Here is a 56790-nt window from a genome sequence, read left to right on the forward strand (position 1 = left end):
AACGCAGTATTGGGCAATCTTCCTGACGGGGCTTTAAAAACAGCACTTTCAACATTCGGCATTAAGGGAAACCTGCAGAGCGGATTGAATATGTTCGAAAAATTGGCTGATAACCTGCCAAAATCATCTTACGAACCTTTTTATGAAGAAGTGGTGTTTTATTATGCCTACGTTTTAACCGATGTGGCGCATAGCCCGCAGGCATATGCTAAAACCATGAGGTACACCGAACGGATTGCCGATACCAGTTTGTTAAAAAGTTATCTGCAGAGTTATGTTTGCATTAAAAACGGGCATAGTGAAGAAGCAATTTCTATTTTAGCAAGACGACCAGAGGGAGGTGTTTATCAGCCTTTTCCTTATCTGGATTATTTGGAAGGAATTGCACATTTAAATAAACTTGATCTTAATGCAGGCACCTATTTTAACCGGTTTTTGCAGACTACAAAGGGCGTAAACTTTGTTAAAGACGCCTACCTTCATCTGGGATGGATTGCGCTTCTGAAAGGAGATAAAGGAACATATGCGGCATTTGCCTCCAGGGCAGTTAAAAATGGTTACACTTATATGGAAAAGGATAAGCAGGCCAAAGCAGAGGCTTCGGCAGCAGTACCGAACATTGATTTGTTAAAAGCCAGACTGTTGTTTGATGGTGGTTATTTAAACAGGGCCTTACAGGTAATTGATAGCAAGAAGGCAACAGATTACACCAGCGATAGAGATAGAACAGAACTCCATTACCGTTTAGGTAGAATTTACGATGATTTAGGGAAAGATGATCAGGCCTTAACCGCCTATCAGGAAACGATTGATGAAGGTAGAAACCTGAAATATTATTTTGCGGCGAACGCTGCTGTACAAATGGGTAAGATTTATGAGAGAAGGAAAAATATAGCGAAAGCAAAAGAGGCTTTCAATACTGCGATTGCCATGAAAAACCATGAGTTTGAAAGCAGTATTGAAAACCAGGCCAGGGCCGGGTTAAAGCGGTTAACCAATTAGAAGCGGTATATAAAAGCATTAATGTGCATGCCCGCCCCTACCGAAGCAAATACCGCTATATCACCAGGCTTAACATTATAGCCTTTAACTTGGCCTTTTAATACCAGGTCTAGTAAAGTTGGTACCGTGGCAACAGAACTGTTTCCTAACCACGAAATCGTCATCGGAACTAAGTTTTCTGGTACGGTATCTTTTCCATAAAGTTTGAACAAACGTTTCATGATTGCAGTGTCCATTTTGCCATTGGCCTGGTGCACAAATACAATATTGATATCATCAACACTTAAACCTGCTTTGTCGATAGCTTTTTTGATTACCTGCGGAACCTGGATTACCGCAAATTCGTATAGCTTGCGTCCGTTCATTTTCAGGTAGAAGTTTCCGCTGGTCTCATCAGGATTAGATCCTTTACCCATGGTGAGCAAGTTACTATGATGAAGTGCATGCGTTTCTGTCTTGTGGGCCAATATTCCTCTTTTTTCGGCTGCTTCTTCTGCTTCGAATATCACGGCTCCGGCGCCATCCGAAAAGATCATGCTGTCACGGTCATGCGGATCAATAATCCGGCTTAGGGTTTCTGCACCAATAACCATAACCCGTTTGGCATCTCCGCTTTTTATGTAATAATCAGCCTGTATTGCACCCTGAATCCATCCCGGACAACCAAAAATGATATCGTAAGCAACGCAGTCTGGATTTTGAATACCAAGTCGTTGTTTTACCTTTGAGGCTAAAGATGGCAGAACGTCAGTGCGGTTACTGCCCAAAGGGATGTCTCCAAAATTATGGCAGAATATAATATAATCTAAGGATTCTTTATCAATACCTGCATTTTCAATGGCATTTTCTGCTGCTTTTGCGCCGATGTGATGACTTAACTGATCAGGACAAGCGTAACGACGCTCTACAATTTCTGTGATTTCTGAAAATTTATGAATAATTTCAGAATTTTCTTTTTCAAGTACATTTCCATTCTCAAAAAATGTGGAGTTCAAGAATTCATTACCTGAAATAATATTTTGTGGAATATAACTCCCAGTACCGGTTATTACCGTATTTATTGCTTTGCTCATAATTATAATACCACATACTAAAACGGTATGTAGTATAAAAATACCACTTATCTTCCGTAATTGAAAATATATAAAAATTTAGCGTAGCTTATTCTCAAGCGCAAACTTCAATAACCCTGCTTTTCCGGTTACATTTAGCTTCTGTGCCATATTCTTGCGGTGGGTGTCAACCGTGTTCAACGCTATAAATAGTTTTTGGGCAATCTGTTGTGAGGAATAATCTTCGCTTATCAGTTTTAGTATTTCCATTTCACGGGCTGTTAAGTTGTGGCTTTTTTGAAAATGATCACCATCGTTAAATACAGATGAAGCAAGTCCATCATTTTTTGCTTTTTGAAAGTATTTTTTGCCCTGATGTATACCCGTTATTATTTCAAACAGGGTTTCTGCATTGGTATCCTTTTGTACAAATGCTTTTACGCCTATATTCTCAAGCTTAGCTGATAGTTTGCTTGTATAATACATGGACAATGCCATTATTTTTACAGAAGGAAACAGCTGAGTTACTTTCTCGGCAGCAATTTCACCATCCAGAACGGGCATGTTTAAGTCGAGGATTAAAACATCTGGCAGCTGGTGATTGAGCAGGTGCAAAATTTCTTTTCCATTTGCGGCCATTCCGATTACCTTAAAGTTTGATTGTCCGGAAAGGATTGCAGATAGGCCTTGCGCAAAAAGTTTATGATCATCTGCAATCATAATTGTTATTGGGCGTTGTTGTATTGTGTCCATTATTTTAGCGGAATATCAATTGTTGTAGTTGTGCCATTTTGATTACTATCGATTTGGATTTTACCGTTAAGATAATTTACTCTTGATAGAATATTTTGGATGCCTAAGCCCTTTTTATCTACATCGGGATTGAAGCCAATGCCGTTATCTTCTGCCATAATACTAATGCGGTCGGTAAATGATAAAATCTGTATGGTTGCCTTTGAGGCAAAGGAATGCCTGACGATGTTATTAACCAGTTCATTAACTATACGGTATATGGTAATCTCAATGCCCCTATCAATAGGATTTTCTACCTGAAAAACAAATTCAAATGCAATTTTACTAGAATGGTTTAAAGTTTTAAAATGTTCATTTAAGGTTTCAATCAGGCCAAATTGTTCAAAGTTTTTTGGCATCAGGTTATGCGATATTTCTCTTAAGTCTGCACAGGCCTTTTCGATCATGTCAATGGTTTGATCGTAAAACATGCGGTCATTTTCGGCAAGTTTTAAAACCTTGTGTTGAAAAGCAGTAATATTTAATTTTATGATAGATAGTGTTCCGCCCAGGTCGTCATGTAAATCGCGGGCCAATCGCGTTCTTTCGTCTTCCTGAGCATTGAAAATACCATCAGCCAAATCAACCTGGTGCCTGCTTTTTTCTTCGAGTAAGATTTCTTTTTCTTTTTTAAGGAAATTATAACGTTGTGTTAGTGCAAATGAAAGAAAAATGATTTCGGCCGTTAAACCTACCACCAGGCCATTTGGCTTTAATAGATTAAAGTTGGTAAGCCCTAAAGTATTAAAAACATAATTAAACACGCCAAACAATAACATCAATGTGGCAATAAGATAATACCAGCCTAGCTTATAGCCTGACCTTATTCTTTCTACCACACCAATGATCATCACGATTACCGTAAGGAGTGCAAGAAAATTGTTAATGTAAAATACCGTTTTTTCTAAAATAATAAATGATTTAAAGAACATAAACAACGGAATAATGAACATGGCCCAGCAGAATCTTTTATAATAGTTTGTAAAACGGTATAACTTACTGTTTGTACTGTTTTGATTTACAAACAGCTGCATTACCTGAATTAACAGGCCACAGCTTAATGATGCCATCATTAACCGCATATAATCCTGTAAACCGGGCAAATTTGGATAAAACCATTGGAAAGCCAGCCCTTCTTCTTCCAGGATAAAAATTAGTGTGCAAAAAATATAAATCGCATAGTATAAATGGATATTATCCCTGAGCGAAGCAAAAAGCAAAAGGTTAAAGATCACTGCAAAAACAAAAATGCCAGTATAAAATCCAAATAAGGTGTGCTGCGGAATTTCTGCCTGTATCATCTCAACGTCGCGTCCGATAGACATCGGCATATACATATTTTGGCCCCTTTTATCGGCCCACAAATAAAAGGTCGCTTTCTCATGGGGCAAAAGTACAATTGGATAAATAAAGCTTCTGTTGTAATACGGCCGTTGTTTAAAAGGAAAGTGATCGCCGGTTAAACCTAATGGATGAACATTTTGCCCTTCATCTACTTTAAATAACCGGAGCTGGTTGATGCTCGAACTCTGTTCCTTAAACATCAGATTTACAGCCTGATCAAGCGTGTTTTTTATATCAAAGGCGATCCAGTAATAAGACTGCGAGTAACCTTTACTAAAAACTTTTCCAGGTGTTAAAGGGATCAGTTTACCGGCTTGCTTATATTTTATAATAGAGTCGATGGTCAGGTTTAGGTTTTTGTCCTCATAAAAATATCCGTGTTTGCTGATACTGAATTTTTTGGCCGTATCAATTAAAATAGGATTTCCCTGTTGTGCAGCACATAAGCAGGCTGTCAATAATAATGCAGTTATCAGGAAAAATTTATTCATTGATGAGCGAATTGTCGAAAAGTTGCGGTTAATATTTCTATAAATATAAGATATAAAACAGGTACTGAATATACCGGTTAAAGGGTATATAAACTACCTGGACTATCAATTACATTTACATCAAACCAAACCACTTAAAACATAAAACATTCCTTAACAAATGTTCTTTTCGAGTTTGTCGTAGACCGGCAGATGCCTGGGCATTCGAGGTAGTTATTTATTATTTGTCATTTAAATTATGCTATTATGAAAAACAAATCACTTTACTTTTTAACGGGAATAGCCTTATTCTATTTTTCATGTGCAAAAATCTGCATTGTTCCGCCGGTAAACACCACCGTAGGCGGAGCAGTAGTTTCTTTCGCATCTTCTAAAATTCCTTGTAAAAAAGTCCCTGAATATGAAAAAGCAGTTAAATTATCGATCAATGCCATCTATTCTCAAATGTTCGAAACCGAACTTGAAAATTATATAAAAGATAGCATTGGCAACGGACCCCATGAAAAGGCCTGGAAAGGATTGGTAGCGAAAGATATCGTGGATAAAATGCGAAAAGAAATTAATGGTGAGTATATAGAAACTTATGGTGGCGCGATCGGGTGGTTTCGTTATGCTTTTTATCATAACATTGCTTATGATGGCACGGCAAATGGTCCGATTTTACTAAACAGAATTCCGCTAAGACATCGTAATGCAGCTAGCATTGCCAATACAATTGCCCATGAAACAGCCCATAGGATAGGATTGATACACCCTAACAGCGATATTGATCTCAAAATAGCTTACAAAGAACCACCTTATGTAATTGGTGCTATTATAGAAAACATTTGTTCAAGGTGATAACAAAGTTCTTTATCCAGTAATCTTCTCAAAAAATAAACATGAAAAAGTTCGCCCTCATTACGTTGATAATTTTTATCTGCAACAGCGTCAAAGCGCAAGATCAGGATTCCGTCAGATCAGAGAATATACGCTATCTTAATTTAAGATACGTTGATTTTTACAGACAAAATCATCCACTATCCTATATTGCCCCTCTGGGCGAAATTGGGTCAAAGAATAAATATATATTTACGTCAAGACTAAGTACTTCTTTTATGATCCTCGGAACAAAAGGATCTAGGCTTGCTGCTGCATTAATACCAGACTTCACCATTAGGATGCTTGATATGAAGTCTAAGCCTGTATATACCCCAGATTTTAGAATAGGAGGTTCTCTTTATTACCGGCTAAATGCTGATGAAAATAATTATAAATATGCAACACTGGGTTTTATGCATCACTCAAACGGGCAGGATACTACTCATAGGCCAGTTGTAGGTACTCTAAATTATAAAGATTGGGATTTTTCTACGAATTACATTTACGGGAGATACAATTGGGGCAAAGTTAAAATGGATAGCAATATCATGAGATCATCAACAAATCATCAACTAGAATTTAAATCAAACGGGTTGTTTGACTTCGATGACGTGATAAAGGGAGATTATGGTTTTACAAGGCTCGGCTATAGTTTTTCTTATCGGAAATATTCCTATTTCTACGATCTTTTCACTAATGCTGATCAGGAGGATAATGGTAAGCGATTGTCTAAAAAAGAGGATGATCAAAAAGGTTGGCTAAATAAAGAGAAGTTCAGATGGAACCTGGAAGCATCTTATGCAATAAATAAATATGATCACTACAACTTATTAGCTGTTAAAAGAAGATTAAATATTGAGGCTACAGGGTATTATTCACTCTCTTGGATGCGCCAAACTGCATTTATGTTAGCTGCTGGATATTATGGAGAAGACCCTTACAATATTTATTTTAAGGATAAATATGCATGGGTAAGATTTGGCATTGCTGTGGGGTTTCTAAAATATACCGCAAAGGCAAGCGGAAAAAGATATGAAACGCAAGGCCTTAACTAAAATCATCAATTAAAAACACAAAAAGCTCTTTGGGGCCATGAGCGCCCAAAACCAGTGTTTTTTCGATGTCTGCCGTTCTGCTTGGCCCTGTAATATTGCTGATCATGGATGGAATTTGGTTGCCATATTTGTTCTTCAATAACAGAAAGGCATCTTTAAGATCTAAAACCAACTGACTGGTCTTAGCAATCACAATATGATGGTGTGGAAAGATGCTGAGCCTTCGTCCTGCAGCGCCCTGGTTAGTTACCATTACGCTTCCATTACGGGCAATTAAGGCTTCACAAAGGGTAATACCAACTTCAGCTTGCTCAAAATCCTTATCGGTTTGGTAAAATGGAAATTCGTATTTGCTTAAAAACTGCTGTAGTTCTGGTTCCCAGCAGTATATTTTTCGCCATTTAAACTTATCAGCCAGATGCAGCATATTTTCAAAAAAGTCGATCCCGTCTTCGCAGAAGATAAAATTACCAGATATTGCCGTAAGCTGTTCGGCAAATAATATCTCAAGCTCATCTGTATTTGTTTTATACAATGGACTTTCTTCTAAATTAGGATAGGGATTTTCGCGCTTCTCTAATAGTGCTTTCCTTATCTTTTTCAGTATTTGTTCTTTCGCTGTCGTATTATCCTTCATTATAAAAAAAAGCTACCCTAATGGTTAAACCAGGGTAGCAAATGTAATAATAGAAATTATTTATTTAAGCTTCAACGGGCTTAATGTGTCCGGGATTTCCGCTTTCTCCTTGATTTTCGAATAATCTTTTACCGAAAATCACTTCTAAATCATCTTTAAATAAAACTTCTTTTTCGATCAGGATATCTGCCAACTGGATCAATTTATCTTTATTTTCTTCCAATAATTGAATTGCCCGCTGGTATTGGCCTTCAATTAACGCTGAAATTTCTTTATCGATAGTTAAAGCGGTGTCTTCAGAATATGGTTTTGAGAAATTATACTCGTTCTGACCAGATGAATCATAATAAGTAATGTTTCCTAATTTATCGTTCAATCCGTAAATGGTAACCATTGCTCTCGCTTGTTTGTTTACTTTCTCCAGATCGCTAAGCGCACCTGTAGAAATAGTATCAAACATTACTTTTTCAGCTGCCCTACCACCCATTGTTGCACACATTTCGTCGAGCATTTGATGAGGGCGAACAATTAAGCGCTCTTCTGGAAGGTACCAGGCTGCACCTAAGCTTTGTCCACGCGGAACAATTGTAACCTTAACTAGAGGCGCAGCATGTTCCAGTAACCAGCTTACAGTGGCGTGGCCAGCCTCGTGAATCGCAATTGCACGTTTTTCGCTCGGGGTGATGATTTTATTTTTCTTTTCTAAACCACCTACAATTCTGTCTACAGCATCTAAGAAATCTTGCTTATCAACCGACGATTTGTTTTTACGTGCTGCAATTAGCGCCGCTTCGTTGCAAACATTTGCAATATCTGCACCTGAGAATCCTGGCGTTTGTTTAGCTAAAAACTCGGTATCAAGCTCTTCCGATTTTTTAAGCGGCGCAATGTGTACCTCAAAAATCTGTTTACGTTCTATAACATCCGGTAAATCAACGTAAATCTGTCTGTCGAATCTACCCGCCCTTAATAAGGCTTTATCTAAAACATCAGCACGGTTTGTTGCTGCTAAAATGATCACATGTGTATTGGTACCAAAACCATCCATCTCAACCAAAAGCTGGTTTAAGGTGTTTTCACGTTCGTCATTTCCACCCATAACACCGTTTTTACCACGGGCGCGACCAATAGCATCAATCTCATCAATGAAAATGATACAAGGCGATTTGTCTTTTGCCTGTTTAAACAAGTCGCGAACACGGGATGCACCAACTCCAACAAACATCTCTACAAAATCAGACCCTGACAGAGAAAAGAAAGGAACCTGGGCTTCGCCGGCAACAGCTTTAGCCAATAAAGTTTTACCTGTACCTGGCGAACCTACCAATAAAGCACCTTTAGGTATTTTTCCACCCAAATCGGTATATTTTTTTGGGTTTTTAAGGAAATCTACAATTTCCATTACCTCGGTTTTAGCTTCTTCCAAACCAGCAACATCATTAAAAGTGATGTTTACCTGGCTTTCTTTGTCAAACAGTGTCGCTTTAGATTTTCCGATACTGAAAATCTGGCCACCACCACCAGCACCGCCACCCATTCTGCGCATCATAAAAATCCAGAAACCGATTAAAAGCAATACAGGTAAAATGATGCTTAAAAACCAGCTTGCCAACGGATTGCTGCGGCTGGTTTTTTCTGCCAATATCCTTGGTTGGTTGGCTGGAAGGTCTTTTTGCGAATCGGCAAGTTGTTTATCCAGTCCATCCATCGTTCCGGCATTGAAAAACACAACGGGACCTGACGCATTATTTACGTTAAAAGTGCTGTTGCTTTTATATGGATCGTATGTTGGCTTTTTCAGGCTGTCTTTCTTGATATATACCTCTACACGCACTAAATCATCAGATTTATAAGCAACAACTTTTTGCACGTCGCCTTTGAGCAACATTTGTTGTTCAAATTTCTGGTAGGTTACCTCTTTACCCCATCAGTAGTAAATAAAAACTGTGCAGCAATAATGGCTATAATAATGGCCGCATATACCCAGAAAATATTAAATTTTGAACCTTTTTGTGGTTTTTTAGGAATGTTTGGGATTCTTCTTCCCTGTTTTTCGTTATTATTTTGATTGTCGTTCATTTGTCTTTGTCAAAATGGTTCTATTAGGTTATGCGCTTTGAAAATTTGTGCTTTCTGCATCCCCCCAAAGTTCTTCTATGCCATAAAAGTGGCGCTTTTCAGTTTTAAAGATGTGCACAACCACATCGAAATAATCAAGAATGATCCAGTCTGCTGATTCGAAACCTTCCTTATGTCTTGGGTCGGCTTGAGTGGCTTTATATATTTCTTTTTCTACACTATCGGCAATAGCTTTAACCTGGGTAGCAGAGTTGGCGCTCGCTATAATAAAGTAATCAGCCACTGAAGTATGAATATTTCTAAGATCTAACCGCACAATATCTTCTCCTTTTTTCTCTTGTATGCCGTGAACGGCCAGTTCAGAAAGATATGTAGAAAGGGCTACTATTTTCTTTTTTACCATTAAAATGCTTTAATTTTGGAATTACAATATTATAAATTCAACACTTGCAAAATAACACTTTTTCAACACTATTTGTTGGTCAAAATTTAATCAAATTAAAAGAAGTTGATTCTACTAATAACTTTTTAAAAATTTTGGTGTCAAAATCCGAGCCATTAGTAGAAGGCACTGTAATTATGGCAGACCACCAGTTTGCCGGAAGAGGACAGCAGGATAGTGTTTGGCAAACACAGGAAGGAAAAAATATCAGTACCAGTATATATTTAAAGCCTTCTTTTTTGCCGCTTGGAAAGCAGTTTTACTTAAATATGGCCGTTAGTTTGGCTGTTAGTGATGCTTTATGCTGTTTTATACCGCAAGGTATAATGGTGAAATGGCCTAACGATATCTACTACCTGGATAAGAAATTAGGAGGGATATTGATTGAAAATACACTGACAGGCAGTACTTTTAAATCATCAGTGATTGGCATTGGCTTGAACGTGAATCAATCAGAATTTGCAGAGAGCATCAGTGGACGTGCTACTTCGGTGATTCAAATTTTACAAAAAGAGGTTCCCTTAATGAATATTATGGATAAAATATTCATATTTATCGAAAAGTACTACCTAATTTTGAGGGCAGGCAAATTCAGTATTTTACAAAATGATTACCTTACGAAACTATATAATTACGGAGTTGCTTCGTTATATAAGCATAACGGCGAGATTTTTGAAGGAACGATTGAAGGAGTTGAAGATAATGGCAGGTTAAAGGTTGATACAAAAAATGGCTTAAAAATTTTTAACTTTAAAGAAATTGAATTTATACACACAAAATAAAACACAAATGAAAAAATCACCCTGGTGCTTTCGATGGTACTTTTTACCGTTGTTGGTGCATTTGCTCAGATCGAAAAACCGGTAACTTGGGCATACTCCGCAAAGAAAGTAAGTAAAACTGAAGCTATAATTTATTTAAAGGCTACGATTGATGATAGATGGCATATTTATTCTCAAAATGTAAAAGACGGAGGACCTGTAAAAACCACTTTTACTTTTTCCCCATCAAAAGATTTTAGTCTTGTAGGTAAAACAATTGAGCCAAAAGCAATTGTTAAGTACGAAAGCACATTTAAAATGAACGTAAGTTACTTTGAAAAATCAGTAATTTTTCAACAAAAAATTAAGCTGAACAAAGCAACAACTGTAGTTAAAGGTGTGGTAGAGTTTATGGTTTGTAACGATAAACAATGCCTTCCGCCAGAAGAAGTGGAGTTTAGTGTTCCGGTTAAATAATTGACATCAAAATGTTTACAGGCAGTCCCGAATTTTTGGGACTGTTTCTTTTTAAAGTAAAATCTACAAGGTGTTGTGGTTTAAAAAAAATCGTTTCTAAAATTATTCTTAATTTCACGGTTTCAAAATACACACAAATGAAAAAGGTTTTATTATTGTTCTTAATGGCGGCAACGTTTATTGCATGGCCAGCCGTTAAGACCTACGCAACGGTAACACAGGATACCATAGCAACAACTCCTCCAGATGATATCGTTTTTACTGAGGTAGGCTCTGCACAAGATAGTGCCGCCAATAAGCAGGTAAAAACAGAAAATGATACACTTAAAAAGGATGCGGTTAAAGAAGTAAAAGCTCCTGTAGCGGGAAAAGATGCTCCTAAACAATCGCTTTGGGTAACCTTTGGTTTGGGGCTTTTGGCGGGTGTCGCCGCGTTTTTCCTTCCATGTATTTTTCCGATGGTACCGCTTACTGTTGGTTTTTTTACCAAGAGGGCCGAAAGTAGGGCAAAAGGCATCAGGAGTGCCATTATTTATGGTTTATCGATTATTGTCATTTACGTGGGTTTAGGTGTAATCATTACCTTAATATGGGGCGCCAGTGCACTGAATGAAATTTCTACAGACGGATTTTTTAATATTTTTATCTTTCTGATATTAATTATTTTTGGCGTATCGTTTTTAGGTGCTTTCGAAATTACCCTGCCAAGTTCATTTGTGAACAAACTCGATGCAAAATCTGATGCTAAAGGTTTAAGTGGAATCTTTTTTATGGCAGCAACCTTAGCGGTTGTTTCCTTCTCTTGTACAGGACCATTAATCGGAACTTCCTTAGTCGCTATCAATACCGATTTATTAACACCTGTTATCGTGATGTTCGGCTTTTCGCTGTCATTGGCATTGATCTTTACCATGTTCGCTATTTTCCCGAGTTTAATGACGGGGCTGCCAAAATCAGGTGGTTGGCTAAACTCCATTAAAGTTTTTTTAGGGTTTTTGGAATTGGGTTTATCACTGAAATTCCTTTCAACAGCAGATCTGGCTTATCATTGGGGAATATTGGACCGTGAGATATTTTTAGCTATATGGATTGTACTGGCTTTAATTTTGGGCGTTTATTTATTGGGGAAAATTAAGTTCTCTCATGATAGTGACCTCCCTTATGTTTCTGTACCAAGACTATTCATTGCAACGGCAACTTTTGTATTTGCTATTTACCTCATTCCGGGTTTGTGGGGAGCGCCTTTGAAAGCTGTAAGTGCACTGGTACCTCCGCTCTCTACGCAGGATTTTGTAATTGGACAAGATGCCGGAGGGGGATCAAACCAAACGGCAACAACCAATCATGCTAAACGTAAATATGCTGATTTTCTTCATATTCCGCACAATATTGATGGATTTTTTGATTATGAAGAAGCTTTAGCCTATGCCAAAGAAGTAAAAAAACCGTTATTTCTTGATTTCACAGGACATGGTTGTGTAAATTGCCGCGAAATGGAAGCGCGGGTTTGGTCTGATCCCAGAGTGCTAAAAAAATTGAAAGAAGATTACATTGTGGTATCGCTTTACACTGACGACAAAACCAGTTTGCCGGAAGCAGAACAATTTGACTCTAAAATTTTAGGCACAAGAGTGAATACCGTTGGTAAAAAGTTCAAACATTTGCAGGCAGAGAGATTTAATACCATTTCGCAACCATATTATGTGCTTTTGGGTACTGATGAAAAAGAATTAGTTTCGCCTCCTATTGGGGTAGAATTTGATATAGATAAATATTTGCAATACCTGGATAATGGATTATCTGGATTTGCCAAGAAATAGACAAATGAATAAGATTAAGAATATTGGCGTTTTAACCTCTGGTGGAGATTCGCCAGGCATGAACGCCGCAATCAGAGCGGTAGTTAGAGGCTCTATTTATTATGATATTGAAGTAACCGGATTTCTCCGTGGATATGAAGGGTTGATCAACAATGATTTTATTCCGATGGACCGTAAGTCGGTGGCCAATATTATTCAGCGAGGTGGAACTATTTTAAAAACAGCCCGTAGTGAAGCTTTTAGAACGGTAGAAGGCAGGCAAAAAGCTTACGAAAACCTGAAAGGAAATGGAATTGATGCCTTAGTGGTAATCGGTGGAGATGGAACGTTTACGGGGGCCAATGTTTTTTCCAAAGAATTCGATTTTCCCATTGTGGGCTTACCTGGTACCATTGATAATGATTTGGTAGGTACCGATTTCACTATTGGATATGACTCGGCTATTAATACCGTTGTTGATGCGGTAGATAGGATCCGAGATACGGCAGAATCACATGACAGGCTTTTTATTGTAGAGGTAATGGGCCGCGACTCTGGATTAATCGCTTTAAGAAGTGGTATTGGTGTTGGCGCTGAGGCCATCATGATCCCTGAAGCAAATATGAATGCGGATGATATTTTGCACAAGCTGGAGCATAGCCGTAAAGATAAATCATCAAAGATTATTATCGTTGCTGAAGGTGATGATACCGGTGGTGCCTTTAAGGTTGGTGAAATTTTGCAGGAAAAATATCCACATTACGATACCAAAGTTTCAGTTTTGGGGCATATTCAACGTGGGGGTAAGCCAACTTGTATGGACCGCGTATTGGCCAGCCGCTTAGGCGTAGTTGCAGTTGAGGGTTTAATTCAGGGTGAGAGTGGTGTAATGGTCGGACAGATTAACCGGGAAATTGTTTTTACCCCTTTTGATCATGCAATAAAGCATATTAATGCAGAGAAAGTAAGTTCTAAATGGCTGAAATTAATTGACATACTTTCGTTTTAAGTGAAAAACGTTTAAAAGAAAAGTCTTTCCCGCACCGGAAAGACTTTCTTGTTTTTTGCTTAGTTTTCGCAATAAGCAAATTTTTTAGTCTGCTAAAATTACCGCAGTACCATTGGCGCTTACCATGAGCATGCTTCCACCGCTACCAACGGTTTCATAGTCTAAATCAACCCCAACAATGGCATTTGCTCCAAGTGCCGCTGCATATTGCTGCATTTCATTAACAGCGGTATCTTTTCCCTCTCTTAAAACGCGTTCGTACGAACTCGATCTCCCTCCTACTATATCTGTTATTCCTGCAAATAAATCTTTAAAAATATTTGCACCTATAATGGTTTCTCCAGTTACCAAACCAATATATTTTATAATTTTTCTGCCCTCAACTGTAGGCGTTGTGGTTACTAGCATAGTTTAATTTTTTTATCATTAGAGCAAATCTTTCCAGAAATGTTACACTTTTCGAAATGTAAAGGTTTGGGGGCTTAATGCCTAGATTGTCATTGCCAATCGAAATGTAACGGAATAAAGAACGCTATAGATTTCTCTGTTGCAGCTTATAAAAACTGACCATGGCAGGAATTATAACAGTAATCCTGCTATTTCTTCCCAGTTATTTACACGCTCGTATTCGGTTACCAGTAAATTATGTGGCGAGGTAAACAACAATGGCCTGCCGGCAAAATTTATAAAGTTTTTAGTTCGGTCGTCAATGATGATATCAACATTCACAATTTTATTTCCGCAGAACATGATGTGTTGCCAATCGATAAAAGGGAAATGTTCGGCCAGCCAATCGTATTTATCAACCAATGAATTCCGGAACTCCATTGCTGCCGAAACGATGTAAACATCGTATTTCTGTTGTAAAGCTTTAATTACCCTTTGGCTATCGGCTATAACGTCAAGATCTCGGAAAAAACCAGGCTCATTAATATACTCGAACCATTTCTGATTCACATCTTGTGGAACATGATGATAGATTTCATTTCCAGCGTCAATTTTTAAGTCTAAAGGAACGTTAAAGTCCCGGTTATAAAGTTTAATAAATTTTCCAACGGCATCGGCAATCACCTCGTCCATATCAATCGCAATTCTTTCCATTTGTATCTGCAAATATTTGGGCGTAAATATCCTGAAAACAAAGAAATTAAACTATGTTTTTAATTTCCAGTATTTTAGTTATCTTTGCAGCCCCGCAGTATGAAGCTCCGGGAACTATGTTGAATACATAAATACAAAAGAAAATGGCAACTAAAATCAGATTGCAAAGATTTGGTAAAAAAGGGAAACCTTTTTTCCACGTTGTGGTAGCAGATTCCCGCTCTCCACGTGATGGTAAATTTATTGAGCGTTTAGGTTCTTACAACCCAAATACCAATCCTGCTACCATCGAAATTAACTTCGAAAAAACTTTAGCTTGGGTTAACAGTGGTGCACAACCTACTGATACTGCTCGTGCTATCCTTTCTTACAAAGGTGTTTTATACAAAAAACACTTAGAAGGTGGTGTTAAAAAAGGCGCTTTGACTCAAGAACAGGCAGATGAAAAATTTGCAGCTTGGTTAGATGCTAAAGCAGGTAAAATTTCTGGTAAAACAGAAGGTTTAGCTAATTCTAAAGCAGATGCGCGTAAAGCAGCGTTAGCAGCAGAAGCTAAAAAGAAAGAAGATAGAGCAGCAGCTATCGCAGCTAAAAATGCACCAGTTGCAGAAGAAGTTGTTGAAGAAGAAGCTCCAGCTGTTGAGGCTGAAGCAACTGAAGAAGCTCCTAAAGAAGAAGGCGCAGAATAGTTTTTAATTATTTTGCCTGATAAAATAGCGTTCCGGTTACCGGAACGCTATTTTTTTAAACAAAAATGTCATCCTGAAGTACGAAGGGTCTTTCTAATTATTAAAAGATCCCTCGTGCATCAGAATCAAAATGCAAATTATCATGAAACACGAAGAAGCATTTTATATCGGTTACGTAACCAAAACGAGGGGTTTAAAAGGAGAAGTTCAGGTATTTTTTGAATTTGATGAATACGAAGAACTTGATTTTGATGTGGTATTTGCCGATATGAATGGCAAACTAGTACCCTATTTTGTAGCATCGGCAAAACTGCAAGCCAATAAAACAGGTTACTTCAACTTTGATGATGCTGATCATATCGATAAAGTGCAGCCGCTGTTAAAAAAGAAATTGTACCTGCCGCTGTCGCAGATGCCCGAACGCGAAGAAGGTGAATTTTTCTATACCGATTTTAAAGGTTATTTAGCGATAGATGAATCTTTAGGCGAATTAGGCGAAATTCTGGAGGTAAACGAATATCCACAGCAATTTGTAGCTACGTTGATGTATAAAGGAACTGAAGTGCTGTTTCCGCTAAATGAAGATTTTATTGTTGAATATGATGAGGATGAAAAGATCCTCACACTTAGTTTGCCCGAAGGTTTGCTGGATGTTTACCTGGAAAAATAGAGCGTGCAATAAAACAATTAATTAGATATAGATCTAAATCTTTATATTAGCTATATCTAATTAATTCTTTATGTTTAAGAAACGATCTAAAGCTATTGCGCTGCTTTTATTGGTGGCTTCATTTCAAGCCTGCACCACACAAAAACTATCTTTGAAAGCCAACAAGCCTTTTGTTGGGATTTGGCAGAATGTTAAAGAAACAGGTTCTTTTATCACTTATACCGAAGATGGCCATTTTTACAACAGCTATAAGGAAGGTGATAGCCAGGTGATTACCCACAGTGGTCATTATAAAGTGATTGGCGATGGCGCCTATTTACTTGATATTACCTACGAACTGCCTAACCGAAAGTATGCGCTTAAGGATCGCCAATACATCAATCATTATGTTTTTGGAAAAGATATGAAGAGCGTTAAGCTTTCTGGTGTTGTGTATAGTAAATCTGGGCCGGATACACTCAAGTGGGAAGAAAATATGGTCGAAGTGAAATCATTTTAGCGCGACAATAAACCTAAAATTAATATGAGAAAAGCCTTTAAATTCGTTTTTGTTGCCGTTCTTTTTTTCTTAAACTCAACTTGCGTTAGCGCCCAGGAGAAATCAGCTTTATCTGATTTTGTTGGGGCATGGGAGTTTGTAAAGCCAACTGGCCAGGCTAATGCTCCACAGCTGCCATTTTTATCAACCCTCAAGGTGTTTGATACCATGGGTAACTGTCTCCAGTTGAAAGTAACTGAACAAGGAGCGGTGGTGTGGCAAACCGCTAAAATTGAAGTAGAAAATGAGAATTTTATAAAAGAAAGTGTTAGTTATTCTATCAGTGCGCCATTAAACAATACTGTTTCCAGTTTGAAATTTAAGTTTTTTGATGGGCCTGACGGTAATCGGTACCTTGGTATAATGGGTGGTGCAAAACAAGTTGACGGAAAAGAAACTTACCAGTGGCAGGAACTATGGCGGAAAGTAGACAAGATAAAAAAAGGCTAGATATCTGTCTTGGTCAGGAGTGCTATAACGCTAAATATTAGTCAGTTATTTTGAGAATATACACAGGTGTTGATCCCGGTTCGGCTTATTTACATTTGACCGTTAAAAGCCTTACCTTTGCCCCATGCGTTTCGATATCATTACAGTTTTACCCGCTTTATTAGAAAGCCCTTTTGCCCATTCTATATTGCACCGTGCACAAAAAAAGGGCATTGCCGAAATTGTTGTGCATAACCTGAGAGATTATGCCACCAACAAGCAAAAAAGTGTAGATGATTACCAATACGGCGGTGGTAGTGGTATGGTAATGAGCATCGAACCTTTTGCTGCCTGTATCGAAAAACTTCAGGCAGAAAGGGAATATGATGAGGTAATATTCATGAGTCCGGATGGTGTTACGTTAAACCAGAGCATGGCCAATGAGCTATCTATAAAAAAGAACATCATTATTTTGTGTGGCCACTACAAGGGCATAGATCAGCGTATACGGGATATTTTCGTAACAAGAGAGATATCTGTTGGTGATTATGTTTTAAGCGGAGGAGAGCTGCCGGCAGCAATTGTGGTAGACGCTGTGGTACGTTTAATTCCCGGGGTTTTAAATGATGAGACTTCTGCCCTGTCTGATAGTTTTCAAGGCGAACTGCTGGATGCGCCGGTTTATACCCGCCCTGCAGATTGGCGTGGACATAAGGTGCCTGATGTTTTATTGAGCGGCCATGAGGCAAAAGTGAACGAATGGAGGCATGAACAGGCTTTAGAACGGACCAAAGCCCGTCGTCCTGATCTTTTGGAATAGAAGCAATTAACACAATCAAATGTGGAATTCATTAAGAATGTGGAAAAAATTAAAATAGGTTTTTTTTTATCGAAAATAATCCCTAATATTGCAATCCGATTTTCACGGGATGAAATATCGATTTAATAGCTTAAAATCATGGATTTAGTAAAATTTGTTGAAGAGCAGGCCATCGCGAAAAAAGATTTTCCTGCGTTCAAGTCTGGCGATACAGTGAGCGTACACTATAAAATTCGCGAAGGTAATAAAGAACGTGTTCAAATTTACCAAGGTGTTGTAATACAACGTAACAGTGCAGGTGCTAACGAAACTTTTACTGTTCGTAAAATGAGCAACGGCGTTGGTGTTGAACGTATTTTCCCTTTTAGTTCTCCTAACATCGAGAAAGTTGAAGTGAATAGCTATGGTAAAGTTCGTAGAGCGAAATTGTTCTATTTACGTGCTTTAACCGGTAAGGCTGCTCGTATCAAATCTTTGAGAAAATAATATTCTTTATTATAAGATATAGCCTTCACGATTAATTTCGTGGAGGTTTTTTTGTTTATACCTTTGTTAAATGTTAGACTCTGCTTTTTTCAATCAGGTTTTTTGGGGCAATACCATAAAGGATTATTTCCTTTTCGGAGGAATACTTCTTTTCGGCTTGGTTTTCAAAAATATCGTCTCTAAGCTGTTAAGCAAGCTGCTTTTTAAGCTTTTCAGGAACTTTTCAAACCAATCACATGATGAAGCTTTTGTGGCACTGCTGGTAAAGCCAATAGAGGTTTTCATTCTGTTAACCACGCTTTATCTTTCAATCAACCAGTTGAAACACCCTTTAGAGGTAACTGTATTCCATTACAGCAAGTTAATCGGAAAGGTTAAAGAGTCTATACCGGTATCTATTGGCGATTGTATCGACCGGATATTTTTGTTTGGCATCATCCTATCGTTTTTTTGGATTATTTTAAGGATAATTGATTTTATTACCCACGTGTTGTTATTTAAAGCATCGCTTACCGCAAATAAGTCTGACGATCAATTAGTGCCTTTTTTAAAAGAATTACTTAAAACAACTGTAATTTTTATCGGTTTTTTCACGCTGCTGGGTTTTGTTTTCGAAGTTAACGTGTTAACCCTGATCACCGGATTGGGTATTGGTGGTATTGCCATTGCTTTGGCCGCGAAAGAGAGCCTGGAGAACTTGATCGGTTCTTTTACCATATTTTTAGATAAGCCTTTTGTGGTGGGCGATCTGGTAAAGGTTGATGGTGTAGAAGGTACTGTAGAAAAGGTTGGTTTTAGGAGTACAAGGATCAGGACTTCTGAGAGAACCATGGCTACCCTACCCAATAGGGGTATGATTGATGGGGTTTTGGAAAATCTCTCCTTGCGAAATTCGCGTAAGGTATCATTTGTAATCGGACTTACCTACGAAACCAGTTCTGATTCCTTAAGAAAAATTATTTCCGAAATCCAGGATTATATCAACAACCATGAAGGTACCAGCGATGATGGAAATGCCTCTTTTAAAAGCTTTGGCGATTCAAGCCTGAACGTGGAAATCAATTATTTTGTAACCGTACTTGATTCCGTTGAATTCCTGAAAATCAGGCAGGAAATTAACCTGGAGATTATGGAGATCGTAGTTAGGAATAAATCGGATTTTGCTTACCCTACACAACGTTTAATCAGCGACAGGCCACTCGGTAACGCCGCAACAGAAAAAGAAGTGGGTAATGATGCTATGGATTAGTTCTGATCATTTCCACAAACCGCTGCGTAAATTAAAGAAATTGCCATATAGAAAGTACAACGGATAAGGGAAAAAGTTGCTTTTTTAGAAAGCAAAGCCTGTGATAATGATTAAAGCTTGCTCCTGCTATCCACTACAAGTCCTCTCTCGATGAAAATCGGGATCAGGGCTTTCCGTTGCTATCAGGTTTAGGTGGATTCTTTAGTGTTTTAAAATCCCTTTCAGTTGCCGTGGTTGTATCATCACATAACATCGTGTTAATCAAATGTGAATCACAAAAAAACCGTCACGATGCAAAATCGGGACGGCTTTTTATACCTTTATTTAACACCCTTAACTTAAGGTTGCCAGGGTAGTGATCCCACCCTTTACAACCTGGTTTAGCTCTACATTAACTTTGGTGCCTACCGGAAGAAAAACATCCACCCTTGATCCAAATTTGATGAAGCCAAACTGTTCGGTTTGTACCACCTGATCGCCTTCTTTAACGTACCATACAATTCTGCGTGCTAAGGCACCTGCAATTTGACGGAACAATACTTGCGTACCGTTTTTATGTTCAACAACGGTGGTCGTACGCTCATTTTCAGTAGAAGATTTTGGATTCCAGGCTGCGAGGTATTTTCCAGGGTGATATTTGAAAAATTTCACTACCCCCGAAATCGGATTACGGTTGATGTGCACATTTACGGGCGACATAAAAATCGAAACCTGTAAACGTTTATCTTTAAAATATTCGCCTTCTTCCGTCTCTTCAATTACCACAACTTTTCCATCTGCAGGGCAAATCACCAGATTATCGCCTGAAGAAAAGCTGCGGCTCGGGTTGCGGAAAAATTGCAGCACAATAATAAATAAAGCAGCGGAAAAGATATAGATAAACCAGCGCAACCAGGTAATGTCATGGTATTTATAATCGACTATGGCGTTGATTACGAAGATAAACAATATGCTTAAGGCAATAGTGGTGTAGCCTTCTTTATGTATGGTCATTGTTTTAGAAATTATAGGGCAAAGGTGCGAAAAATAAATTAATCCAATCTAAAAATTATGCGCCCGTTGCTCTGTAAATATCTGTCAGGTTTCTGCCAAGGCCATTATAATCCAGCCCGTAACCCACTACAAATTCATTAGGTATTTCAAAGCCAATGTATTCTAAGGCTTCAATTTCGTGTTTTAAAGCACTTGGTTTAAGCAAAAGAGAAGCTACTTTAACGGAAGCCGGATTTTTTTCCTTTATCGTTTTTAAAATATGTGTTAAAGTCAGGCCTGTATCAACAATATCTTCCACAATAACAATATCTCTGCCTTCCAGATTATCTGGCAATCCGATCAGTTCTTTTACATTTCCCGAACTTGCTGTTCCTTCATAGGATGCAACACGCATAAAAGCAACTTCGCAAGGTATATCGATCTCTTTAATCAGGTCAGCCATAAACAGGAAGCTGCCATTTAGCACACCGATGAATAAAGGGCATTTATTCTCATAATCTACATTCATCTGGATACCCAGCAAGCGGATTCTTTTGTTTAAGGTATCATTTTCTAAAAATATCTCGAATTCTTTATCCTCTACTTTTATTTTGTGCATGCTGCTTTGTTATTGTTTGAAAAAGGTTTTAATGTTGGAAAGTTGTAAGGTTTTTGTCGGTGATTGCTTTATTGTTGGGTTGTTTTGCGAATTGACAACCGCTAACTGAAAACCTGTTACCCAAGTTCAGTCTTCAGATGCGCAACTCAAAACTACTGCTCCAGGCTCTTTTCCAGTTCCTTCTGGCGTCTCCGTTCTTCCCTTCGCTCCTGCCTCAACTGTTTTTTTGTCTTGGTGGTATCGGCCGGAGCGTTCATCTGCTTATTGTTGGTGGTATCTTTTTTAGGGTTGCCACCAAAGAGACGTTCGAAGAAGCTTTTATTTTTATCATGAACAATTACAACCGGCAATCCATCTCCATCATCATCGAAAGCAGAGGTATCAACCACGGCCGTGTCTGGAGCCAGGTAACGACGCAAACCTTCCCTTAAGCGAACATTATAAAAGCCGTAACCTGAGGTATCGCCAGGCGTTAAACCTTTTCTGGCCATAATATTGCCCATAAACCTGAAATAGTTGAACATATAAGGTTTCAGGCTGCCATCGGCCATAAATTTATACATCGAAGCTTTTGGTTTGGGAACAATACTGGCAAGAAATAATCCTTCACCAATGGTTAAATCTGCTGGTTGCTTTCCAAAATAATACCTTGAGGCCTCCCCTATACCATAAATGTTTTGCCCCAGCTCAATAATATTAAAATATACCTCCAACATGCGTTGTTTACTGATGAGGCGGTTATGCTCGATAAGCCAGACAATTAAGATCTCTTCGGCTTTACGGGCCAAAGTTTTCTGACGGCTTAAGTACACATTTTTCACCAGCTGCATGCTGATGGTACTGCCCCCGCGCTTAAATTTCTTTTCCTTAAAATTTACAGCGATTGATTTGCGGATCGATTCTTCCACAAAACCATTATGGGTAAAAAAGGAAGGATCTTCTGCCGTTAAAACGGCGTTGATAAAATTCTTTGAAATGGCAGATAAGGGTGTGAAATTCGGGTTTGACGGGCCAATGGTAATATCGCGCATCGGCTTGCCATATTCATAGGGTGTATAAACAAAAGTATTGTTAATTTTTTGCAGATTGGTTTTGCCCCACTGCAAGATTTTAAAATTGACCGGTGTGAGTGTAGAGTTGAAGCGAACACTGTCGGGTACCTTGGTATCCAGGTAAAAGTTAAGGCTGTATTTAACCTTACCTTGAACTTTTAATCCTTCCAGCGATTCAAACAAACCTTGTGGAAATGCATCTAAAACCGCTTGTGCATCCTGTTCTTCGGCATTGAGCTTTAGTTCATATATTTTGTTTTTCCCTAAGGTATATTTAACAAAAGGATGGATCTGTGCATTTTTTAAATAGGCTGTGGAGGTGCTGTCTAGGGCAACGTAGTTAGGTCCGACCAAAATATCGGCATCCAGTTTTGCGCTTTGTACAATAATATCATTTGATGCGATACGGGGCTGATTGATCAACATATTTTTAACTGACCAGGAGCCCGATATCTTATAATCATCGCCACTATATTTGGCATTTTTTAATTCAGTTTGTAACGTGTCGAAACTAAGCCTGGCGTGTAATTTATTGTTGAGGTAAGGCAATTCCAGCTTTTTTCCATCGGCATAGGCTAAAAAGTTTAACTTTTTACTTCCCGGATCAACATACCCATTGACATGCCACGTAGATTCGTTGTTGTTTACGTCAATGGTTGATTTTAAATCTCCTCCATCAATTGTTGCAGTGGTTGCAAAGCTCAGTTTGGCTGTATCATGATCATTTAGCTTAAAAATCATATTCTTCACATCCATATCGTCAGGAATTTTATATAACACCTGATTTAAAATGTTGCTGGCAATTTCTGATAAATTTGCTTTTTGATTGGTCTGAATGCTGTCTTTTTTCTTCCGTTTTAAGATGAAATCGATATTAGTGGTCGAATCTTTTAGCACTACATTCACATAACCTTCCTTCAGTTTTATTTCCGAAAGTTTTACGTTGCCGAATATTAAAGGAAAAAGCTTAACGCTAACACTCAGCTCATTAATGTTTGAAAGGGTATCGCGTTCTTTAGGAACGACAGAAATATTGGTCATTTTAACGGTGCTGAACCCGGCAAAATCTGCTGATCCGATTTTAACTTCCAGGTTATAATCTTTGTCGGCCTTAGCGATTGCTTTGGCCACCATCTTTTTAAGAAGCGCTTCCCTTTTGCTGTAGGCTACGGCTCCAAAAGCAATACAAACAACAACAAAAACACCTAAAAACCAGGCTCCGATTTTCAAATATTTTTTGGGGATCTTAATTTTTGGCATTCGCATATAGTCGTTAAAATGGTTAATTGCTTAAACGTAACAATTAAATGTTTATTTCGTGTTAAAATTACAGTTAAAAAGCCTAAATAAAAGTATTTGTGGCTATGTTTTGTTAATTTTGAATTTAAATTAATACCATGCAGATTAGCCCGCAACAAGTTTTAGATGCGCTTAAAAATGTTGAAGATCCCGATCTTAAAAAAGATCTGGTTACTTTAAACATGATCAAAGATTTACAGATCACAGATAACCAGGTCAACTTTACATTAGAGCTTACCACGCCGGCATGTCCGATGAAAGAAATGCTGAAAACTGCCTGTACAAATGCCATCAGGCATTTTGTATCAGCCACTGCGGAGGTAATGATCAATGTAACATCAAGGGTTACTCAGCCCAGCAATTCCTCATCATTAGATAACATCAAAAACATTATTTTGGTTTCATCTGGCAAAGGAGGCGTTGGTAAATCTACCGTTGCAAGCAATCTGGCGGTTGTATTGGCTAAAGATGGTGCCAAGGTTGGCCTTATTGATGCCGATATTTATGGGCCATCGGTACCAACCATGTTCGATCTGGTTGATGCCAAACCTGCTGCCGAAGAAACGGCTGATGGAAAGACCAAAATTTTGCCAATTGAAAAGTATGGCATTAAATTGTTATCTCTTGGTTTTTTTGCTGATCCTGGCCAACCCGTACCCTGGCGTGGACCAATGGCCTCAAATGCAGTAAAACAATTGTTTAATGATACCAACTGGGGAGAACTGGATTACCTGGTTGTAGATCTTCCACCGGGAACGGGCGATATCCACATTACCATTACCCAAAGTTTTCCAATTTCGGGGGCGGTAGTGGTTACTACACCGCAACAGGTAGCATTGGCTGATACGCATAAAGGCTTGGCGATGTTCAGAATGCCTGGAATTAATATCCCGATATTAGGCGTTATAGAAAACATGTCGTATTTTACACCAGCCGAATTGCCGGAGAACAAATATTATATTTTTGGAAAAGGTGGCGGTACAGAGCTTGCATCGCGTTTTGATGTGCCATTTCTGGGAGAAATTCCAATTATCCAAAGTATTGCCGAAGCTGGTGACAAAGGAAAACCTGTAGCACTAAATCAAAACCCGTTATTGGATGTTGTATTTGGAGATATTGCCAGTAAGATTGCACAACAGATCTCCATTAACAATGCACAAATCGTGAATTGCTAAAAAATTACTATTTTTATAAATTAAAATATACATAATGAATTTAACAGAAGAAGTAGAACAGGCATTGGAAACTATCAGGCCGTATTTAAAAGCTGATGGAGGGGATGTTTCTGTTGAAGAAATTACAGCTGAAGGCACTGTAAAGCTTAGGCTTTTGGGCAATTGCGGTTCTTGCCCAATGAGTTTTATGACGATGAAATCTGGTATTGAACAGGCCATTATGAAAGCTGTTCCTCAGATTACATCTGTGGTTGCCGTTAACATGGCTGAACAAGAATAAGCTTTAACACTATTTAACAAGGAAGTTTTATTAATAAAATTACTTTTGTATTAATGAGATATTGTGTTATCCTAATTTGCCTTATTTTTTCTTTAGCCGCTTCTGCACAACAAAAGCCGGCTCAGGATAAACTGATCCAATTTTCCGGGATTATTACCGATATCGACAGTTCAAACGTAATACCTTATGTTACCATTACCAATCTTTCTGCCAGGAGCAAAAGGGTTGGTGCCGATTACAGGGGATATTTTACCTTTATTGTTAACCCAGGCGATACGATACTATTTACAGCCATTGGTTACAAAAAATTCTCTACCGTAATACCACAAAGTACGCCCGATAGCAAATACACCATTATGGTTAAATTGAAAGCAAATGTGATCGATTTACCTTCGGTGCGCGTTTTCCCCTGGGCAACCACTGAAGAATTTACCCGCGAGTTTTTATCAATGAAACTGGCGGATGACGATATGGCTATTGCCAAGAAGAATCTTTCGCGTTCTTCAATTGATGGTTTGATCCAAACGCTGCCACGAGATGGGCAGGAAATTGGCAGCCAGAATTACCGTTATAATTTCGACAGGATGATCAATAAGAATATGGTGCAAACCAATCCACTGCTTAATCCTTTCGCCTGGGGCAAACTTATGCAGCAGATCTTTGATGGCGATAAGAGCAGGACGAATTAGTCTTGAGTCCTAAATCCGGAGTCCTTAGTATTGCGTGCAAACCGTATCTTTCAATAAACGAGTTTCATGGAGGTCATCATCTCGACCGAAACTAAGAGAGTTGTTTACTAGGAAAGACCCTGAAACGAGTTCAGGGTGACGACAGTGCGAGTAAATTTAGCTTCGCTGAGTCTTCGGGTTCTCGACTTCGTTGCACTTCGCTAGAAATGACGACCTTGGTGAGTGGAAAAATAAAAAAAGGGAAAACGTTTCCATTTTCCCTCTTACATCTTCCATCAAAACCTATCTTTTCTTGCTCTTGTTCGGAAACTTCATTTTGTAATCTGTCTTGATATTTCCTTTCGAAATGGCGTCCAGTTTACTTTTCAGCATAGTTTTGCGTAAAACACTTACTTTATCAGTAAACAGTTTCCCTTCAATATGATCGTATTCGTGCTGGATCACACGTGCAGGCATGCCATCAACATCGTCGGTATGCTCTACCCAGTTTTCATCAAAATAGGTAATCTTGACATTGGGTTTGCGCATAATATTTTCGCGGATATCAGGAATACTTAAACAGCCTTCGTTAAAGCTCCAGGCTTCGCCTGTTTCTTCCAAAATTTCGGCATTAATAAATACTTTTTTATAACCAGGGTTTCCGTCTTCATCTTCACCGGTATCTACAATAAACAAGCGGATCGGCAAACCAATCTGCGGTGCAGCCAAGCCAACACCATTGGCGTAATACATGGTGTCGAACATATCGCTAATCAGTTTTTCTAATTCCGGATAATCTTTATCGATATCGGCGCAAACCTTTTTTAAAACCGGATCGCCGTAAGCTACTATTGGTAATTTCATTGTATTATATTTTTTTCAGAACTGAATCTGAACTCATTAATTATTATAAAGTGGTGTCAGTCTGAGCCTGTCGAAGACCCATCGTTAATTCCTTCAACAAGTTAAGGAAGACAAACCGAAAGATTTGATTTACAAAACTAACAATTATTCCGCTATTGGGCAGAACGTAAAGACACTCAGTTGCTCAATATTTAAAATCTCATTGGTAACTTCTATCATTTGCCTGGTGGTAACCGCGTTAATTTTCTCAAAAACGGTTTCCAGCGAATCTATTTGATTATGATCGATCAGGCTTTTTGCCATCGAAATAATCAAACCAATCCTGTTTTCTTCTCCCAAAGCAATTTGTCCGATAAATTTATTTTTGGCTTTCTGAAGCTGTAAATCATTTAACGGACGATCTCTGAGTTTTTTGATTTCCTTAAAAATTAAAGATAGCGCTTTAGCCTGTTTTTCTTTATCGGTTCCGAAATAAACAGAGAAAATGCCAGTGTCGCTCAAAGGCGAAAAATTGGATTCGATGGTGTAGGCAATGCCATATCTTTCCCTGATCTGCAGATTTAATACCGAACTCATTCCATTACCCCCGAAATAATTATTCAACAGCATCAGCGGTACCTTTTGTGATTGATGTGTAGAATATGCCTGTGTACCTAAAATGCAGTGAGCCTGCATAATGGGCTTGTAAATGGTGTTATTACTTGGAGGAAGTATAGTTGGTTTAACCCGCTCTTTTTTGGGGTTATTCTCTTCTACATCCGCAAAATATTTGCTTCCTTTATTTACGACTTGATTTAAAGTATAATTACCTAAAACGGCCACCACAATTTCACTTGTACGGTAATTGGCCTTTCTGAAGTTCATTACATCTTCTCTTGTAAAATGTTGAACGGATTCGGTTGTGCCTAGAATATTATTGCCCAAAGCATGACCGGCAAAAAGCATATCTTCAAAATCGTCATTAATCGCTTCTTCCGGTTGATCCAGATAAGAAGAAATTTCATCCAGAATTACACTTTTTTCTTTATCCATTTCCTCTTCAGGAAAAGTAGAATGGAAGAGTATATCGTTAAAGAGATCTAAAGTTCTAGCTAAATAAGGATTTAAAAAAGAGGCATGTACGCAGGTATATTCTTTAGTGGTATAGGCATTTAAATCTGCACCAACGCTTTCTAAATGATTTAGAATCTGGTTGGTGTTCCGTTTTTCGGTACGCTTAAAAATCAAGTGCTCTATAAAGTGCGCTAAACCTGCTTTGCCTTCAGGCTCATCGCGCGATCCTGTATTAACGATGATACATGCATGAGATATGGCTGAAGCCGCAGGCACGTGCAATAAGCGGATGCCGTTTGGCAGAGTGTGAACATTGTATTCCATTAAGGGGCAAAGATAAGGCTAATTGCCTATAAAGACCCGGAATTTGGTTGTTGCAATTGTAAAGTGGAAATCAATTTATCTTTAGTTGGCCGTTTCAACACCAAAAATATAAAATTAGCTGCCCCAAATATCAAAAAGAATGAATTACGTGTCATAAAGAAACCAACAATATTGAAAAGCGCCCCGCCTTCCAGTAATGCTGAACTAATGATAAATGCACTTTGATACAGGTTGATTTTAATATCATCAGCAGCCGTTTTATCAATTTTAGCGATTAAATTTCTATAAAAAAATATGCTTGCAGAGAGGGTGATTAATCCCATAACCGGAAATATCGGGTTAAAGGGGGCAGTTGTTTTTGGATTGGCATCAAAAAACATAAGCTCGCGGTTTAAAAATACCGTTACCAATGCAAAAAGTAATACACCCGAGCATAGTGCAAGATGGACGGTCTGGAGTGTTTTTAGTTGAGTATTCATTGTGGGGTTATTATTGGTATATTATTGAAAAAGTTCCGTCATCTCGACCGAAGCGCAGTCCGGAACGTTCGGGAGAGAGATCTGCTTAATTAGATTTCTCGACTGCGTTGCACTCCGCTCGAAATGACGGATTTATGGAAAATTATTTCGTTATCACCTCCAAAGAGAACAAAAATGCCCAGCGTAATGCCACATCTTTTAAATAATCAAAACGGCCTGACGCCCCACCGTGGCCGAACTCCATGTTGGTTTTAAGCAGCAACACATTCTTGTCGGTTTTGGTGGCCCTTAATTTGGCTACCCATTTTGCTGGCTCAAAATACTGCACCTGGCTATCGTGCAAGCCTGTAGTCACCAACATATTTGGGTAAGCTTTTTTCTCGATATTTTCATAAGGAGAATAGCTTTTCATGTAATCGTAAGCTGCTTTTTGTTTCGGGTTACCCCACTCATCAAACTCGTTTGTTGTTAGCGGAATGCTTTCATCCAGCATGGTATTAACCACATCTACAAAAGGAACATCAGCAATAAGGCCGTTCCATAAATTTGGGGCCATGTTGGCTACAGCACCCATTAATAAGCCGCCGGCACTTCCACCATGACCGTATAAATGGCCTTTTGAGGTGTATTTTTGATCAATCAGATACTCCCCTGCTGCAATAAAATCAGTAAAGGTGTTTTTCTTTTTCATCAGTTTTCCATCTTCGTACCATTGGCGGCCCATTTCCTGTCCACCCCGGATATTGGCAATGGCAAATACAAAGCCCCTATTTAGCAAACTTAAACGAGGCGAAGAGAAATAAACATCCGAATTTGAACCATAAGAACCATAACCATAAAGCAACAATGGCGACTCACCGTTCTTTTCGAAGCCTTTTTTATATACCAGTGCAATTGGCACTTTGGTGCCGTCTTTAGCGGTTGCGAAAACACGTTCAGTAATATAATCTTTTGGATTATAGCCCCCTAAAACCTCCTGTTGCTTCATCAGTTTCTGATCCTTCCCGGTAAGGTTATAATCGTAAACCGAGCTTGGAGTGGTTAACGAAGTATAGTTATAACGTAAAGTAGTGCTGTTGTACTCTGGATTTGCACCTACGCCGGCATCATACACAGGTTCATCAAATTTGATGTAATAATCACTTTTGTCTTTTTTGAGTACGCGTAACTCAGTTAACCCATTTTTACGTTCAGATAAAACAGTAAAATCTTTAAATTCTTCAACGCTTTCCAATAAAACATCGGCGCGGTGCGGAATCACTTCTTTCCAGTTTTCCTTTTCGGTTTTATCCAGCGGACATTCCATTAAACGGAAATTTTTAGCCTTCCAGTTGGTTAAGATCAGAAACTTATCATCGACGGGCATCACATCATACAGCACATCTTTTGATCGGGCTGCAAAAACTTTAAAGGGGCTTTCCGGATGGTCGGCGTCAATCATTTTATATTCGGCAGTTAATGTTCCTTGGGAAGCAATGAAGATATATCTGCCATTTTTCGATTTACCTACCCCAATATAGTTCGTGTTGTCTTTCTCATCGTAAACCACAGCATCCGTTTTGGCATCTGTACCCAGTACATGTTTTTTAATTTTTTCACTCAACAGTGTCACCGGGTTTTTAGAAGTATAAAAGAACGTTTTATTATCGTTGGCCCAGGCCACTCCGCCTTCTGTATTGGTAATGGCATCTTTTAAAAGTTCTCCGGTTTCTAAATTTTTAATGTTAATGGTATACTGCCTGCGCGAAACCTGATCGACCCCAAAAGCCAAAAGTTTATTATCAGGACTCACACTAAAACCGGTAGCGCTGTAATAGGAATGGCCTTTTGCCAGTTGATCTACATCCAGCAAAATTTCTTCTGTAGCCGATAAACTTCCCTTTTTGCGGCAATACTTAAAATATTGCTGCCCGTCTTCTGTACGCGAATAGTAATAGTAGCCATTTCTGAAAACCGGCACCGATTCATCTTTTTCTTTAATCCGGCCTTTCATTTCCTTAAACAGATCGGACTGAAACTTTTCGGTACTTTTCATCATGGTATCCAGGTAAGCGTTTTCTGCTTTCAGGTAATTCACAACTTTGGTACTGTCCGGACCTTTTTTAAAATAATCGATCATCCAATAGTAGTTATCTACCACGGTATCGCCATGTATAACTCTTTTGTGCGGAATAATTTCTGCTACCGGAGCTTTGGCATCAGGCCACTTTATTGCTTTCATTTCTTTCTTTTGAGGGTGATTACAGGCCATAATTGCACTAAGCAATATCAGGCCGGGTAAGATACGTTTCATAGCGGTTTGATTTAGGATCAATTGCAATTTAATGAAATAGTTTATTAGTTCAATAGTCATTAGTTTATTAGTGGGTAACTGGTTATCCGGTTAATCAGCCCCAAACGCTTAGCGCTAAACCCGATTATCATTTTCGTAAAAATCGATCAAGCCTATAGATAATCATCTGAATTATAAAAATTGATGGTAAATTGCCATATCCAAACGGTTGAAATTATAATGAAATTAGGATACAAAAAGATAGTTGTTAAAGTTGGTTCGAATGTAATTACGCAGGAAAATGGTTTGCCTGATGAATTTAGGATTAAGCACCTCGTAAATCAACTGGCCGACATTAAAAAGCAGGGTATTGAAGTAATCTTGGTATCTTCAGGTGCAGTAGCATCAGGCAGGAGTTTAATTAAAGTATCCGAAAAACAAGATGCCGTAACTACCCGACAACTACTGGCAGCTATTGGCCAGGTTAAACTGATTAATACCTACTCGAGTTTCTTTGCAACGCATGCTATACAATGCGCCCAGGTTTTGGTTACCAAAGAGGATTTCCGCGACCGGGCACACTACCTGAACATGAAAAACTGCCTGCAGATTTTGTTACAGAATGAAGTGATACCTGTAGTGAATGAAAATGATGTGGTTTCGGTTACTGAGCTGATGTTTACAGACAACGATGAACTGGCCGGACTAATCGCCTCAATGTTAAATGCGGACGCATTGATTATTTTATCAAATGTAAATGGCATTTATAATGGCGATCCGAAATTAGAAGGCTCAGCTGTTATTGAGGAAATTAACGGTTCGGTTGCTAACCTGTCTTCTTTTATTCAAACAGGTAAATCGCAGTTTGGCCGTGGCGGCATGGTCACCAAATCGACCATGGCGCAAAAAGTGGCTAAATTGGGCATAACGGTTCATATTGCCAATGGAACAAAAGATGAGGTACTGACTTCTCTACTAAACAATGAGTTGGTACACACACGCTTTGTCCCAGAGAAAAGCAAATCAGGTAAGAAAAAATGGATTGCCCATTCTGAAACTGCCGCAACTGGCGTGGTGAAATTAAATGATGGAGCAAAAACGGTATTGACATCAGGCAAAGCAACCAGTTTATTGCCCATAGGAATTATTGAAATACAGACAGACTTTTTAAAAGGCGATATTATTAAAATTATCGATGAGCAGCACAACCTGATCGGATTGGGGATTGCAGAATATGGATCTGACAAGGCAAGAGAGAGAATAGGACAAAAGAAACAGAAAGCTTTGGTGCATTACGATTATTTTTATTCGGCTATTTAAAGGGCTTTACTGCAAAGGACGCAAAGAGATGCGCGAAGGCACAAAGAGAAGGGTAAACAAGGTTGTAAATATGCAATTAACTTTAGCGTTCTCTGCGAAAAACTTAGTGCTCTTTGCGGTTAATAATTAACAACATGGATTACAAACAATATTTCGAAAAAGCAAAGCTGGCTAGTCGCAATTTGATTAGCCTGGGAAAAGAAAAAACAGATGCTGTTTTAAAGGATCTTGCAGAGGCTTTAATAGCTAATACAGCCGAAATCCTTTCTGAAAATGCAAAGGATTTAGCTAAAATGGCCATCGAAGACCCTAAATATGACAGGCTAAAATTAAGTGCAGCACGTATTGCTGATATTTCAACTGACCTTAAAAATGTAGCAAGTTTAAACAGTCCGTTGGGTAAAGTACTATCCGATAAAATATTGGACAATCAGCTTCATATACAAAAAGTGAGTGTGCCTTTGGGCGTGGTGGGTGTAATTTATGAGGCTCGCCCCAACGTCACTGCTGATGTATTTTCGCTTTGTTTTAAAACCGGAAATGTTGCCGTATTAAAAGGCGGCAGTGACGCTGAGTTTTCTAATCTGGCCATAGCAAAGGTAATACACGAGGTGTTGGATAACCATAAAATCAATCGTGATGTGTTAACCTTGTTGCCGGCAGAAAGGGCTGCAACCGAAGCGCTATTGAATGCAAGAGGCTTTGTTGATGTTCTGATTCCAAGAGGAAGTCAATCGTTAATTAATTATGTCCGGGAAAACAGCAAAATCCCGGTTATTGAAACCGGAGCGGGAATAGTGCATACCTATTTTGACGAAAAAGGTGATTTGGAGAAAGGTCAAGCGATTATTTTTAATGCTAAAACGAGAAGGGTAAGCGTTTGTAACTCATTAGACTGTGTGCTTGTTAACGAAAACAGGTTAAATGATGTACCCGCACTTTTATCTCCGCTGGCAGATGGAAATGTGAAATTATTTGCAGATGAAAAAAGCTATGAAGCATTAAAGTATTCTTATCCGTCAAATCTATTGAATAAGGCTATGCCTGAACATTTTGGAACGGAATTTTTATCGTTAAAGCTGGCAGTTAAAGTGGTAAAGGATTTAGCAGAAGCATTGAACCACATTGCCGATTACAGCTCTAAGCACAGTGAAGCCATCATTTCTGAAGATGCCGCTAATATCGCTCAATTTTTGAATGAAGTAGATGCCGCAGCAGTGTATGCCAATGCTTCTACAGGTTTTACCGATGGTGCTCAATTTGGCCTTGGCGCCGAAATTGGGATCAGCACACAGAAACTTCATGCACGGGGACCAATGGGTTTGGAAGAATTAACCAGCTATAAGTGGGTGGTTAAGGGTAATGGGCAAATTAGGAAATGATGGAAGGTGTAAGAGGGATGATGATGTTCGAAACCATAGCAATATTGTCATTCTGAGGGATAATTTATGATATAAAAATCAATATGATTGACGTTTTTTCCTTCGCACAATTCTTGCCTCGGCTCACCGCCGCCGAAGGGCTCTTACTTTTTGGCATCAAAAAGTAACAAAAAATGCCGGCTGAAAATTTTTCTTTCAAAGCCAGTGTTATGGCTAGAACAGTGCAGTCCGAAAAATTTATTAGGCCGGTTTTAAGTAGAACGGTGATACGGTGCTATGGCCTAGCTATACGGAAATGCATGATGCCGCATTCTGCTCATTAATAGGTAATTACAAAATAACGTCAATGGTAGCATAGCGAAGAATCTGCAAACTATGGAAAACTGCCAATGAATTTTTCATAATCGGTAGTGCAACTTATTCAGGAATTTTCCGCTGTGCTACCATTGACAAACCTCATCCCTAAAAATTCGTCATTGCGAGGAGGAACGACGAAGCAATCTTTCATGCTAATGATCCTTGCTATAAAGATTGCTTCGTCGGCTGAAAAAGCCTTTTCGCAATGACGATCCTCTGTGATGTCTATTTCAATTAGATGCTACTGTCAATCATATTAATTTTTTATAAAATAAATTATCCCTCAGCATAACAGCTTAGTATTAAAGTTCAAACATCGTTCCTCTTTCCGGCACCTCTACATTAAAACCTTCTTCCTGTAATGCTAATGATAGGCTTTGCAGGCTTTTATCTTCACCATGAACCAGAAATACCTTTTTGGGTTGGCCAGTTTGTTTAATTGTTTTAATTAAGTCGTTATGATCGCCGTGGCCACTGAGTAGATCTGTTTGGCGGATAGTGGCATAAACCATCATTTCTCGGTCTTTAATACGTACGATGGGCGCTCCGCTTAATAACTTATAGCCTAGCGTTCCTTTTGCGCAATAACCAATAAATAGAATGGTGCAATAATAGTTCTGAATGTTGTAATAAAGATGGTCCTGGATCCTTCCGCCTTCCAGCATGCCTGCTGAGGAAATAATGATGCAGGGATCGAAATAATTAGAAACATCTTTACTTTCCTTCATGGTTTGAACGTAAGCCAGGTGTTCAAACTCAAACTCATCACCCATGGTTTGGTAAAAATCTTTTGCCTCCTGGTTCACCAGGTTGTGGTGTTTACGATAAACCTCGGTAGCCTGGATGGCCATTGGGCTATCTACAAAGATTTGAATGGGCGGCAACAGTTTTTTAGTAAATATCTGGTTCAGGGCAAATACCAGCGATTGTGTACGCCCAATACTAAACGCCGGAATAATCAGCCTGCCAGGACTTTTGATGCAGGCTTCTGTAATTTCCTGAACCAGGCGTTCCTCCAGTGTTTGATCTTTGGTATGTATTCTACCTCCATAAGTCGCTTCACTTACAACATAATCTACCTCTGGCAAAGGCTCCGGATTAACCAATACCGGATAGTTCTCTCTGCCGATATCACCCGTAAAAGCGATTTTCTTTTCTATTCCCTCATCATTTATGGTTAAAACAGCTGCGGCAGCACCCAATAAATGACCAACCGGCACAAAGGTTAAAGTGATATCGCCGTTAATTTTGAAAGGTTTGTTAAAAGCAATGGTTACAAAACGATCGATGGTATCCATCACATGTTTGTGCAGGTACAGCGGTTTTGGTCCGCTAAAATTGCCACGTTTTGTACGCGGTTTCCGGCCGGCCTTTCTTAAAAAAAGTTCGACAGAATCGAACAATAGTATCGAAGTAAGATCGGCAGTTGGTGGTGTACAAAGCACCTGGCCCTCAAAGCCCATTCTAACCAATGTTGGTAAATTACCAGAGTGATCGATATGGGCATGGGTTAGAATTACCAGGTTTATAATGGCCGGATCAAAGGGGAATTGTTGGTTTTCTTCCTGATATGTTTCTTTCTCGTAATCTAATCCACAATCTATCAGTATTTTATAATGCCCGATTTCGAGCAGGTGCATACTACCGGTTACCTGTTGCGCTGCTCCCCAAAACGTTAACTTCATCTTCTTATCTATCGCGTAAAATCTTTAGCCGTAAAGTAGTACAAATGATGAGATTTTTAAACAATCATGCGTAATTTTTTAATTTCATTAGCACAGAGGTTGCGGAGAAAAGCCATAGTGCATACTAAATTAATCATAATTTCTTTACAAAGTAAAATCAGAGCTTTGCCTTTCCCGGATTTGAAATTATTTACAATTGATTAACTTCTCTGAATTTGAGGCTCCTTGATATTTCACTTTTTGCCTCTTCTGAAAAATCTTCCAAATCATCTGCCGTGATGATTTTTTCTACAAGCAGCGCAGTTATAGTGCCTAAAAACCATGAATTTCTAAGTCCATCGTACCTTCTGGCGATGTGCTTGTCGAAATCTTTTACAGCAGTAAAAATTTTATAGTAATCGTCTCTGTTGTCTTCAGGCTGTTGTGTTTTCCATTGGTCTAAAATTTCGGAGAATAGCTGCATTTCCTTTTTTAGTTCCCGTTGTAAAGCGACTTCGAATAATTTTCGGGCAACTTTGTTATCTGCTTTTGAAAAATCCATAGTTAACATTTATTATGGTAAAGATAGTAAAGTCTGGCGTATGGCTAAGTTACCTCAACAAAAAGATTTTTATCTTTGTAAGAAAATATCCGCTATGCAAGAACCTTTTGATATAGAAATAGGGCCAATTAATTATTCCGTTTTTCCGGAAGGAAATGATTCTTATACCATTTTTAAAGAGGGAAAAGAATACATACAGATCCAAAAGGACACTTCATCTATCTGGTTAAAAATGGACTATAAAACCGAACTTCCAATTTTTGAGGAAGACGAAGAGGTGAATGCAATTGGGCAGGCCATTGAAAATTATTTACCTGAACCTGAAGACGAGGAAGAAGACGGGTTATAATAAGGAATCCTCAACAGGGAGGGGAAAAACCAATCTCTGTTGAGGATTTAAATTTAGGCAAGAAGCTTTAATAATTCTTCTGCAACTTTTTCTGATGAGGCAGGGTTTTGGCCGGTAATCAATAAACCATCAACTACAGCATAAGGACTCCAGTCGGCTATCTTACTATAATTTCCACCATTTTTTATTAACATATCCTCTACCAGGAAAGGCACTACGTTTCTTAATTGTACAGCTTCTTCTTCGCTATTGGTAAACCCCGTTACATTTTTTCCTTTTACCAGGTATTCGCCATTTACCTTTACATCCTTAAGCACTCCGGGAGCATGACATACAAAAGCAACAGGTTTGCCGGCAGAATAGAATTCGGTAATGAGCTGTTGTGAAGTTTTACTTTCTGCCAAATCCCACAGTGGTCCGTGGCCACCAGGATAAAAAACGGCATCATAATCATCCATTTTGATATCAGCCAATGGAGTGGTATTCTTCAATTTATCTAAGAGAACCGTGTCATTGTCCATTCTTTTCGTTGTTTCGGTTTGAAAAGAAGGGTCTTCACTTTTAGGGTCTATTGGTGGCTGACCACCTTTTGGAGAGGCCAATACAATATCAATGCCTTTATCGGCTAAAGCATAATATGGCGCTGCCAATTCTTCTGACCAAAAACCTGTTTTTAAACCCGTATTTCCTAATTCGTCGTGGCTTGTAAGCACGAATAAAACTTTCTTATTCATATGTTTTATGTTAAGTGTATTACAAAGTTAAAGCTGTTGGGTTTGGTAGCAAAGGACTTCAATCACAGATTTATTGTGCGCGAAATCACGTTTTTGCGGAAAGTCTGCTTAGGGTTTCTCTTGATATACCTAAGTATGCCGCTATTATTGTTTTAGAAACCCTTTGCATCAATTGCGGATACTGGTGAGCAAGTTGTTCAAAGCGCTCTTTTGGACTTGTGGTTAAAAGGGATAAAATTCTTTGCTGTAATGCTACATATCCTAAACTGTTTTTTACCCTGAAAAAATGTTCCATTTTATGGCTTTCGCGGCATAACAGATCCAGGTTTTCTTTGGTGATGGAGAGTAATTCGGAATTTTCCAGGCAGCTGATGTTGGTAATTGATTTAACCTGGCCATAAAAAGCCCTGAAATCAGAAAGCCACCAGTTTTCCATTGCGAACTGGATAATATATTCTTTACCATTGGTATCAGTAAAGGTGGCTTTTAATAAACCTTTAACTACAAAATAAATGTGATTGACAAATTCGTCTTCCTGGATGAGGTACTGATGTTTCTTAAGCGTTTTAGGTTTGAAATGAGAAACAATATGTTCAAATTCCTGATCGGTAAGGGAAATGATTTCTTCGAGGTGCGTTTTTAATTCAAAACTCATGCTGTAAATTTAGCTAAATTAAGCATGAAAATTTTTTTTGCATTCAGAACGAAGTGAGGAAAAAAATTAAGGCCCGATTACCAATCGGGCCTTAATTTATATTATTCTTTATTATCTGGTACAATCTGCAGTCCAGAATTGACTGTCTTTAGCTACCCTGATGGTTAGATTACTGGCGTCAATGCTAATACCAGTTAAGCCAGAACCGATACTCACGTAGCTGTTGTCGCCTTTCTTTTCGAATTTTACTCCAGTAATATCCGGAATGTTGTTGCCAAAGTAAAAATTATAGGTTTCACCAACTTTGCTCACGGTCACTTTTCCGTCGCTGCTGGTAATTGTATTTTCGCCACTACGGTAAGAAACTGATCCTTTGTACGTGCCTACAAAGAAATCGCGATCTGCCGGATCGGTGTCTTTTTTACATGATACCATTACGGTTAATGCTATTAGAAGCATGCTGAAAATTTGAACTGTCTTTTTCATCTCTTTCACTTTTTTAATTTTAAATAGGTAATAATTGTAACAGTGCTATGACAATGACTATGCCAAAGAAAAATGTGATTGGTAAATGAGATGAGTAACCAGCAAGCAGGTCTAATTAAACTTTACTAATAAGTTATTGTTTTTTAGGTTCTTATAAATGAGTTTGATCTTTTAATCGGGCTGTTTAATGATGCCTTTTAAAAAATATGCTGATTTGTTTAAGTACCGGAACTGTTTGGTTTAAAAGAAATTTTCAATTTAGGCGCTGATAAATAAATTTACTTTATACTATTGTTTAGTATAGTTTGATGGGCCATTAATATCAACCGGCTCACCTAAAAAACGGGGCTTTCTGTCAATAATCAGATCAATAGCAGATTTTACTATAGCCAAATATTCTCTGAATGAAGCGTATTTGAAGCCTTGATATGTTCCTTGATCTGCAGCAAAGCCATAAGATTTTATTCCTAGCTTGTTGCCAATATTCACACACCTATTCAAATGATATTTTTGCGATACCAGAATGGCGGTATCTATTTTGAAAATAAATTTTGATCTGTAAAGCGTAGAGTAGCTATCAAAACCTGCATAGTCGAGATAAATTTTACTGGTATCAACACCATGTTCATAACAGTAAATTTTCATTACAGTAAGTTCATCGTGCGCATCAGTACCGTTATCTCCTGAAAGCAAAATTTTATCAATTTTTTGATTGTTATAGAGTTTTATGCCAGCATCAAGCCTGTCTTTTAAATATTTACCGGGCTTGTTGTTATTTATTCCTGCGCCGAAAATAATGGCTACCCTGGTTTTTGGTACGTTTTGCGCGTTGAAGTAAATTGATGGATCAGTTTGATGTTTGACTAACAAATTAATCCCCAATACAATGATAACGCTTAAAATAATGGCATATAAAAGAAGTTTTATTATGTTTTTAATGTTCATTTAGATGTACTAATTGCCTATCTTTTTGATCTGCTGTTTTGGATTATTATTATTCTTTAAAATTGTGGCAATCTTTTTATCCAGATCTAAATCTTCAGTATCGTCAAAGGGTTTGCCAATTTTATATGGTATGTGCTTTTTATTCAGTTTATACAACTGATAATAATTAGTACCTGTCAAACCATAACTCACAATCACTTTGTATTTTTTGTTGTAGTTAGGGTTAACAATTTTGTTGAAATCTCCGACCTTGGTTAAGGTATGGTTTTTAGGATTAACAAGGTAAAGATTGTAAAAAGAATTTCCTCCCCTTCCACCTGTATCTTCAAAAATTAACAGATCTTTTATCCCGTCGTTGTTATAGTCTTCGTAAGTAATATTGTTACTGATCTGGCGTAGAGCAAGATTTTCTTTCCAGAAAATTTTGTCGGCTTTTTTACCGATTTTACCGAAATAAATGATGGCATTGGACGGCTCTTCTGAGGATTCTCCATCAACAATCAGATATTGTATAGCCATTACATAACGCTTATCTTTAAAAGGGTGAACATATTGCCATGTGCCTTTTACATCAGTCTGATGGAATATTTTTTGTGCAAACGAATGACTCGAAATAAATATAAAACATAAAAAAAAGACCTTCTTCACGTTAAACATCTCAAAAAGATTTATATTTCTGCAAGTTTTTGAGCAAGTTCTTCCGTCATTTCATCAAGTGTAAGCAATCTGACCCAATTAAATTTCTTCCACACTGTTTTTGGTGTGTTGGTTTTGTCGCTAAACATATTGCCACCAGAGGTTTCACTTTTTTTCCTGGTAGAGAAATTAACGCTGGTAGTGGTTTGTTCTCCTGAAGACCGGCTATAACTCTCCGCATCAAAGCCGATAAGTTCCATCTTTTGATTCTGAAACCTGAATGTATAATCAGCATTATTTACCCAGTAGGAGCCACAGCTTAGCCAATATTGATAACTTAAAGTGAGTGTACCGTTTTTGATGTTGATGGCCCCCGTTTCTTCTAAAGGATCGGCGAGGCAGGTATTCTCTTCATTATTTTCAGTTGGGATAAAAATGATGTTTTGGGATTGTAAGCTGTAGTTGCCGGATGTTTTAAAAAGCACCAAAAGCATACGGGGGTTCAAATTCAGTTTATCAATGCCCATCCCCTCGTTTTTGATGATATTTTCTGGATTCGTATTCTGGATAATGATGGCTTCATCAGGTAAATGATCTTTATTTAAATCACCTTTGGCACGATAAATTATTTTCCATCCTTTTGGAACAAATGCATTGGTATTAATGCCTGTTTTAGGAATTTGAGGATTGTTGCTTTGAGCAAATAGCTGAGCAGAAATTAATAATAGCATTAGGCCTGTAATATTTCTCATATAGCATAAAATTACCAATGGGCCAGAAAATAAGAAGGTAAATTTTTCATATATATGGCATTGGCTGATCGATAAACTTAATCTTTATCAAGATAACGAGCAAATTAAAACGCTTTTTTGTGTAAAGCGTTATCCCGCCCAGCCATCTCTGTCCAAACTCCTGTAATTGATTGATTCGGCCAAATGTTCAAGCTCTATATTTTCACTATCGGCTAAATCGGCAATGGTTCGCGCAACCTTTAAAATCCGGTCGTAGGCACGGGCCGACAACCCTAACCTTTCCATTGCTGTCTTTAATAAATTGGTTCCGGCTTCGCTGATCTGGCATACTTTGCGCACCATTTTAGGACTCATCTGGGCGTTGCAATGCAGGTCTTCTCTATCCGCAAAACGTAGATCCTGGATTTCCCTTGCTTTAATGACTCGTGTCCTGATGTGGTTGCTTTTTTCTGTTTCGTGTGAGGAGGCAAGTTCGGTAAAATCAACAGGCGTTACCTCCACATGCAGGTCAATGCGGTCTAGGAGTGGTCCTGATATTTTACTCAGGTATTTTTGAACTACGCCGGGTGCACACACACAATCTTTCTCCGGGTGATTGTAAAAGCCACAAGGACAGGGATTCATAGAGGCCACCAACATAAAGCTGGCCGGATATTCTACTGAAAACCTTGCCCTTGAAATTGCTACTTTACGGTCTTCCAGAGGTTGGCGCATGACTTCTAAAACGGTTCGTTTAAATTCTGGCAATTCATCTAAGAACAGAACACCATTGTGGGCCAGCGATATTTCTCCGGGCTGTGGATTCATTCCGCCGCCTACCAACGCAACATCGCTAATGGTATGGTGCGGCGAACGATACGGACGGCTTGTCATTAACGCGTCGCTCGCAGCGAGTTTTCCGGCTACAGAGTGAATTTTTGTGGTTTCTAAGGCCTCATTTAAATTTAACGGGGGCAATATAGTGGGCAGACGCTTGGCCAGCATAGTTTTGCCCGCTCCTGGCGGACCAATTAAAATAACATTATGACCACCTGCAGCTGCGATTTCTAACGCTCGTTTAATATTTTCCTGACCTTTAACATCTGCAAAATCGTGTTCGTAATTGTTGATGTTTTTTAAGAATTCTTCCCTGGTATTTACTTTAACCTGTTCTAGTACTTCGCTTCTGTTAAAGAAAGCTACCACCTGTGCCAGGTTTTCCACACCGTATGCAATTAAATCGTTTACAATGGCTGCTTCACGAACGTTTTGTTTTGGTAAGATAAAACCTTTAAAGCCGTCTTGCTGCGCTTGGATGGCAATTGGAAGGGCACCTCTTATGGGCTGGATACTTCCATCCAAAGACAGTTCGCCCATTATAAAGTAGTCTTCCAGTTCTTCGGCTGGGATTTGCCCTGATGCCGCCAGAATGCCGATAGCAATGGGCAGATCGTAAGATGAGCCTTCTTTTTTTATATCAGCTGGCGCCAGGTTTACCACTATTTTCTGTTTAGGCATGCGGAAACCTGAAACATTGATGGCACTGGCCACCCTTTGCAAACTCTCTTTTACCGCATTATCGGGCAAGCCCACCATATAGTATTTGGTGCCTGCGCTAATATTCACTTCGATGGTTATGGTTAGTGCATTTACGCCATAAACAGCACTCCCGTATGTTTTTACAAGCATTTAGTTAGTTCAAATAAAGTCTTATGTAAATTATTCGGGATGAATATTGATTCTAATATACAGATTATTTAAAAAAAGATCAAGTTTTGGTATCTGTTGGCGGATCATTTTTTACCAGCCATTGTTAAATAAACCTGATTGTACGAATGCCGATTTTTTCTATCGGCAGTAGGGAGAGCAGGGTTGAACCCCCCCTATAGAATACCAACATTCATTTCCAAAACCGATAAAACAATAAATCCTGACCATTGCTGATCAGGATCTGTATTATTTTAAAGGACGCTGAAACAAGTTCAGTATGACGCAACTACTAGCCTTGCGCCCTAAACCCTTTACCCCAAACCTTTTAATCTATCTGCCAAATGGCATTTTAGGCATGCCTTTCATCATGGCTGCCGCGGCTGCAGGATTAGAAAACTGCTTCATCATTTTACGCATGTCTTCAAACTGTTTAATGAGCTTGGTTACCTCTTCAACCTTGCTTCCTGAACCTTTTGCAATACGCAAACGGCGACTTTGCTGAATACTATCCGGGTTTTCTTTCTCAAATGGTGTCATCGAATTGATGATGGCTTCGATTGATTTGAATGCATCATCCTGGATATCTACATTTTTCATCATTTTACCTACACCTGGTATCATGCCCATTAGATCTTTCATGTTACCCATTTTCTTGATCTGCTGAATCTGGTTGTAGAAATCGTTGAAGTCGAATTTATTCTTACGGATTTTCTTTTGCAATTCTGCAGCTTCTTTCTCGTCAAATTGCATCTGAGCACGTTCAACAAGCGAAACCACATCCCCCATGCCTAAAATACGTGATGCCATACGATCTGGATAGAAAACATCCAGGGCTTCCATCTTCTCGCCAGTACCAATAAATTTAATAGGTTTGTTTACTACTGATTTAATGGAAAGGGCTGCACCACCACGGGTATCGCCATCCAGTTTGGTTAATACAACACCTGTAAAATCTAAACGGTCGTTGAATACTTTGGCCGTATTTACCGCATCCTGACCAGTCATTGCATCCACTACAAATAAAACCTCGTGTGGTTGAGTTTGGGCTTTAACTTCAGATATTTCGTTCATTAACGACTCGTCGATCGCTAAACGACCTGCGGTATCGATAATGATGACGTTATTCCCATTTTGTTTACCGTGTGCAATACCTTCTAAGGCAATGCCAACAGGATCATTTGAGGCGCGGTTCGCATAAACAGACACCCCAACTGAAGTTCCTAAAACCTCTAATTGGTCTACGGCCGCCGGGCGGTACATATCGCCTGCCACCAATAAAGGTTTTTTGCCCTTACCTTTCAGGTGTAGGGCCAGTTTACCGGCAAAAGTAGTTTTACCTGCACCGTTTAAACCTGCAATTAGAATGATGGTAGGATTTGCTTTTGTATTCAACTCTGTAACTTCGCCACCCATTAAGGCCGCAAGTTCATCGTTCATTATTTTGGTAAGCAACTGACCCGGAGAAACCGCGGTAAGTACGTTTTGCCCCAGAGCTTTCTGCCTCACCTCATCAGTAAAGGCTTTTGCTGTTTTATAGTTAACATCGGCATCCAGCAATGCTTTGCGGATTTCTTTCATGGTTTCTGCCACGTTGATTTCCGTAATACTGCCCTGCCCCTTTAATACTTTAAATGCTCTATCTAGCTTGTCCTGTAAATTATCAAACATCTTTTTTTAAGCTAAAAGCCTTATGCCGGAGGCAAAAAGCTACTTGTTTTTAATAAAAGGCAAATGTATCAAATTTTGCTTGTAAATCGCTGCACCTCAAAGTCAAAACTTTGAGGTAGTAAATAAAATTTTCTTCTTGTGCAACATTCTGATTTAAGGCGCGGTCTTATACCTAACTAAGCTAAACAAATGAAACGCTGCCTTCTCATTCTTTTTGTATTTTCTTATGCTTTTTCTCAAGCTCAGGATATTTCAAAACAGCGCCAACTGGAAGCGAAAAGGACGCTGCAAAGCCCTAAAATAGATGGTATTTTAGATGATGAGTGTTGGAATAATGTCCCTGTAGCTACTGATTTCATTGAGATCAGGCCAAACCCTGGAAAGATAGAAGGTCATGACCGGCGCACTGAAATGAAAGTGATTTATGATGATGTAGCCATTTATGTTTATGCGCGTATGTATGATCATCCTGACAGTATTGCGCACGAGTTGGTTTCGAGAGATAATATTGGAAACGCCGACTTTATTTCGATTATTGTTGACCCTTTTTAAGATAAAATGAACGGAAACGGCTTTTTTGTTACTGCTGCGGGAGTGCAGTTTGACGCTAAATATTCGCAGGTGGGCGATGAAGACGCCAACTGGAATGCGGTATGGGAAAGTGCAGTTAAGATTGATGATAAAGGTTGGACCTGTGAAATGAAAATTCCCTATTCAGCCCTTCGTTTCTCGAGCAAAGAGGTGCAAAACTGGGGATTGAATTTCAGCCGAAGAATACAACGGAGCAATACACAGACTTTTTGGAATTTCGTCGACCCTAAAATAAATGGATTTATCAATCAGGAAGGCCTTTGGACGGGAATAAAAGATATTAAGCCACCATTAAGGTTGTCTTTTTCACCCTATGTTTCAGCTTATGTAAACCATTACCCTGTTAATTTGCCTGGTGTTAAAAACACCACATCGAGTTTTAATGGCGGCATGGATGTTAAATATGGGATCAACAACAGTTTTACCCTCGATATGACTTTGGTGCCAGATTTCGGTCAGGTACAATCCGATAACAGGATACTGAACCTCACTCCTTTTGAAGTGAAATTTAATGAAAACAGACAGTTTTTTACCGAGGGCACGGAGCTGTTTAACAAAGGAGATCTTTTTTATTCCAAACGGATCGGCTCTATTCCGTACTATTACAATTATAGTGGCGTGGGCAGTGATAAGGTTGTGAAAGATCAGACTGAAGCCAAGGTTTTAAATGCTACAAAAATATCCGGAAGGACGGTGAAAGGCCTGGGTATCGGGATTTTTAATGCGGTTACTAACGGCATGGAAACCGAGGTTGAAGATGCGCAGGGCAACCTTCGCCTGGTTGAAACCCAGCCGCTTACCAATTACAACATTCTGGTATTCGATCAATCACTAAAAAATAATAGCTCGGCAACATTTATCAATACCAATGTGTTAAGGAAAGGGGCTGCATACGATGCCAACGTAACGGCCGTACTATTTAACTTAAACAATAAAGGCAATAAGTATTTCGTTAATGGTGCGGCCAAAATGAGCTATTTAAAGGGCAATGAAACCAATACCGGTTATAGTTATGGGCTTAAGTTTGGCAAGCAGAGTGGTAATTTCCTCTGGAGTTATTCGCAGCAATATGCTGACGATAAATTCGATCCGTCTGATTTAGGCTTTTTTACCAATAACAATTTTTTAGATCAGGTACTGGATTTTCATTATAATGTTTATAAGCCAGGTAGTTGGTATAATCAGTTATTAAGCTACTTTAATATTTCATACTCAAGGAGGGCTACGCCAGGCAGCTTCCAAACTTTTTCTGTAGAAGGCGGACCTTATGTTCAATTTAAAAATCTTTGGTCGGCAGAAGTAAATGGAATCTATACCGCTGCAAAAAACGATTTCTACGAATCAAGAAACGGGCAGGTATACAAAGCCCCCGAAAGCTATAGTTTCGTGTTATATGTTAATCGAAACCGGGCAAAAGCTTATAACTTTGGTGGAAACATCCGCTACAGGGAGCAGGAACTTTTTAAGGGCAAAGAATATAATGTTTACTTTTTCCAAAACCTGCGGATAAATGATAAAATTGCTTTTGGTTTAGACCTCAATTTTAACCCAAATTATAATTATGTAAACTGGGTAACGGCACAGGGTGATCAAGCCATTTTCTCTAAATACGACCGTAGAACGGTAGAAAACTCATTCGATGCCAAATATACTTTTACCAATTTAATGGGGTTTACAGTGGTTTTAAAGCACTATTGGAGCGACAGAAGAAACAAAGAATTTTACCTGCTTAAACCCGATGGCAATTTAAGCAACTATAGCGGAGCTCCATTGAATGGGCTGGATAAAAATTATAATGTATTCAATATCGATTTAATTTATACCTGGCAGTTTGCTCCAGGCAGCACTTTATCTGTTTCTTATAAAGATGCAGCAGAAACTTACGATACTTATTACACCCCACGTTACAATAATAACCTGAGCGGGATTTTAAATGCTCCACAAAACAACAGTCTTTCGGTTAAGTTGTTGTATTATGTCGATTATCTAGACCTTAAGAAAAAAGGGAAGAGAGATTAAACTCCTTTTCATCATGCTGAATTTATTTTACAAGTAGAAGTAGTGTTTTCAATTGTCTTGTAGCTACTGTGTGGTCAGCACCTTTCTTGCAGTTAAGACCCTGAAATAAATTTACTGCGTAGCTTTCCGCTTCGCTACAGGTCAGGGTGACGATCTCTTGAGACCAGGAAATAATCTACCGCGTTTTTGCCGGACTTATTCCAAATTTCTTGCTAAAAGCGCTGCTGAAATGCTGTACTGAAGAGTAACCCAGTTCGTCGGAGATATTTTTGATGTCTTTACTGCTATCGGCCAGCAGCTCTTTAGCACGCATTAATTTATAATCGCTCAAATAACCAAAAACAGTATTTTTAAACACTTCTTTAAAGCCTTGTTTCAGTTTAAATTCATTTATACCTGCGGTTTTGGCCAGTTCGGTTAAAGACGGTGGATGATTGGCATTGGCCAGCAAATATTCGCGGGCATAATAGATCCTTTCTTTATCATAAGCTGATTTAATAGCAGAATTTACGGTTTTCTTAGCAGCTTCTTCAAAAGCCTGAGCCTGTAGCGCAAGCAGTTCCAGGCATTTAGATTGAAGAAACAATAACTTTAATCCGCCTGTAAACTGACAATTCATAATGTCTTTTATACAACTGTGCATAGCCAGGCTGATGGGGAGGTTTTCTGATGAAATTTCTACCGGGCGGTTGTTCATAATGTTTTCGGCAAAATTTTTTAAAAGGATGCTGCTCTCACTGGTTAAATCGATAAAGCGGTTTCTTTCAAAATTTACTTCAAAAAATTTATGCGGTTCGTTGGTCTTGAATTCTGCCGTCCCATCAAAGTCGGGGCTATAGATAATATTATGCTGGTTTTCTTTGATATTCAGGCGTTTGTTGGTGAGGTAATTTTCCATGATGCCCCCGCCAGCGAGTGCAAAATGAAGTTCCACCATATCAGGTTCGTCGAAAGCTTTAATGCGCAAACGGCTCTGCTTTACCAGCATATCGCCATAAACAATATAAATGCCAGAAAAAGCAATCTGCACAATCTCTGCATCACCAAATGGAAAACTGTATTTGTCGCGCCGCTCAGTTACCAGCGCCGGTTGAAGTCCGGCATTGTCAAACATGCTTCCTACAGTATAATACTTATTGTCGCTATCGTAAATCTTTAAGGCCATAAAATCCCTTTAATATAAACTTTAATCCTTTTGATATAAAAAGGGGCCTTAATCAGACCATTACTTTTGTTCAAAGTTACTAAACAAAAAGATACGATGACAAAATTACCATCCTGGCTGGCCGATACAATGGAAAAAGTGATCAGCAATAAAATATATCAGGTAGAGGTTGTAGAAACTAAAATGTTAAGCAGCAACTTAAAGTGTGTTACCTTTAAAGGTGGTTTTTTCGAAGCTGAATTTATTCCGGGAATGGAAGTGCTGTTTAGGGTTAACGCAAACGAATACCGTCATTATACGCTGTCTGCCTTTGATAAAACGAAAGAAACCTGCGAAGTGATCTTCTATTTAAACAGGCAGGGACCAGGGCACCATCTGGCCGTAAATATCCAAAAAGGAGACCGTTTAAAATTAATTGTAGACCGGGCAAAGGTAAAATACAATGAATTATCTAATCAGCATTTCTTTTTTGGCGACGAAACCAGCCTTGGTTTGTATGAATCGTTAGGTAAAAAGGTAATTGATGAAGATGTAGAGTATTTTGGCATTCTGGAACTTCAGGAAGAAAACCTGAATTCAGTGAAACACCTTAAATTATTGATTGATACCGTACCCTCTGACCTGAACGCCCCGGCGAAAAATGCCATCAGCTGGATGGAAAATATGCACCCGCTCTGTTGGGAAATGTGGCAAAATGCTACGTTCTATTTAACAGGCAGGGCAAAATCAGTACAGCAGTTTAAACGGTACCTAAAACAAAGGGGCGTAAGCTTTAGGCAGATTATAACAATGCCCTATTGGGAAATGGGTAAAGTTGGTGGTGGGTAACCTATCTTGGAAAGGTAAAGCCAAAACCAAGCGCTAAAGTTTGGTTTGCCTGTATCTTGTTTGTTCCTGTGTCCTTATCAAACAGGAGTACGCCAGTTAGGCTGGTATTCATAAAGCGATTGATTTTTGCCGTTAATGCAACATCTAAGCGGTGATCAATATTGCTCATTTTAAAATCCTGATACGGAATGAACATCTGATACCGTGCTTTAAGATTTGTATTGGTAAATATATCCTTATCAATTGCACTTACTATTTGAAAGGCTAGCTCATTACGTACTTTTTTGCCGTACTCCACACCAAAAACGGTTGCTTTTGGCGGTTTGGTGTTATCAACCGGATCAAGAAAGAGTTTTTCATCCAAAACAAAAGTTTGGCGCGCCGTACCAGTACCTATCCGGGTAGAAAAATATTTAACCGGTTTATACTCAAAACCGATAGATTCTGTGATATAACCAGGCCCCATAAATTTTGAAATTAGCGTGGCGGTTTCCTGGCCATTTACCATACTGTAAGAATAGCCATTATCAAACTGGGATTCAAAACTTAACGATCCAAAAAAGAACCAGCTTTTGGAAAGTTGGAAAGACGCTTTATTATCCCAAAAAATACGGTCGTTGGTTTTCTTTTGCAGCTGATCTTTATTTTTGATTTTGCCATATTGCAAAACCACCTCGCTTACATAACTATAACTATCTTTATTGTATTCTGCCTTCCAGTTTAAAAGCCCCCCAACTGCCACGGAGTTGGTACCCCTCCTTTCCAGTTATTACTGAACTGCGCCTGGTTAATGTTGATGCCGATATTGGTTCTTGTTTTCCAGTAATTAATCTTGGCGTTTACCACCAGGGGCTTAATTTTTACAGGTTCAAAGTTTAACGGGCCCTGTCTGCTTGGCAGTGGACTGCGTTTCAATTTAATGTTCAGGTCTTTAGTATTGATTGGAATAGTATCAATTTCCTGTGCATGTAATTGGGTAGAGCAGAAACTTAGAATCAGGATGATGGCAGCTAAACAGTTCTTCATTACCTACAAAGAAAACGAAAAATTTTAGAGATAAAAAGCATTTAACAAAATGATTACCAGAACAGCTATTCAGGTAAAAGTAGAGGAAATAGTTTCACCTTATCTTGATCCAGCCATACCAGTTACCCTTTTTAAGGTAATTTAAATCAGTTTCATGAGTGTAAGCTTCCTTTTCAAAAACAATATTCCGATAGGCCAGATTGTGTTTTTTGTATCTGATCAGGTTGATCAGATAGTTAAGTAAATATAAGATATAAAAAGGGAATACAAGTAATTCCAACTGTTGGCGCAAGTGGATTTTCTCGTGGTTGATAATTTCCTGATCGTTTTTAAACGCTGCCGATTTTAGCAGAATAAATGGAAAGATGGCCATGCCTGCTGCGGGTAGTTTTTTAACAATCAGGACTGGTGCGTTCACAACTTATCAATCGTTATTTTGGGTAATGCAGGTAATTGTAAGGCCTTAGGGTTTAATCTGTAGCTTTTATAGGCGTTTCTGATGAAAAGATTAAAAGCATAATCTGTAGCATCCAATACAAATTGATAGGTTGGGCGGTATTGCTGCATAAAATCAGTCAGTTCAGCATCTTTTATGCCAAGTACCTGACTGACGAGATTGGCGTTGAAGCGATAATCGATCAGGTCTTCACGATAATCTTTTTCCAGGACTTTTTGCAAATGACGGGCATTTCTCCCCTGCCTGCTTAACAGGTTATAAATGGCATCGATGCCTAAGCCAACACCGCCGTTGCCTAAATTCAATAAATCTTTACTACTCCCTTTCAAGGTTTGGTAGCGGTATTCCTGAACATTTTTTTCATATTGCTGCTGCGGGGTCAATCTTTTTTGTTGAATAACTACATCACGTAATCTGATACCAAGTGATCGGAGTTGAAAATATGCAGCAGTTTGCCCCTTGAAAACAATCGTGTCTACGCCATAGCCTGATAAAGCTGCAACCAAGGTATCACCAGGAAGAGCAAACGTGCTAAATTCGCCTTTTGTATTGTTGTATAAGCCATCACCCGTACGGACATTATAAATATAAACCTTCGCTAAACGTTGCTTGGTTTCTTTATCAATAACAATACCCTGCACAGGTTTATTTTGTGCATAAAGCCACGTAGAGAAGCCAAAAACAAGTATAAAAGGAATAAAAAACCTCATTCAGCTATAAAACTACAAATATCTTGCTGGCTATTTTTTTACTTAACATTATTTAACCTTCAATGTTTGGCCTATTTTAATGGTTTCGGTGGTCATTTCGTTCAGCATTTTTAGCTCATCAACGGTTAAATTAAAGCGTTTGGCTATGTTGTAAAGTGTATCACCTTTAACAACGGTATAAGTGCCGTCGGCAAGGATCGGTTTAGCACCGGCAGGTGGCGTTTCTACAGGGGTAAACTTAGCCTTTTCCTGGGGGATATTTTTATTGATTTCTGAAAAAACACGATCTTCTCGGGCAATTTTTTGCTTTTCGCTCTCCGGTTGATCGTATTGGTAAAGCTGGTATTTTTCGATGGTATTGATTAACAAGTCCGGATATCTTGGATTGGTTGCATAACCTGCGGTTTTCAACCCTTGCGCCCAGCTCTTATAATCATTTTTGTCTAATTGGAAAAGAAAACTGTAGCGCTTGCGCTTTAAAAATTCAGAATGGTCCCTGAACGATTCGCGGGCATCTTTATACACCCTAAAACAGTCATTTTTCTGGTCGTCATCACGGAAATAGTTTTTTCCCTTCCAGTCTGATGTACATTTGATGCCAAAATGGTTGTTGGCATACTTGGCCAGGTCGCTGTTTCCACTACCCGATTCCAGGATTCCCTGTGCCAGAGTAATGCTTGCCGGAATACCGGCGGAGTTCATTTCTTCTATAGCCACACCTTTAAATTCATCAATATAACTTAAGGTGTTGTAACTCTTGTAATTGTTGTTGTTTGCTTTGTTCGCTTCTTTTTCAATCTTTTTATTGTTTTTAGAAAACTTTCTGGAACCGCAGGAACTAAAAAAAACAAGGATTGCTGCGATTAAAAGGTAATGATGATATGAACGCATTATATGGTGATGTTTAATCGGTTAATGGTTTAATTGATGAACTGTGGACTGAAAACTGGTTAATTGTGAACTCATGACTCCCAGCTCCCAACTCAAAACTTAATTCGCTGTCCTGGCTTTAAATTTGTCTTTCTAATGCCGTTTTTTTGCATAAGGGATTTAACGGTTGTGCCTTTCTTTTTGGCGATAATACTTAGATTATCGCCAGATTTAACCGTATATAACTTTGTTTTTCTTTTGTTTTTTGCCCGGCGGTGTACAGGAGCTGCATAAACAGGCTCTACATAGCCCTCCGGCCGCTCATCGTATTGATAGAGTTCGTATTTTTTAATTAAGCCTATTACCTGACTGGCCCAGCTTCTGCTATGGGCGTAGCCACAGCGGCGGATGCCATAAGTCCAACCTTTATAATCATACTGATCATACTTCCCAAAAAGATTGTTAAAAGGCTCCCGCGTTTCCATAATTTCTACAAAATGGCTGTAAGATTCGTCGGCATTTAAATAATCACGATATGAGGATCGGATTTCCGCGTTGTTATTTGGTCCTTTTACACCGAAATGGTTATTGAGGTGCTGTGCGATTTTACTATTTCCGGCGGCAGATTCGTGAATGGCAACAGCTAAAATAACGCTGGCCGGAATTTTATGATCATGCATTAAACCTTGTGCACACGCTACATGTGCTGCAATATAGTCTTCAGTATTCTGTGCTTTCGCAATAATTCCTGTTAAAAGGAACAGGCAGAAAGTAAAGATTTTTTTAGTCATGGTTAACTGTACAAATTATTTAATTGGTTAACTGTACGATTAACCGATTAAAACAATTAACCGATTAACCACAATATATTAAGCTTTCTTCCTGATCACAAACAAACCGTCCCGCACCGGTAAAATTAATTTCTCAACACGTTCATCCGCAGCTATCTTATCGTTAAAACTAGTAATATTTCTGGTGTCTTTATCCTGTTTCTCCTGAAGTACTTTTCCACTCCATAGTACATTATCAACAATGATCAGCCCGCCTGGACGAACACGCTCAAAAATGAGATCATAATATGTACCGTTGTTTTTTTTATCTGCATCGATGAAAACAATGTCGAAAACTTCATCTAAACCTGCAATCGTAGTAGTAGCATCGCCGAGGATGTAATGAATCTGATCATTATAGGCTGATTTGGCAAAGTTATGGCGAACCATGTCTTCCAGTTCTTCATTAATATCCAGCGTATACATTAGGCCGTCTTTAGTTAATCCCTCTGCCAGGCATAAAGTTGCATAACCGGTAAAAGTGCCGATTTCCAGGATCCTTTTAGGGGAAACCATTTTACTGAGCATGCTCAATACCCGGCCCTGGTAATGGCCGGAAAGCATGCGGGGCATTAACACTTTAAGGTTGGTTTCACGGTCTATGTGTTGAAGCAATTCGCTTTCAGGCTCGCAATAGGCAATTAGTAAATCCTGTAAATCGTCGTTTATTAGGCTCATTTTTGGTTATAAACGGTTACTTTCCATAAAATATTGTAAAATAATGGTTGCGGCAATGGTATCTACCCGGTCTTTGTCTCTTCTGTCGGTTTTTTTTAGCCCGCTCTGCATAATGGCCTGCTGCGCCATTTTAGAAGTAAAACGTTCATCAACCCAATGCCTTGGGATATCGGGGAAGGATTTTTTCAGCAGCGTAGCAAAACCTTTCACGTGTTGAGCAGAATCAGACGGCGAACCATCCATTTGTTTGGGATCACCCAGTACAAAGGCCTCAACCTGTTCGTTAAGCATGTATTTTTTAATATATTCAATCACATCTTTAGGATGTACCGTGTCCAGGCCTGTTGCAATGATCTGCAATGGATCGGTTACGGCAATGCCGATGCGTTTTGTTCCGTAATCAAATGCGAGGATCCTTGCCATAAAAAATAAGCGTTAGGGGTTTGCGTAGGCGCTGACCCAATCTTTTAATTTTAAAAGTTCAAAGGTAAGGTTTTTGAAATAATAGATAAGACGGGGTATCATAAAGACGATTTCATCTTAGATACTGTCATGCTCGGCCTTTAAAAAATCTCCGTCATTTCTGACTGAAGCGCAGTCCCGAACCTTCGGGAGAGAAATCTTTTGAACTGGAATTGGAATAAACCATCTGCTGCTGTATGCTCTAGCCCTGATGCTTCCGAAGCATTACTGATTTTGTTAAATAAACCTGATAGAACGAAAAGCCCGGAGCGCAGCGAGGACTTGAAGGGATAGCAGGACTGCATTTGCCATTGAGACAGAACCAGTCATTTCCAAAAAATAACAATGAAACTTCGCTATCGCTATATGATGGGCGGGCAAGCCCTTAAATCTTGAAAATTTAAGGGACTGCTACCTGCCAAAATATGTACGCTGAACGTAAGAACATGGTCACTTGTGTGTGAATCTCATATCTATTTCTTATTTTGCACCAAATGCAGTTTAAAGAAATCATCGGACAGGAAAGAGTAAAGCAACAATTGGTGCAAACGGTTAAGGAAAACCGCATTAGCCATGCGCAGCTATTTTTGTCGCCCGCTGGTTCTGGTGCTGTACCTCTGGCGATAGCCTATGCGCAATACATCAATTGCCTAAACAAGGGCGAGCGTGATAGTTGCGGAGAATGTTCGAGCTGCAGAAAATACGAGCGTTTAATTCACCCCGATCTACATTTCTCCTATCCTTTTTTCGCCTCAGCAAGTGTAAAAATGGCTGTGGATGTGCTGGAAGAATGGCGGGGCATGTTACTGCAGGATCCTTATTTTGATATGGATATCTGGCGTTCTAAACTCGATGCAGCCAATAAACAGGCCAATATTAATATCGCCGAATGCCACGATATTATTAAAAAGCTAAGTTACAAAGCCTTTGAAGCCGAAACCAAGGTTTTAATTATGTGGCTTCCCGAATACCTGGATAAGGCCGGGAATGCCCTGTTGAAATTAATTGAAGAACCGCCGGCAAATACCTTGTTTATTTTAATCGCCCAAAGTCAGGACCAGATTTTAACCACTATTTTATCCAGAACGCAAATTGTAAAGATCCCAAAACTTTCTTCGGAAGAGGTGACCAGGTATCTGTTAAATTCGAGCGGATTAACGGAACATCAGGCTATTGATTATTCTTTTTTAGCCGACGGGAATTTAATTGAAGCAAAAGCGCTTGCAGCAGATACCCAAAGCGACAGTTCAGGTACATTTACGGCCTGGTTAAGGATGGGTTTTGGCAATAAGGTACCCGATTTAATCGATTTTACAGATGAGGCGGCCAAGTGGGGAAGAGAAAACCAGAAGAATTTTTTAAAATATGGCGTAAATTATTTACGCGAGTGCTGTTTAATTTTAAGTGTAGCCGAAGAATTGGTCAAATTACCGCCGCTTACCTTTGAAACCGCCAAAAAACTCAGTACACACGTGCTTACCTTGCCCATGGCAGAGGCCATAATTGGCGAACTGGAAAAGGCACATTACCACATTGAAAGAAACGCGAACCCGAAAATTCTGTTTTTAGATGTATCTTTACAATTGGTAAAAATTATCAAGTTTAAAACGCTCCCTGCGGGGACTCAATATATATACAATTAATATGGGATGTGGAAGTTGTTCAACAGGTGGTGGTTGCACCCCTAATGGATGCAAAAGTAATGGCTCATGTGGCACCGGTGGTTGCCAGACAATGGAAGTGCACGATTGGCTGTCTAATTTGGATATGCCTTCTAATTATAAACCTTTTCAGGTTACAGAGATTAAATTTAAGGGCTCTCGTAAAGAATTTTTCCTCAATAGCGATAATATTTACCTTGAAATTGGAGAACTTGTTGCCGTTGAAGGACCAACAGGTGGCTTTGATGTAGGACACGTTTCGCTTACCGGCGAGCTGGTGCGGATCCAGATGAAACGCCGCAAAACGACCCTTGATCAGGTAACCAAAAAAATCTACCGTAAGGCTACTGAAGCCGATGTGGAGAAATGGAATGCCGCCAAAGGAATGGAATGGGAAACCATGCACAAGGCAAGAAAACTGGCATTGGATCTCCGTTTGCAGATGAAAATCAGTGATGTGGATTATCAGGCCGATAAAACGAAAGCCACTTTCTTTTATACTGCTGATGGGCGTGTGGATTTCCGCGAGCTGATCAAAAAAATGGCAGAAAGTTTCCGCATCCGCATTGAAATGCGCCAGATTGGGATGCGACAGGAAGCCGGCCGTTTAGGTGGAATCGGTTCATGCGGTCGCGAGTTATGTTGCTCTACCTGGTTAACCAATTTCAAAACGGTTTCTACCGCTGCGGCACGTTATCAGAATTTATCACTAAATACCTTGAAGCTTGCCGGGCAATGCGGTAAATTAAAATGTTGCTTAAATTATGAGCTGGATACCTATCTGGATGCGTTGAAAGATATTCCTGATAGGATTGAAAACCTGGATACCGAGGCGGGTTTTGCTCGTCACCAGAAAACGGATATTTTTAAAAAAATCATGTGGTTCAGTTATCAGGGCGATGAAAACTGGATTCCGGTTAAAGCTGCACGTGTAAAAGAGATCATGGCGATGAATAAGGCGGGTAAAAAAGCACCGAACTTAAAAGAAGAAGCCGTTCAGATTGCTGCTCCTGTTGTAGTAGAGAAATCATTTGATTACGAAAATGTTGTAGGGCAGGATAGTTTAACCCGCCTTGACGAACGTTCTCGTGGTAAAAACAACCAGAACAGGAACAACCAGAAAAATAACCGCAGTAATAACCAGAATAAGAGAGAAAGAATTACTGCCGGAGAAAAAAGCGCAGGTGCTAATAACGGGCCTCAGGAGCCTCAACAGGTTACCCAAAAAGCGCAAAAAAGTGGAAAACAACAGCCTAACGGAGGAAAGTCGCAACAAAATTCTGGTCAAAAGCCTCAACAGGCGGTGCCGAAGCCACAGCATGTAAATGGGCCTAAACCGCAAAATAACAAACAGAAGCAGCCACAGGGCCCAAAAACAGTAGTTAAAACTGAAGGGAATGTTGGCGTAGATGGTGCCAGACCAGAGCAGGGCAAAAATAAAAACAGAAATAACC

58 protein-coding genes and 1 pseudogene (2 of these 59 running past the window's edge) are annotated in these 56790 nt (G+C 39.0%); 25 read left to right on the forward strand and 34 right to left on the reverse strand.

Features of this window, described 5'->3' with window-relative positions:
* Positions 1–1002, forward strand: the 3' portion of a protein-coding gene (locus tag DV942_RS13215; RefSeq protein WP_145858164.1) for a tetratricopeptide repeat protein. Its footprint begins 486 nt before the window's first position; the window shows 1002 of its 1488 coding nt (coding positions 487–1488); its start codon lies beyond the left edge, outside the window; its stop codon occupies positions 1000–1002.
* On the opposite strand, the gene DV942_RS13220 is transcribed toward DV942_RS13215, so the two are convergent.
* From DV942_RS13220 to DV942_RS13230, 3 genes are all read right to left on the reverse strand, one after another.
* On the reverse strand, positions 999–2075 hold the full coding sequence (locus tag DV942_RS13220) for a 3-oxoacyl-ACP synthase III family protein (RefSeq protein ID WP_145858165.1): 1077 nt from the start codon (positions 2073–2075) through the stop codon (positions 999–1001). The two genes, DV942_RS13215 and DV942_RS13220, sit on opposite strands and share 4 nt — an antisense overlap.
* A gap of 78 nt (positions 2076–2153) precedes the next feature.
* Complete coding sequence (locus DV942_RS13225) at positions 2154–2807, reverse strand: response regulator transcription factor (protein ID WP_145858168.1); 654 nt, start codon at positions 2805–2807, stop codon at positions 2154–2156.
* Positions 2807–4681 carry a sensor histidine kinase gene (locus tag DV942_RS13230; RefSeq protein ID WP_145858170.1) on the reverse strand — a complete coding sequence of 625 codons (1875 nt, stop codon included), beginning with the start codon at positions 4679–4681 and terminating at the stop codon, positions 2807–2809. Before DV942_RS13230 ends, DV942_RS13225 begins: the two co-directional genes overlap by 1 nt.
* 246 nt (positions 4682–4927) lie before the next feature.
* Here DV942_RS13230 and DV942_RS13235 point away from each other — a divergent pair, with 246 nt between their 5' ends.
* Positions 4928–5521: a hypothetical protein gene (locus tag DV942_RS13235; protein ID WP_145858172.1), complete on the forward strand. Its 594-nt coding sequence runs from the start codon at positions 4928–4930 to the stop codon at positions 5519–5521.
* A 41-nt stretch (positions 5522–5562) separates the two neighbouring features.
* Complete coding sequence (locus DV942_RS13240) at positions 5563–6597, forward strand: hypothetical protein (RefSeq protein ID WP_145858175.1); 1035 nt, start codon at positions 5563–5565, stop codon at positions 6595–6597.
* On the opposite strand, the gene DV942_RS13245 is transcribed toward DV942_RS13240, so the two are convergent.
* The 3 genes and pseudogenes from DV942_RS13245 to rsfS all read right to left on the reverse strand — a co-directional run bounded on the left by DV942_RS13245 (position 6590) and on the right by rsfS (position 9716).
* Positions 6590–7234, reverse strand: coding sequence for a LutC/YkgG family protein (locus tag DV942_RS13245; protein ID WP_145858177.1), 645 nt, complete (start codon positions 7232–7234; stop codon positions 6590–6592). The genes DV942_RS13240 and DV942_RS13245 overlap by 8 nt on opposite strands.
* Positions 7235–7343: 109 nt before the next feature.
* A pseudogene (gene ftsH / locus DV942_RS13250) lies at positions 7344–9313 on the reverse strand (ATP-dependent zinc metalloprotease FtsH); the annotation flags it as partial.
* A gap of 28 nt (positions 9314–9341) precedes the next feature.
* Complete coding sequence (rsfS, locus tag DV942_RS13255) at positions 9342–9716, reverse strand: ribosome silencing factor (protein ID WP_090981333.1); 375 nt, start codon at positions 9714–9716, stop codon at positions 9342–9344.
* A gap of 137 nt (positions 9717–9853) precedes the next feature.
* Between rsfS and DV942_RS13260 the strand changes: the two genes are divergently transcribed.
* The 4 genes from DV942_RS13260 (at position 9854) to pfkA (ending at position 13801) form a co-directional block, all read left to right on the forward strand.
* Complete coding sequence (locus tag DV942_RS13260) at positions 9854–10537, forward strand: biotin--[acetyl-CoA-carboxylase] ligase (protein ID WP_244950689.1); 684 nt, start codon at positions 9854–9856, stop codon at positions 10535–10537.
* Positions 10538–10570: 33 nt separating this feature from the next.
* Positions 10571–10993: a protein-disulfide reductase DsbD domain-containing protein gene (locus DV942_RS13265; RefSeq protein ID WP_145861741.1), complete on the forward strand. Its 423-nt coding sequence runs from the start codon at positions 10571–10573 to the stop codon at positions 10991–10993.
* A gap of 137 nt (positions 10994–11130) precedes the next feature.
* Positions 11131–12813 (forward strand): protein-disulfide reductase DsbD family protein, encoded by a 1683-nt coding sequence (locus DV942_RS13270; protein WP_145858183.1) that lies wholly within the window; start codon positions 11131–11133, stop codon positions 12811–12813.
* A 4-nt stretch (positions 12814–12817) separates the two neighbouring features.
* Positions 12818–13801 (forward strand): 6-phosphofructokinase, encoded by a 984-nt coding sequence (gene pfkA, locus DV942_RS13275; protein WP_145858184.1) that lies wholly within the window; start codon positions 12818–12820, stop codon positions 13799–13801.
* An 84-nt stretch (positions 13802–13885) separates the two neighbouring features.
* On the opposite strand, the gene DV942_RS13280 is transcribed toward pfkA, so the two are convergent.
* Entirely contained in the window at positions 13886–14209 is a 324-nt protein-coding gene (locus DV942_RS13280; RefSeq protein WP_090497467.1) for a heavy metal-binding domain-containing protein, read from the reverse strand.
* Positions 14210–14380: 171 nt separating this feature from the next.
* A complete protein-coding gene (locus tag DV942_RS13285; RefSeq protein WP_244950690.1) occupies positions 14381–14902 on the reverse strand; it encodes a 5' nucleotidase, NT5C type in 522 nt (173 codons plus the stop codon).
* A gap of 143 nt (positions 14903–15045) precedes the next feature.
* Between DV942_RS13285 and DV942_RS13290 the strand changes: the two genes are divergently transcribed.
* From DV942_RS13290 to DV942_RS13320, 7 genes are all read left to right on the forward strand, one after another.
* Positions 15046–15591: a 30S ribosomal protein S16 gene (locus DV942_RS13290; protein ID WP_090981327.1), complete on the forward strand. Its 546-nt coding sequence runs from the start codon at positions 15046–15048 to the stop codon at positions 15589–15591.
* 142 nt (positions 15592–15733) lie between these two features.
* Positions 15734–16261, forward strand: a complete 528-nt coding sequence (rimM, locus tag DV942_RS13295; protein WP_145858186.1) for a ribosome maturation factor RimM — start codon at positions 15734–15736, stop codon at positions 16259–16261.
* A 70-nt stretch (positions 16262–16331) separates the two neighbouring features.
* Positions 16332–16760 (forward strand): hypothetical protein, encoded by a 429-nt coding sequence (locus DV942_RS13300; protein WP_145858188.1) that lies wholly within the window; start codon positions 16332–16334, stop codon positions 16758–16760.
* 24 nt (positions 16761–16784) lie between these two features.
* Entirely contained in the window at positions 16785–17249 is a 465-nt protein-coding gene (locus tag DV942_RS13305; protein WP_145858190.1) for a hypothetical protein, read from the forward strand.
* A 124-nt stretch (positions 17250–17373) separates the two neighbouring features.
* A complete protein-coding gene (trmD, locus tag DV942_RS13310) occupies positions 17374–18048 on the forward strand; it encodes a tRNA (guanosine(37)-N1)-methyltransferase TrmD (protein ID WP_090981321.1) in 675 nt (224 codons plus the stop codon).
* 138 nt (positions 18049–18186) lie between these two features.
* Positions 18187–18534 carry a 50S ribosomal protein L19 gene (gene rplS, locus DV942_RS13315; RefSeq protein WP_057930964.1) on the forward strand — a complete coding sequence of 116 codons (348 nt, stop codon included), beginning with the start codon at positions 18187–18189 and terminating at the stop codon, positions 18532–18534.
* Between the two features lie 70 nt (positions 18535–18604).
* Entirely contained in the window at positions 18605–19783 is a 1179-nt protein-coding gene (locus tag DV942_RS13320) for a mechanosensitive ion channel family protein (protein ID WP_134204443.1), read from the forward strand.
* Positions 19784–20116: 333 nt separating this feature from the next.
* On the opposite strand, the gene DV942_RS13325 is transcribed toward DV942_RS13320, so the two are convergent.
* From DV942_RS13325 to DV942_RS13335, 3 genes are all read right to left on the reverse strand, one after another.
* A complete protein-coding gene (locus DV942_RS13325) occupies positions 20117–20776 on the reverse strand; it encodes a phosphatidylserine decarboxylase family protein (protein ID WP_145858192.1) in 660 nt (219 codons plus the stop codon).
* A 55-nt stretch (positions 20777–20831) separates the two neighbouring features.
* Positions 20832–21374: a hypoxanthine phosphoribosyltransferase gene (gene hpt / locus DV942_RS13330; protein WP_145858194.1), complete on the reverse strand. Its 543-nt coding sequence runs from the start codon at positions 21372–21374 to the stop codon at positions 20832–20834.
* Positions 21375–21526: 152 nt separating this feature from the next.
* A complete protein-coding gene (locus tag DV942_RS13335; protein WP_244950691.1) occupies positions 21527–23686 on the reverse strand; it encodes a transglycosylase domain-containing protein in 2160 nt (719 codons plus the stop codon).
* 137 nt (positions 23687–23823) lie between these two features.
* Between DV942_RS13335 and DV942_RS13340 the strand changes: the two genes are divergently transcribed.
* Genes DV942_RS13340 through DV942_RS13350 form a run of 3 tightly spaced genes read left to right on the forward strand, consistent with a single transcriptional unit; the run spans position 23824 to position 25869 of the window.
* Entirely contained in the window at positions 23824–24900 is a 1077-nt protein-coding gene (locus DV942_RS13340) for an Mrp/NBP35 family ATP-binding protein (protein ID WP_145858198.1), read from the forward strand.
* 34 nt (positions 24901–24934) lie between these two features.
* Positions 24935–25180, forward strand: coding sequence for a NifU family protein (locus tag DV942_RS13345; RefSeq protein ID WP_145858200.1), 246 nt, complete (start codon positions 24935–24937; stop codon positions 25178–25180).
* Positions 25181–25233: 53 nt separating this feature from the next.
* Positions 25234–25869, forward strand: a complete 636-nt coding sequence (locus DV942_RS13350) for a peptidase associated/transthyretin-like domain-containing protein (RefSeq protein WP_090981309.1) — start codon at positions 25234–25236, stop codon at positions 25867–25869.
* 282 nt (positions 25870–26151) lie between these two features.
* On the opposite strand, the gene def is transcribed toward DV942_RS13350, so the two are convergent.
* The 4 genes from def to DV942_RS13370 all read right to left on the reverse strand — a co-directional run bounded on the left by def (position 26152) and on the right by DV942_RS13370 (position 30861).
* Positions 26152–26712, reverse strand: a complete 561-nt coding sequence (gene def / locus DV942_RS13355; protein ID WP_090981307.1) for a peptide deformylase — start codon at positions 26710–26712, stop codon at positions 26152–26154.
* A gap of 144 nt (positions 26713–26856) precedes the next feature.
* On the reverse strand, positions 26857–28089 hold the full coding sequence (locus DV942_RS13360; protein ID WP_134204447.1) for a M16 family metallopeptidase: 1233 nt from the start codon (positions 28087–28089) through the stop codon (positions 26857–26859).
* Between the two features lie 26 nt (positions 28090–28115).
* Positions 28116–28568, reverse strand: coding sequence for a hypothetical protein (locus DV942_RS13365; RefSeq protein WP_145858202.1), 453 nt, complete (start codon positions 28566–28568; stop codon positions 28116–28118).
* 142 nt (positions 28569–28710) lie between these two features.
* Positions 28711–30861: a S9 family peptidase gene (locus DV942_RS13370; protein ID WP_145858204.1), complete on the reverse strand. Its 2151-nt coding sequence runs from the start codon at positions 30859–30861 to the stop codon at positions 28711–28713.
* A gap of 219 nt (positions 30862–31080) precedes the next feature.
* Here DV942_RS13370 and proB point away from each other — a divergent pair, with 219 nt between their 5' ends.
* Both proB and DV942_RS13380 read left to right on the forward strand, forming a co-directional pair.
* On the forward strand, positions 31081–32160 hold the full coding sequence (gene proB / locus DV942_RS13375; RefSeq protein ID WP_134204453.1) for a glutamate 5-kinase: 1080 nt from the start codon (positions 31081–31083) through the stop codon (positions 32158–32160).
* 134 nt (positions 32161–32294) lie between these two features.
* Complete coding sequence (locus DV942_RS13380) at positions 32295–33542, forward strand: glutamate-5-semialdehyde dehydrogenase (protein WP_145858206.1); 1248 nt, start codon at positions 32295–32297, stop codon at positions 33540–33542.
* A 659-nt stretch (positions 33543–34201) separates the two neighbouring features.
* On the opposite strand, the gene DV942_RS13385 is transcribed toward DV942_RS13380, so the two are convergent.
* Both DV942_RS13385 and DV942_RS13390 read right to left on the reverse strand, forming a co-directional pair.
* Positions 34202–35584 (reverse strand): MBL fold metallo-hydrolase RNA specificity domain-containing protein, encoded by a 1383-nt coding sequence (locus DV942_RS13385; RefSeq protein ID WP_134204457.1) that lies wholly within the window; start codon positions 35582–35584, stop codon positions 34202–34204.
* Positions 35585–35774: 190 nt separating this feature from the next.
* Complete coding sequence (locus DV942_RS13390) at positions 35775–36125, reverse strand: hypothetical protein (protein WP_145858208.1); 351 nt, start codon at positions 36123–36125, stop codon at positions 35775–35777.
* 40 nt (positions 36126–36165) lie between these two features.
* Between DV942_RS13390 and DV942_RS13395 the strand changes: the two genes are divergently transcribed.
* Positions 36166–36474 (forward strand): hypothetical protein, encoded by a 309-nt coding sequence (locus DV942_RS13395; RefSeq protein ID WP_244950692.1) that lies wholly within the window; start codon positions 36166–36168, stop codon positions 36472–36474.
* Positions 36475–36527: 53 nt separating this feature from the next.
* On the opposite strand, the gene DV942_RS13400 is transcribed toward DV942_RS13395, so the two are convergent.
* From DV942_RS13400 to ffh, 8 genes are all read right to left on the reverse strand, one after another.
* A complete protein-coding gene (locus tag DV942_RS13400) occupies positions 36528–37208 on the reverse strand; it encodes a type 1 glutamine amidotransferase domain-containing protein (RefSeq protein ID WP_145858210.1) in 681 nt (226 codons plus the stop codon).
* Between the two features lie 85 nt (positions 37209–37293).
* Positions 37294–37863, reverse strand: coding sequence for a Crp/Fnr family transcriptional regulator (locus DV942_RS13405; protein WP_145858212.1), 570 nt, complete (start codon positions 37861–37863; stop codon positions 37294–37296).
* 111 nt (positions 37864–37974) lie between these two features.
* A complete protein-coding gene (locus tag DV942_RS13410; protein WP_090981288.1) occupies positions 37975–38349 on the reverse strand; it encodes a hypothetical protein in 375 nt (124 codons plus the stop codon).
* A 288-nt stretch (positions 38350–38637) separates the two neighbouring features.
* A complete protein-coding gene (locus DV942_RS13415) occupies positions 38638–39294 on the reverse strand; it encodes a SanA/YdcF family protein (RefSeq protein WP_145858213.1) in 657 nt (218 codons plus the stop codon).
* Positions 39295–39303: 9 nt separating this feature from the next.
* The gene (locus tag DV942_RS13420) at positions 39304–39942 is read right to left on the reverse strand and encodes an XAC2610-related protein (protein WP_450091355.1); all 639 of its coding nucleotides are present in this window, start codon (positions 39940–39942) and stop codon (positions 39304–39306) included.
* A gap of 20 nt (positions 39943–39962) precedes the next feature.
* Positions 39963–40682 carry a hypothetical protein gene (locus tag DV942_RS13425; protein WP_145858217.1) on the reverse strand — a complete coding sequence of 240 codons (720 nt, stop codon included), beginning with the start codon at positions 40680–40682 and terminating at the stop codon, positions 39963–39965.
* 129 nt (positions 40683–40811) lie between these two features.
* Positions 40812–42350, reverse strand: a complete 1539-nt coding sequence (locus DV942_RS13430; protein WP_145858220.1) for a YifB family Mg chelatase-like AAA ATPase — start codon at positions 42348–42350, stop codon at positions 40812–40814.
* 351 nt (positions 42351–42701) lie between these two features.
* Positions 42702–44039 (reverse strand): signal recognition particle protein, encoded by a 1338-nt coding sequence (gene ffh, locus DV942_RS13435; RefSeq protein ID WP_090981275.1) that lies wholly within the window; start codon positions 44037–44039, stop codon positions 42702–42704.
* A 189-nt stretch (positions 44040–44228) separates the two neighbouring features.
* Between ffh and DV942_RS23710 the strand changes: the two genes are divergently transcribed.
* Positions 44229–44591, forward strand: coding sequence for a DOMON domain-containing protein (locus DV942_RS23710; RefSeq protein ID WP_222431109.1), 363 nt, complete (start codon positions 44229–44231; stop codon positions 44589–44591).
* A gap of 6 nt (positions 44592–44597) precedes the next feature.
* Positions 44598–46649 (forward strand): DUF5916 domain-containing protein, encoded by a 2052-nt coding sequence (locus tag DV942_RS13440; protein WP_222431110.1) that lies wholly within the window; start codon positions 44598–44600, stop codon positions 46647–46649.
* Positions 46650–46824: 175 nt separating this feature from the next.
* On the opposite strand, the gene DV942_RS13445 is transcribed toward DV942_RS13440, so the two are convergent.
* Positions 46825–47814 carry a helix-turn-helix transcriptional regulator gene (locus tag DV942_RS13445; RefSeq protein WP_145858221.1) on the reverse strand — a complete coding sequence of 330 codons (990 nt, stop codon included), beginning with the start codon at positions 47812–47814 and terminating at the stop codon, positions 46825–46827.
* Between the two features lie 96 nt (positions 47815–47910).
* On the opposite strand from DV942_RS13445, the gene DV942_RS13450 reads away from it, so the two are divergent.
* Complete coding sequence (locus DV942_RS13450) at positions 47911–48642, forward strand: SIP domain-containing protein (protein WP_145858224.1); 732 nt, start codon at positions 47911–47913, stop codon at positions 48640–48642.
* Position 48643: 1 nt separating this feature from the next.
* On the opposite strand, the gene DV942_RS13455 is transcribed toward DV942_RS13450, so the two are convergent.
* From DV942_RS13455 to ruvX, 8 genes are all read right to left on the reverse strand, one after another.
* Positions 48644–49384 (reverse strand): DUF3078 domain-containing protein, encoded by a 741-nt coding sequence (locus DV942_RS13455; RefSeq protein ID WP_244950693.1) that lies wholly within the window; start codon positions 49382–49384, stop codon positions 48644–48646.
* Entirely contained in the window at positions 49363–49668 is a 306-nt protein-coding gene (locus DV942_RS23830; RefSeq protein ID WP_244950694.1) for a hypothetical protein, read from the reverse strand. Before DV942_RS23830 ends, DV942_RS13455 begins: the two co-directional genes overlap by 22 nt.
* Before the next feature lie 94 nt (positions 49669–49762).
* A complete protein-coding gene (locus DV942_RS13460) occupies positions 49763–50086 on the reverse strand; it encodes a hypothetical protein (protein ID WP_244278741.1) in 324 nt (107 codons plus the stop codon).
* Entirely contained in the window at positions 50083–50835 is a 753-nt protein-coding gene (locus tag DV942_RS13465) for a hypothetical protein (RefSeq protein ID WP_145858226.1), read from the reverse strand. The genes DV942_RS13460 and DV942_RS13465 overlap by 4 nt, the downstream gene beginning before the upstream one ends.
* Positions 50836–50883: 48 nt before the next feature.
* Entirely contained in the window at positions 50884–51726 is an 843-nt protein-coding gene (locus DV942_RS13470) for a glucosaminidase domain-containing protein (protein ID WP_145858229.1), read from the reverse strand.
* 92 nt (positions 51727–51818) lie between these two features.
* Positions 51819–52496 carry a glucosaminidase domain and LysM peptidoglycan-binding domain-containing protein gene (locus tag DV942_RS13475; protein ID WP_145858231.1) on the reverse strand — a complete coding sequence of 226 codons (678 nt, stop codon included), beginning with the start codon at positions 52494–52496 and terminating at the stop codon, positions 51819–51821.
* A 78-nt stretch (positions 52497–52574) separates the two neighbouring features.
* Complete coding sequence (locus DV942_RS13480) at positions 52575–53213, reverse strand: O-methyltransferase (protein ID WP_145858234.1); 639 nt, start codon at positions 53211–53213, stop codon at positions 52575–52577.
* A gap of 6 nt (positions 53214–53219) precedes the next feature.
* Positions 53220–53636, reverse strand: a complete 417-nt coding sequence (gene ruvX, locus DV942_RS13485) for a Holliday junction resolvase RuvX (RefSeq protein WP_145858237.1) — start codon at positions 53634–53636, stop codon at positions 53220–53222.
* A gap of 533 nt (positions 53637–54169) precedes the next feature.
* Between ruvX and DV942_RS13490 the strand changes: the two genes are divergently transcribed.
* Together DV942_RS13490 and ricT are read left to right on the forward strand one after the other, a co-directional pair.
* Entirely contained in the window at positions 54170–55318 is a 1149-nt protein-coding gene (locus tag DV942_RS13490; RefSeq protein WP_145858240.1) for a DNA polymerase III subunit, read from the forward strand.
* A gap of 1 nt (position 55319) precedes the next feature.
* A protein-coding gene (gene ricT, locus DV942_RS13495; RefSeq protein ID WP_145858242.1) for a PSP1 domain-containing protein crosses the window boundary here: on the forward strand, positions 55320–56790 show its 5' portion. The gene runs 65 nt beyond the window's last position; 1471 of the gene's 1536 nt are visible here — the first part of the coding sequence; the start codon lies at positions 55320–55322; the stop codon falls past the right edge of the window.

It is taken from the genome of Pedobacter suwonensis, assembly GCF_007833675.1.
Taxonomy (GTDB): Bacteria; Bacteroidota; Bacteroidia; order Sphingobacteriales; family Sphingobacteriaceae; genus Pedobacter; species Pedobacter suwonensis.

Excerpts from the sequence above, each read along its gene's own strand:
- DV942_RS13220 (WP_145858165.1), bottom strand. The coding sequence starts at position 2,075 with ATGAGCAAAGCAATAAATACGGTAATAACCGGTACTGGGAGTTATATT.
- DV942_RS13225 (WP_145858168.1), bottom strand. The coding sequence starts at position 2,807 with ATGGACACAATACAACAACGCCCAATAACAATTATGATTGCAGATGAT.
- DV942_RS13230 (WP_145858170.1), bottom strand. The coding sequence starts at position 4,681 with ATGAATAAATTTTTCCTGATAACTGCATTATTATTGACAGCCTGCTTA.
- DV942_RS13235 (WP_145858172.1), top strand. The coding sequence starts at position 4,928 with ATGAAAAACAAATCACTTTACTTTTTAACGGGAATAGCCTTATTCTAT.
- DV942_RS13240 (WP_145858175.1), top strand. The coding sequence starts at position 5,563 with ATGAAAAAGTTCGCCCTCATTACGTTGATAATTTTTATCTGCAACAGC.
- DV942_RS13245 (WP_145858177.1), bottom strand. The coding sequence starts at position 7,234 with ATGAAGGATAATACGACAGCGAAAGAACAAATACTGAAAAAGATAAGG.
- rsfS (WP_090981333.1), bottom strand. The coding sequence starts at position 9,716 with ATGGTAAAAAAGAAAATAGTAGCCCTTTCTACATATCTTTCTGAACTG.
- DV942_RS13265 (WP_145861741.1), top strand. The coding sequence starts at position 10,571 with ATGGTACTTTTTACCGTTGTTGGTGCATTTGCTCAGATCGAAAAACCG.
- DV942_RS13270 (WP_145858183.1), top strand. The coding sequence starts at position 11,131 with ATGAAAAAGGTTTTATTATTGTTCTTAATGGCGGCAACGTTTATTGCA.
- pfkA (WP_145858184.1), top strand. The coding sequence starts at position 12,818 with ATGAATAAGATTAAGAATATTGGCGTTTTAACCTCTGGTGGAGATTCG.
- DV942_RS13280 (WP_090497467.1), bottom strand. The coding sequence starts at position 14,209 with ATGCTAGTAACCACAACGCCTACAGTTGAGGGCAGAAAAATTATAAAA.
- DV942_RS13285 (WP_244950690.1), bottom strand. The coding sequence starts at position 14,902 with ATGGAAAGAATTGCGATTGATATGGACGAGGTGATTGCCGATGCCGTT.
- DV942_RS13290 (WP_090981327.1), top strand. The coding sequence starts at position 15,046 with ATGGCAACTAAAATCAGATTGCAAAGATTTGGTAAAAAAGGGAAACCT.
- rimM (WP_145858186.1), top strand. The coding sequence starts at position 15,734 with ATGAAACACGAAGAAGCATTTTATATCGGTTACGTAACCAAAACGAGG.
- DV942_RS13300 (WP_145858188.1), top strand. The coding sequence starts at position 16,332 with ATGTTTAAGAAACGATCTAAAGCTATTGCGCTGCTTTTATTGGTGGCT.
- DV942_RS13305 (WP_145858190.1), top strand. The coding sequence starts at position 16,785 with ATGAGAAAAGCCTTTAAATTCGTTTTTGTTGCCGTTCTTTTTTTCTTA.
- trmD (WP_090981321.1), top strand. The coding sequence starts at position 17,374 with ATGCGTTTCGATATCATTACAGTTTTACCCGCTTTATTAGAAAGCCCT.
- rplS (WP_057930964.1), top strand. The coding sequence starts at position 18,187 with ATGGATTTAGTAAAATTTGTTGAAGAGCAGGCCATCGCGAAAAAAGAT.
- DV942_RS13320 (WP_134204443.1), top strand. The coding sequence starts at position 18,605 with ATGTTAGACTCTGCTTTTTTCAATCAGGTTTTTTGGGGCAATACCATA.
- DV942_RS13325 (WP_145858192.1), bottom strand. The coding sequence starts at position 20,776 with ATGACCATACATAAAGAAGGCTACACCACTATTGCCTTAAGCATATTG.
- hpt (WP_145858194.1), bottom strand. The coding sequence starts at position 21,374 with ATGCACAAAATAAAAGTAGAGGATAAAGAATTCGAGATATTTTTAGAA.
- DV942_RS13335 (WP_244950691.1), bottom strand. The coding sequence starts at position 23,686 with ATGCCAAAAATTAAGATCCCCAAAAAATATTTGAAAATCGGAGCCTGG.
- DV942_RS13340 (WP_145858198.1), top strand. The coding sequence starts at position 23,824 with ATGCAGATTAGCCCGCAACAAGTTTTAGATGCGCTTAAAAATGTTGAA.
- DV942_RS13345 (WP_145858200.1), top strand. The coding sequence starts at position 24,935 with ATGAATTTAACAGAAGAAGTAGAACAGGCATTGGAAACTATCAGGCCG.
- DV942_RS13350 (WP_090981309.1), top strand. The coding sequence starts at position 25,234 with ATGAGATATTGTGTTATCCTAATTTGCCTTATTTTTTCTTTAGCCGCT.
- def (WP_090981307.1), bottom strand. The coding sequence starts at position 26,712 with ATGAAATTACCAATAGTAGCTTACGGCGATCCGGTTTTAAAAAAGGTT.
- DV942_RS13360 (WP_134204447.1), bottom strand. The coding sequence starts at position 28,089 with ATGGAATACAATGTTCACACTCTGCCAAACGGCATCCGCTTATTGCAC.
- DV942_RS13365 (WP_145858202.1), bottom strand. The coding sequence starts at position 28,568 with ATGAATACTCAACTAAAAACACTCCAGACCGTCCATCTTGCACTATGC.
- DV942_RS13370 (WP_145858204.1), bottom strand. The coding sequence starts at position 30,861 with ATGAAACGTATCTTACCCGGCCTGATATTGCTTAGTGCAATTATGGCC.
- proB (WP_134204453.1), top strand. The coding sequence starts at position 31,081 with ATGAAATTAGGATACAAAAAGATAGTTGTTAAAGTTGGTTCGAATGTA.
- DV942_RS13380 (WP_145858206.1), top strand. The coding sequence starts at position 32,295 with ATGGATTACAAACAATATTTCGAAAAAGCAAAGCTGGCTAGTCGCAAT.
- DV942_RS13385 (WP_134204457.1), bottom strand. The coding sequence starts at position 35,584 with ATGAAGTTAACGTTTTGGGGAGCAGCGCAACAGGTAACCGGTAGTATG.
- DV942_RS13390 (WP_145858208.1), bottom strand. The coding sequence starts at position 36,125 with ATGGATTTTTCAAAAGCAGATAACAAAGTTGCCCGAAAATTATTCGAA.
- DV942_RS13395 (WP_244950692.1), top strand. The coding sequence starts at position 36,166 with ATGGCTAAGTTACCTCAACAAAAAGATTTTTATCTTTGTAAGAAAATA.
- DV942_RS13400 (WP_145858210.1), bottom strand. The coding sequence starts at position 37,208 with ATGAATAAGAAAGTTTTATTCGTGCTTACAAGCCACGACGAATTAGGA.
- DV942_RS13405 (WP_145858212.1), bottom strand. The coding sequence starts at position 37,863 with ATGAGTTTTGAATTAAAAACGCACCTCGAAGAAATCATTTCCCTTACC.
- DV942_RS13410 (WP_090981288.1), bottom strand. The coding sequence starts at position 38,349 with ATGAAAAAGACAGTTCAAATTTTCAGCATGCTTCTAATAGCATTAACC.
- DV942_RS13415 (WP_145858213.1), bottom strand. The coding sequence starts at position 39,294 with ATGAACATTAAAAACATAATAAAACTTCTTTTATATGCCATTATTTTA.
- DV942_RS13425 (WP_145858217.1), bottom strand. The coding sequence starts at position 40,682 with ATGAGAAATATTACAGGCCTAATGCTATTATTAATTTCTGCTCAGCTA.
- DV942_RS13430 (WP_145858220.1), bottom strand. The coding sequence starts at position 42,350 with ATGCTTGTAAAAACATACGGGAGTGCTGTTTATGGCGTAAATGCACTA.
- ffh (WP_090981275.1), bottom strand. The coding sequence starts at position 44,039 with ATGTTTGATAATTTACAGGACAAGCTAGATAGAGCATTTAAAGTATTA.
- DV942_RS23710 (WP_222431109.1), top strand. The coding sequence starts at position 44,229 with ATGAAACGCTGCCTTCTCATTCTTTTTGTATTTTCTTATGCTTTTTCT.
- DV942_RS13440 (WP_222431110.1), top strand. The coding sequence starts at position 44,598 with ATGAACGGAAACGGCTTTTTTGTTACTGCTGCGGGAGTGCAGTTTGAC.
- DV942_RS13445 (WP_145858221.1), bottom strand. The coding sequence starts at position 47,814 with ATGGCCTTAAAGATTTACGATAGCGACAATAAGTATTATACTGTAGGA.
- DV942_RS13450 (WP_145858224.1), top strand. The coding sequence starts at position 47,911 with ATGACAAAATTACCATCCTGGCTGGCCGATACAATGGAAAAAGTGATC.
- DV942_RS23830 (WP_244950694.1), bottom strand. The coding sequence starts at position 49,668 with ATGAAGAACTGTTTAGCTGCCATCATCCTGATTCTAAGTTTCTGCTCT.
- DV942_RS13465 (WP_145858226.1), bottom strand. The coding sequence starts at position 50,835 with ATGAGGTTTTTTATTCCTTTTATACTTGTTTTTGGCTTCTCTACGTGG.
- DV942_RS13470 (WP_145858229.1), bottom strand. The coding sequence starts at position 51,726 with ATGCGTTCATATCATCATTACCTTTTAATCGCAGCAATCCTTGTTTTT.
- DV942_RS13475 (WP_145858231.1), bottom strand. The coding sequence starts at position 52,496 with ATGACTAAAAAAATCTTTACTTTCTGCCTGTTCCTTTTAACAGGAATT.
- DV942_RS13480 (WP_145858234.1), bottom strand. The coding sequence starts at position 53,213 with ATGAGCCTAATAAACGACGATTTACAGGATTTACTAATTGCCTATTGC.
- ruvX (WP_145858237.1), bottom strand. The coding sequence starts at position 53,636 with ATGGCAAGGATCCTCGCATTTGATTACGGAACAAAACGCATCGGCATT.
- DV942_RS13490 (WP_145858240.1), top strand. The coding sequence starts at position 54,170 with ATGCAGTTTAAAGAAATCATCGGACAGGAAAGAGTAAAGCAACAATTG.